Origin of the sequence: Phaeovulum molybdatiresistens (assembly GCF_023544865.1) — a bacterium.
Classification (GTDB): Bacteria; Pseudomonadota; Alphaproteobacteria; order Rhodobacterales; family Rhodobacteraceae; genus Pontitalea.
Map to the genome: position 1 here is coordinate 1 of NZ_JAMJFX010000003.1, position 56,335 is coordinate 56,335.

Annotated in this window: 52 protein-coding genes and 1 pseudogene (1 of these 53 cut by a window edge); 19 read left to right on the forward strand and 34 right to left on the reverse strand. The window is 65.2% G+C overall.

What is annotated here, in order from left to right; all coding sequences use genetic code 11:
- Positions 1 to 59: 59 nt before the first annotated feature.
- From MXB90_RS03450 to MXB90_RS03500, 11 genes and pseudogenes are all read right to left on the reverse strand, one after another.
- A complete protein-coding gene (locus tag MXB90_RS03450; protein WP_250041139.1) occupies positions 60 to 1,100 on the reverse strand; it encodes an IS110 family RNA-guided transposase in 1,041 nt (346 codons plus the stop codon).
- A 153-nt stretch (positions 1,101 to 1,253) separates the two neighbouring features.
- Positions 1,254 to 1,706, reverse strand: a pseudogene (locus MXB90_RS03455) (transposase domain-containing protein); the annotation flags it as partial.
- 85 nt (positions 1,707 to 1,791) lie between these two features.
- Positions 1,792 to 2,136: an IS66 family insertion sequence element accessory protein TnpB gene (gene tnpB, locus MXB90_RS03460; RefSeq protein WP_250041142.1), complete on the reverse strand. Its 345-nt coding sequence runs from the start codon at positions 2,134 to 2,136 to the stop codon at positions 1,792 to 1,794.
- Positions 2,133 to 2,444 (reverse strand): transposase, encoded by a 312-nt coding sequence (locus tag MXB90_RS03465; RefSeq protein WP_250041144.1) that lies wholly within the window; start codon positions 2,442 to 2,444, stop codon positions 2,133 to 2,135. Before MXB90_RS03465 ends, tnpB begins: the two co-directional genes overlap by 4 nt.
- 152 nt (positions 2,445 to 2,596) lie before the next feature.
- The gene (locus MXB90_RS03470) at positions 2,597 to 3,598 is read right to left on the reverse strand and encodes a glycosyltransferase (protein ID WP_250041146.1); all 1,002 of its coding nucleotides are present in this window, start codon (positions 3,596 to 3,598) and stop codon (positions 2,597 to 2,599) included.
- Between the two features lie 26 nt (positions 3,599 to 3,624).
- The gene (locus tag MXB90_RS03475) at positions 3,625 to 5,181 is read right to left on the reverse strand and encodes a stealth conserved region 3 domain-containing protein (RefSeq protein WP_250041149.1); all 1,557 of its coding nucleotides are present in this window, start codon (positions 5,179 to 5,181) and stop codon (positions 3,625 to 3,627) included.
- A 153-nt stretch (positions 5,182 to 5,334) separates the two neighbouring features.
- Positions 5,335 to 8,010: a glycosyltransferase gene (locus MXB90_RS03480; RefSeq protein ID WP_250041151.1), complete on the reverse strand. Its 2,676-nt coding sequence runs from the start codon at positions 8,008 to 8,010 to the stop codon at positions 5,335 to 5,337.
- Positions 8,011 to 8,162: 152 nt separating this feature from the next.
- Positions 8,163 to 9,029, reverse strand: coding sequence for a DMT family transporter (locus MXB90_RS03485; protein WP_250041154.1), 867 nt, complete (start codon positions 9,027 to 9,029; stop codon positions 8,163 to 8,165).
- 101 nt (positions 9,030 to 9,130) lie between these two features.
- Complete coding sequence (locus MXB90_RS03490) at positions 9,131 to 9,418, reverse strand: HU family DNA-binding protein (RefSeq protein WP_250041156.1); 288 nt, start codon at positions 9,416 to 9,418, stop codon at positions 9,131 to 9,133.
- 135 nt (positions 9,419 to 9,553) lie between these two features.
- Positions 9,554 to 11,035, reverse strand: coding sequence for an AMP nucleosidase (locus MXB90_RS03495; protein ID WP_250041159.1), 1,482 nt, complete (start codon positions 11,033 to 11,035; stop codon positions 9,554 to 9,556).
- Positions 11,032 to 12,834, reverse strand: a complete 1,803-nt coding sequence (locus MXB90_RS03500; protein ID WP_250041161.1) for an adenine deaminase — start codon at positions 12,832 to 12,834, stop codon at positions 11,032 to 11,034. The genes MXB90_RS03495 and MXB90_RS03500 overlap by 4 nt, the downstream gene beginning before the upstream one ends.
- Before the next feature lie 91 nt (positions 12,835 to 12,925).
- On the opposite strand from MXB90_RS03500, the gene MXB90_RS03505 reads away from it, so the two are divergent.
- Positions 12,926 to 13,780, forward strand: a complete 855-nt coding sequence (locus tag MXB90_RS03505) for an SDR family oxidoreductase (protein WP_250041163.1) — start codon at positions 12,926 to 12,928, stop codon at positions 13,778 to 13,780.
- Here MXB90_RS03505 and MXB90_RS03510 read toward each other — a convergent pair.
- A complete protein-coding gene (locus tag MXB90_RS03510; RefSeq protein ID WP_250041165.1) occupies positions 13,771 to 15,006 on the reverse strand; it encodes an MFS transporter in 1,236 nt (411 codons plus the stop codon). The two genes, MXB90_RS03505 and MXB90_RS03510, sit on opposite strands and share 10 nt — an antisense overlap.
- Before the next feature lie 132 nt (positions 15,007 to 15,138).
- Here MXB90_RS03510 and MXB90_RS03515 point away from each other — a divergent pair, with 132 nt between their 5' ends.
- Both MXB90_RS03515 and MXB90_RS03520 read left to right on the forward strand, forming a co-directional pair.
- Entirely contained in the window at positions 15,139 to 15,729 is a 591-nt protein-coding gene (locus MXB90_RS03515) for a glutathione S-transferase family protein (RefSeq protein WP_250041167.1), read from the forward strand.
- 32 nt (positions 15,730 to 15,761) lie between these two features.
- Positions 15,762 to 16,763 carry a glycosyltransferase family 2 protein gene (locus MXB90_RS03520; RefSeq protein WP_250041169.1) on the forward strand — a complete coding sequence of 334 codons (1,002 nt, stop codon included), beginning with the start codon at positions 15,762 to 15,764 and terminating at the stop codon, positions 16,761 to 16,763.
- 3 nt (positions 16,764 to 16,766) lie between these two features.
- On the opposite strand, the gene MXB90_RS03525 is transcribed toward MXB90_RS03520, so the two are convergent.
- The 5 genes from MXB90_RS03525 to MXB90_RS03545 form a co-directional block, all read right to left on the reverse strand.
- Positions 16,767 to 17,936 carry a TIGR03862 family flavoprotein gene (locus tag MXB90_RS03525; RefSeq protein ID WP_250041172.1) on the reverse strand — a complete coding sequence of 390 codons (1,170 nt, stop codon included), beginning with the start codon at positions 17,934 to 17,936 and terminating at the stop codon, positions 16,767 to 16,769.
- Between the two features lies 1 nt (position 17,937).
- The gene (holA, locus tag MXB90_RS03530; protein WP_250041174.1) at positions 17,938 to 18,960 is read right to left on the reverse strand and encodes a DNA polymerase III subunit delta; all 1,023 of its coding nucleotides are present in this window, start codon (positions 18,958 to 18,960) and stop codon (positions 17,938 to 17,940) included.
- Positions 18,957 to 19,451, reverse strand: a complete 495-nt coding sequence (gene lptE / locus MXB90_RS03535) for an LPS assembly lipoprotein LptE (protein ID WP_250041176.1) — start codon at positions 19,449 to 19,451, stop codon at positions 18,957 to 18,959. Before lptE ends, holA begins: the two co-directional genes overlap by 4 nt.
- Positions 19,438 to 21,978: a leucine--tRNA ligase gene (gene leuS / locus MXB90_RS03540; RefSeq protein ID WP_250041179.1), complete on the reverse strand. Its 2,541-nt coding sequence runs from the start codon at positions 21,976 to 21,978 to the stop codon at positions 19,438 to 19,440. Before leuS ends, lptE begins: the two co-directional genes overlap by 14 nt.
- A gap of 161 nt (positions 21,979 to 22,139) precedes the next feature.
- The gene (locus tag MXB90_RS03545) at positions 22,140 to 22,637 is read right to left on the reverse strand and encodes a DUF3576 domain-containing protein (protein ID WP_250041182.1); all 498 of its coding nucleotides are present in this window, start codon (positions 22,635 to 22,637) and stop codon (positions 22,140 to 22,142) included.
- A gap of 271 nt (positions 22,638 to 22,908) precedes the next feature.
- Between MXB90_RS03545 and MXB90_RS03550 the strand changes: the two genes are divergently transcribed.
- The 3 genes from MXB90_RS03550 to MXB90_RS03560 all read left to right on the forward strand — a co-directional run bounded on the left by MXB90_RS03550 (position 22,909) and on the right by MXB90_RS03560 (position 26,859).
- A complete protein-coding gene (locus tag MXB90_RS03550; protein WP_250041185.1) occupies positions 22,909 to 23,895 on the forward strand; it encodes a porin in 987 nt (328 codons plus the stop codon).
- Between the two features lie 146 nt (positions 23,896 to 24,041).
- A complete protein-coding gene (locus tag MXB90_RS03555) occupies positions 24,042 to 26,219 on the forward strand; it encodes a tetratricopeptide repeat-containing sulfotransferase family protein (RefSeq protein ID WP_250041187.1) in 2,178 nt (725 codons plus the stop codon).
- Positions 26,206 to 26,859, forward strand: a complete 654-nt coding sequence (locus MXB90_RS03560) for a YggS family pyridoxal phosphate-dependent enzyme (RefSeq protein ID WP_250041189.1) — start codon at positions 26,206 to 26,208, stop codon at positions 26,857 to 26,859. The genes MXB90_RS03555 and MXB90_RS03560 overlap by 14 nt, the downstream gene beginning before the upstream one ends.
- Before the next feature lie 52 nt (positions 26,860 to 26,911).
- Here the strand turns inward: MXB90_RS03560 and MXB90_RS03565 are convergent, their stop codons facing one another.
- Both MXB90_RS03565 and ribA read right to left on the reverse strand, forming a co-directional pair.
- Positions 26,912 to 27,418 (reverse strand): L,D-transpeptidase family protein, encoded by a 507-nt coding sequence (locus MXB90_RS03565; protein ID WP_250041192.1) that lies wholly within the window; start codon positions 27,416 to 27,418, stop codon positions 26,912 to 26,914.
- Positions 27,415 to 28,494 carry a GTP cyclohydrolase II gene (ribA, locus tag MXB90_RS03570; protein WP_462982207.1) on the reverse strand — a complete coding sequence of 360 codons (1,080 nt, stop codon included), beginning with the start codon at positions 28,492 to 28,494 and terminating at the stop codon, positions 27,415 to 27,417. The genes MXB90_RS03565 and ribA overlap by 4 nt, the downstream gene beginning before the upstream one ends.
- 136 nt (positions 28,495 to 28,630) lie before the next feature.
- On the opposite strand from ribA, the gene MXB90_RS03575 reads away from it, so the two are divergent.
- Complete coding sequence (locus MXB90_RS03575; protein ID WP_250041194.1) at positions 28,631 to 29,317, forward strand: response regulator transcription factor; 687 nt, start codon at positions 28,631 to 28,633, stop codon at positions 29,315 to 29,317.
- A 16-nt stretch (positions 29,318 to 29,333) separates the two neighbouring features.
- On the opposite strand, the gene MXB90_RS03580 is transcribed toward MXB90_RS03575, so the two are convergent.
- From MXB90_RS03580 to MXB90_RS03595, 4 genes are all read right to left on the reverse strand, one after another.
- Positions 29,334 to 29,678: a DUF3775 domain-containing protein gene (locus MXB90_RS03580; RefSeq protein WP_250041196.1), complete on the reverse strand. Its 345-nt coding sequence runs from the start codon at positions 29,676 to 29,678 to the stop codon at positions 29,334 to 29,336.
- Between the two features lie 69 nt (positions 29,679 to 29,747).
- Positions 29,748 to 30,308: a DUF3833 domain-containing protein gene (locus tag MXB90_RS03585; protein ID WP_250041198.1), complete on the reverse strand. Its 561-nt coding sequence runs from the start codon at positions 30,306 to 30,308 to the stop codon at positions 29,748 to 29,750.
- Between the two features lie 35 nt (positions 30,309 to 30,343).
- Positions 30,344 to 31,105 carry a DUF1365 domain-containing protein gene (locus MXB90_RS03590; protein WP_250041200.1) on the reverse strand — a complete coding sequence of 254 codons (762 nt, stop codon included), beginning with the start codon at positions 31,103 to 31,105 and terminating at the stop codon, positions 30,344 to 30,346.
- Positions 31,102 to 32,385, reverse strand: coding sequence for an NAD(P)/FAD-dependent oxidoreductase (locus tag MXB90_RS03595; RefSeq protein WP_250041202.1), 1,284 nt, complete (start codon positions 32,383 to 32,385; stop codon positions 31,102 to 31,104). The genes MXB90_RS03590 and MXB90_RS03595 overlap by 4 nt, the downstream gene beginning before the upstream one ends.
- Positions 32,386 to 32,662: 277 nt before the next feature.
- On the opposite strand from MXB90_RS03595, the gene MXB90_RS03600 reads away from it, so the two are divergent.
- A complete protein-coding gene (locus MXB90_RS03600) occupies positions 32,663 to 33,172 on the forward strand; it encodes a sigma-70 family RNA polymerase sigma factor (protein ID WP_250041519.1) in 510 nt (169 codons plus the stop codon).
- Positions 33,173 to 33,176: 4 nt separating this feature from the next.
- On the forward strand, positions 33,177 to 33,824 hold the full coding sequence (locus tag MXB90_RS03605; RefSeq protein WP_250041205.1) for a ChrR family anti-sigma-E factor: 648 nt from the start codon (positions 33,177 to 33,179) through the stop codon (positions 33,822 to 33,824).
- Here the strand turns inward: MXB90_RS03605 and MXB90_RS03610 are convergent.
- From MXB90_RS03610 to MXB90_RS03650, 9 genes are all read right to left on the reverse strand, one after another.
- Entirely contained in the window at positions 33,821 to 34,972 is a 1,152-nt protein-coding gene (locus MXB90_RS03610; protein ID WP_250041207.1) for a DNA recombination protein RmuC, read from the reverse strand. The two genes, MXB90_RS03605 and MXB90_RS03610, sit on opposite strands and share 4 nt — an antisense overlap.
- Positions 34,969 to 36,819: a DNA mismatch repair endonuclease MutL gene (gene mutL / locus MXB90_RS03615; protein WP_250041209.1), complete on the reverse strand. Its 1,851-nt coding sequence runs from the start codon at positions 36,817 to 36,819 to the stop codon at positions 34,969 to 34,971. Before mutL ends, MXB90_RS03610 begins: the two co-directional genes overlap by 4 nt.
- A gap of 49 nt (positions 36,820 to 36,868) precedes the next feature.
- Complete coding sequence (locus MXB90_RS03620) at positions 36,869 to 38,173, reverse strand: M16 family metallopeptidase (RefSeq protein WP_250041210.1); 1,305 nt, start codon at positions 38,171 to 38,173, stop codon at positions 36,869 to 36,871.
- Positions 38,170 to 39,510, reverse strand: a complete 1,341-nt coding sequence (locus MXB90_RS03625) for a M16 family metallopeptidase (protein WP_462982217.1) — start codon at positions 39,508 to 39,510, stop codon at positions 38,170 to 38,172. Before MXB90_RS03625 ends, MXB90_RS03620 begins: the two co-directional genes overlap by 4 nt.
- Positions 39,511 to 39,586: 76 nt before the next feature.
- On the reverse strand, positions 39,587 to 40,126 hold the full coding sequence (locus tag MXB90_RS03630) for a DUF3035 domain-containing protein (protein ID WP_250041212.1): 540 nt from the start codon (positions 40,124 to 40,126) through the stop codon (positions 39,587 to 39,589).
- 97 nt (positions 40,127 to 40,223) lie between these two features.
- Entirely contained in the window at positions 40,224 to 40,715 is a 492-nt protein-coding gene (lspA, locus tag MXB90_RS03635; RefSeq protein ID WP_250041213.1) for a signal peptidase II, read from the reverse strand.
- Between the two features lie 86 nt (positions 40,716 to 40,801).
- A complete protein-coding gene (purH, locus tag MXB90_RS03640; RefSeq protein ID WP_250041214.1) occupies positions 40,802 to 42,388 on the reverse strand; it encodes a bifunctional phosphoribosylaminoimidazolecarboxamide formyltransferase/IMP cyclohydrolase in 1,587 nt (528 codons plus the stop codon).
- A gap of 21 nt (positions 42,389 to 42,409) precedes the next feature.
- On the reverse strand, positions 42,410 to 44,197 hold the full coding sequence (locus tag MXB90_RS03645; protein WP_250041215.1) for a heparinase II/III family protein: 1,788 nt from the start codon (positions 44,195 to 44,197) through the stop codon (positions 42,410 to 42,412).
- Positions 44,198 to 44,273: 76 nt separating this feature from the next.
- Complete coding sequence (locus tag MXB90_RS03650) at positions 44,274 to 45,563, reverse strand: RsmB/NOP family class I SAM-dependent RNA methyltransferase (protein WP_250041218.1); 1,290 nt, start codon at positions 45,561 to 45,563, stop codon at positions 44,274 to 44,276.
- A 91-nt stretch (positions 45,564 to 45,654) separates the two neighbouring features.
- Here MXB90_RS03650 and MXB90_RS03655 point away from each other — a divergent pair, with 91 nt between their 5' ends.
- Positions 45,655 to 45,834, forward strand: coding sequence for a DUF1674 domain-containing protein (locus tag MXB90_RS03655; RefSeq protein ID WP_250041219.1), 180 nt, complete (start codon positions 45,655 to 45,657; stop codon positions 45,832 to 45,834).
- Positions 45,835 to 45,865: 31 nt separating this feature from the next.
- On the opposite strand, the gene dapB is transcribed toward MXB90_RS03655, so the two are convergent.
- Positions 45,866 to 46,681, reverse strand: a complete 816-nt coding sequence (dapB, locus tag MXB90_RS03660; protein ID WP_250041221.1) for a 4-hydroxy-tetrahydrodipicolinate reductase — start codon at positions 46,679 to 46,681, stop codon at positions 45,866 to 45,868.
- A gap of 101 nt (positions 46,682 to 46,782) precedes the next feature.
- Here dapB and rbfA point away from each other — a divergent pair, with 101 nt between their 5' ends.
- The 7 genes from rbfA to pnp all read left to right on the forward strand — a co-directional run bounded on the left by rbfA (position 46,783) and on the right by pnp (position 53,324).
- Positions 46,783 to 47,208, forward strand: a complete 426-nt coding sequence (rbfA, locus tag MXB90_RS03665; protein WP_250041223.1) for a 30S ribosome-binding factor RbfA — start codon at positions 46,783 to 46,785, stop codon at positions 47,206 to 47,208.
- Complete coding sequence (locus MXB90_RS03670) at positions 47,186 to 47,914, forward strand: phosphodiester glycosidase family protein (RefSeq protein ID WP_462982208.1); 729 nt, start codon at positions 47,186 to 47,188, stop codon at positions 47,912 to 47,914. The genes rbfA and MXB90_RS03670 overlap by 23 nt, the downstream gene beginning before the upstream one ends.
- Positions 47,915 to 47,965: 51 nt before the next feature.
- A complete protein-coding gene (truB, locus tag MXB90_RS03675) occupies positions 47,966 to 48,868 on the forward strand; it encodes a tRNA pseudouridine(55) synthase TruB (protein WP_250041225.1) in 903 nt (300 codons plus the stop codon).
- Between the two features lie 151 nt (positions 48,869 to 49,019).
- A complete protein-coding gene (locus MXB90_RS03680) occupies positions 49,020 to 49,535 on the forward strand; it encodes a DUF1643 domain-containing protein (RefSeq protein ID WP_250041226.1) in 516 nt (171 codons plus the stop codon).
- 105 nt (positions 49,536 to 49,640) lie between these two features.
- Positions 49,641 to 50,567, forward strand: a complete 927-nt coding sequence (locus MXB90_RS03685) for a calcium-binding protein (protein ID WP_250041227.1) — start codon at positions 49,641 to 49,643, stop codon at positions 50,565 to 50,567.
- A gap of 156 nt (positions 50,568 to 50,723) precedes the next feature.
- Entirely contained in the window at positions 50,724 to 50,993 is a 270-nt protein-coding gene (rpsO, locus tag MXB90_RS03690) for a 30S ribosomal protein S15 (RefSeq protein ID WP_250041523.1), read from the forward strand.
- A gap of 177 nt (positions 50,994 to 51,170) precedes the next feature.
- Positions 51,171 to 53,324 (forward strand): polyribonucleotide nucleotidyltransferase, encoded by a 2,154-nt coding sequence (gene pnp / locus MXB90_RS03695; RefSeq protein WP_250041228.1) that lies wholly within the window; start codon positions 51,171 to 51,173, stop codon positions 53,322 to 53,324.
- 50 nt (positions 53,325 to 53,374) lie between these two features.
- On the opposite strand, the gene MXB90_RS03700 is transcribed toward pnp, so the two are convergent.
- A complete protein-coding gene (locus tag MXB90_RS03700; protein WP_250041229.1) occupies positions 53,375 to 54,031 on the reverse strand; it encodes a peroxiredoxin in 657 nt (218 codons plus the stop codon).
- 185 nt (positions 54,032 to 54,216) lie between these two features.
- On the opposite strand from MXB90_RS03700, the gene MXB90_RS03705 reads away from it, so the two are divergent.
- Entirely contained in the window at positions 54,217 to 55,653 is a 1,437-nt protein-coding gene (locus tag MXB90_RS03705; protein ID WP_250041230.1) for an aldehyde dehydrogenase family protein, read from the forward strand.
- A gap of 63 nt (positions 55,654 to 55,716) precedes the next feature.
- Positions 55,717 to 56,335: the 5' portion of an exodeoxyribonuclease III gene (locus MXB90_RS03710; RefSeq protein ID WP_250041231.1), read on the forward strand. 170 nt of this gene lie beyond the right edge of the window; the window shows 619 of its 789 coding nt (coding positions 1-619); the start codon lies at positions 55,717 to 55,719; its stop codon lies beyond the right edge, outside the window.

Here is a 56,335-nt window from a genome sequence, read left to right on the forward strand (position 1 = left end):
GCGCGGCCGAACTCCTTCTTTTTCGTGTTTGACAACAAGAGGTGTCTCGGAAAGTGAGCTTACGCTGCCGCGGCTTCCGCAGCGTCCTCCCGGGTGAAGCGGAAGTCTGTACCGTCCGTCCACATGCGGTGTAGAACAACCCCGATCCGCCGGGCGAGCGCCACGGTGGCGCGCTTCTTCCCGCGCAGCTTTGCAACGTTCAGCGCCCATGCGGTCAGCCAGTTCTTGCGCCCGCGGTGCAGCATGACCGTCGCTGCCTGGTACAGCGCCGTGCGCAATCCGACATCTCCGGCCCGAGAGACTTCGCCAATGATGTCGCGCTCGCCTGACTGTTCACGTCGCGGGGTCAACCCAACCCACGGACCGACGTCCTTGGACGATCGGAACCGCTCCGGGTCATCAATGGCCGCCTTGACGGTGAGGGCCACGACGGGGCCGACCCCGGGCATCGTCATGAGCGTATGACAGACTGGGTCCTCCTTGGCGTGATCGCGAAAAGTCTTCTCCAGGCCGGCCAGTTCCCGCCGCAAAGCCTGTCGTGAGGCGAGGACCGGGTTTGCCGCTGCTTCCAGCATGGGATTGCCCTCGGCCAGTTCTCGCACCCGCGCCTCAAGGCGGCCCTTCGCAACACGATCCATCTTCAGCCCGAAGTTGCGCAGCACATCACGGATAGACAGCTCGAGATTTATCGTTGCCTGCTGGACGGCTTTACGCGCAGACAGCAGCGCACGCATCTCCTGCGCCGACATCGACTTGCAATGGACGGATCTGAACCTTCCCATCTGCAGAAGCCGGGCGATCCCTTCAGCATCCCGCCGATCTGTCTTGATCGGCATCGCCTTGAGGGCGCCCTTCACCTGCCGCGTCTCCATCAGCACCGTGGCAAAGCCTGCATCGGTCAGGTGTCGATAAAGCCATTGCGAGAGGGGGCCGGCTTCTAGACCAACTGCAACAACGTCACCCGGCATCGCCTTCAGCGTCGCAACGAGGTCCTCCGGTTCGCTGACGGCGGTCGTTTCCTTGACGGTTTTGCCCTGCGCGCGCACCGTGCAGATCGCAGTGCTTGCGAGAGAGACATCCAGTCCGATATAAGTTTTCATGTCGTTGCCCTTTCTTTGTCAGATATCTTGAGGCGCGCCTCACAGCACGACCTCGTAGACACGCCGCACAGCGTGCCAAGGGCAACGACACCTCACATCAAACGGTCGATCAACTCACAACGACGCCATTCGGGTCGAGCCCTGTTACGGCATCTCCGAGACATCTTCCCCGATCAGCACCTTCTGTTTGCCCGCATGTTCTGGCAGGTCCTCGGGCTCGAGAACCACCTCGACCCGCTCAAGATGAGGCGGAAAGCCTTTGCGCGGCCGAGCTGCCCGCGTCTCGCCCGAAGCACGGCCTTTGCCAACCTGCGCCCGCAGGGCGGCAATCCCGGTCTCTATCTCCTCGTAGACGAAGGATTGCTGCGCCTCCTTGTCAGCACTGATCGCAGGGGCGCTCAGCTTCTCGGAGCGACGCCCAAACCGGGCGCGATCATAGGCCTTCAGGATCTGCATCAGGCGCTTGATCCGCGCAGCGGCATCGAGGTTGCGGGCCTTCAGCGCCGCATTCTCATCCTCCAGCACGGTCGTCTTCTCCGCCATGGCGCGGACCATGGCCTTGAGCAGGTCCATGTCATCGGGCAGGGAAAGATCATCGGTGCGCATACCGCAAAGGCTAGCACATCCCGCTGGGGCATGCCTCGGCTGATCGACATTCCGGGTCGGGGTGATTCACTTTGCCGCTGGCCGATTAACCAGAAAATACAGGGGATTTCACCACCACGGGCCGCACCCGTTTCCAGTCCAGACCCTCAAGCAACGCCGCGAGCTGGGCGTGGTTGAGCTGCACCCGGACAGGCCCGATCCGCGGCCAGCAAAACGAGGACTTCTCCAGCCGCGTCGCAAACAGGCACACCCCGCTGCCATCCCACCAGACGATCTTCACCCGGTCCGCCCGCTTCGTCCGGAACACGTAAAGCGCGCAACTGAATGGGTCGCTGCCGGCATCGCGCACCAGCGACAGCGGGCTGTCGGGCCCCTTCCGGAAGTCCACAGGTTCGCTGGCCAGATAGACCTTCACGCCCGACGGCATCATGCCGAGCGCACCGCACACAGGATCCGGCGCAGCGCAGCCTCGCTGACGTCGGCACCGACGCGGATCAACACCTCACCGACCACGATCTCCACCATGGGGGTTGGTGTGCCCGACGTGATGTCCGCGTCCTGCTTCTTGAGGAAGGCTTTGCGCCAGCCGAACAACTGCGGCGGCGAAATCCCCAGGCGGCGTGCCAGCGCCGAAACGTTTACGCCCGGCTCAAGCGCCGCCGCAACCGCTTGCGCCTTGAACTCATCCGACCACCGACGGCGTTCCCCAACCGGAGCACCATCGAAACGCTCGATCACGGCCTCGACCAACTGAAAGCTGCCAGTCGCAGGCATAGGCGTAGAACTAGTCGTAGACATGAAACCTCGGCGCCAGACCAACGCCACCAACCTATCCCAGATCGGACACGCCGCTAACCCACGGGGTCTCCTTGCCGCTTACAAAGGAGCGGCTAGGACTTTGCTTTTACCGCATCGCGATAAGCTGCATCCATTGCCTGGAAAGACCCAAACCTGTCAAATCGGTCTAACCTGTAATCTGGGACCAAAGGATTTTCGGAGAAACGATGGACCATGTTTGCTGTGCCGTTTACATCTTCGACGTCAAAAAGCCGTTCTGGCAGATGCTCCAGCAGCCATTCACTGCCCCTGGTGCGCGTCGCTACTACTGAAACACCGGCTGCCATCGCTTCCAGTGTGGCGAGGCCAAAAGATTCCGCGCGTGAGGCTGAAACATATAGATCAAGTCCAGCTACAAGTTGGGCGGCATCAGGCCGGAACCCCATGAAATGTACATTGTCAAGTCCTGAGGCCAGCTTTCGCAACTGTAACTCTTCCGAGCCTTCACCAAACAACAGTAGGTGGATGTTCTTCTTGCCCAAGATCCGCTGCGCTTCGATCAGGACATCAATACCCTTGTCACTGTGTAGGCGACCGACGGAGCCAACGAGTTTTGTGCCGGGTTTCAGGTACAACATCTTCATCAGACGGGCGCGCATTTCATCGGCGGGTTTGAAGGTGGTTTGTTTTAGGAAATTGGGCACCAGCCAAGCTTTTCCCTGATAGTTGGTGGGAATGTCTCGAAGCTGCCAAGGTGCCACGGCGATCACACCATCCAATCCAGCATGCTGGGCCGCAAAAAAACGGATGTGAAGGTGCCCCAGCTTTATCGAATCGGGAAAGGCATTAGCAACCGCGCGACAGGCTGGACCCAGATGCGCATGAACCACGTCGGGCACCCCATCTACGACTCTCCCGACAGCCGCTCGTAATTCCCGCGTATTGCTCTGATCCGACACAAATGCATAACGGACTACCGGGTTCAGTTGCCGCCGATAGAAGGATGGCGATAAATGTGGCCCAGCCATGAAGATCATGCCGATATCGTGGTTTGCGGACAGGCCGTTGGCATATTCAGCAGCCGTAATCTCGCTGCCGCTCCATTTGTCAGACATGCAGACGTGGACGATTCGAAGGCGTGTCATTGATCGTTTTCCCAGGGCGCGGGACGTGAGAACTTTCTGCTCATGAAGGTGGTGAACAAGCCACCGTTCTGGATGCTTTTGTCGCTGTCCGCATCGTTTATGCAAAGGCTTTTCGTCGTGGTGTCGCGCAGCAGGCGCTCCATGATGTTGGGGAAGGCCTGGTCCCCCAGACTGATGCGCGTCGAGGGCAGTCCAGCCAGCGTCGCCTGACCCGTCAGATAGGCAAAGACCGGGTGAAAGAATGACGCAGGCGACACATCCTCATGCGACCGGAAACGCGTCCGCGACGTTTGCGCCATGACAGCGGGGTAGTCCTGCCAGATCTGTTCCATCACCGATTTCCGCATTGCGAAGGGTACATGAAGATGATGGGCGTAAAGTGTTGCCCCGAACCGTTCGATCATCAGCCGGTTCACATTCAGGGCCGCCGCGCGCCACGCCGGGGTCGAGGCCAGCGGCTCGCCATATATGTTGGGCAGATCTTCCATGAAGATCCGGGCGTTGCCGCCGAAGTCAAAGAAGTCCGCCGCCCGGCACTTGTTCCAGAACATGAGGTCATCGTTCATGTACAGGAAATGCTCGGCCAGTCCCGAGATGCGGTGCAGGTTCGCCTCGATCGCGTGAGAGTTGAACACTGGCAGCCAGCTCTGGTCGGGAAAGATCTCCCGGTGCGAGATGATGGTGATCCGGTCACTGTTGCGGTCTAGCCAGTGCGGCACCTGATCATCGGTGACCAGATAGATGTTGCGGATAAACCGGCCGAAGCAGTGCACCGAGCGCAGCGCATAGCGCAGTTCTTCCCGGTCGCGAAAGCGCGAGTCGGCGTTGCTGTCCGCATGGTGGGATTGGGGCTTGGGAGAATGCGCCTGCCGTTTGGCGCGCCACGCAGGGTCTGCACCGTCAACCCAAGTTAAGACCAGGTCGACCGGGAAAGGCACGACCGCATTCGCTGCCTCGGGAAGACGAAGGGAGTCAGCGAAGGAAACATTAAACTCAGTATCTCCTTGAAGAAAATACTGACCCGCTGCCAGCGGTGTACGTTCCTGATAGAGCCGGGCTACTGACGATACCAGGTTATTGCGAGTATGAGTGTATATCCTTTGTTCATCAGATAGCCACGGATCCAACGCATACTGTTCCGTGCCTAGCCTGTTCTCTCCGTCTATAAAATAAAAAGGTTTCAGCGCACGGTGATCGGAGGGATCAGCCTCCGGGGCAAGTGTCGCTCTAACATCGCCATGCTGAAAGGTGGCAAGCGTCGAGAACAGGCGATTGCGGTCAGCATGTTTATAGCAGATCAGTTGGATGGCTGCGTTGGGTGAAAATATCGTACGGATGGCGCATCCGTTCGAACAAAAATGCCTAACCAATGCCTCTTGAACCGGGACCATGTCATATCCGTGATCAATCCCGTACCGTTGCGAGGGGCCGAAGCGCTCTGCGGTCTTGCCTGCAATGTTGCGATTTTTCGCAAACCGCCACAGCGCCATCAGCGCGGGCGAAGACTGGACAATCCGGCGAAGCAGGGGGATGCGTTTCAAACGGTCGATCATCAATTCAACTTTCATCAAGCGGCGCGCGGCGCGAAAGATCCGTGCCCGCGCGCGGCGACAAGGTCAAGCGCCCGGCGCAGGATAGCCACCCGGGATAGGCTGTGGACAGGCCCCGCGTTTGGCCGACAACCGCCTTTGGCTGAATTTCGCCTTTCAGCCTTGGTTGCCTGCGGCGCCCCGCGTCGAAGACGCCTGCGCCTCGTGATCTGGACGCAAGTCCGCATTGACGGAAAACTGCACCCCGGTGGGCAGATCAAGCGCCAGGATTGCCTCATGGATCCGCTTGCAGCAGTTTCCGTCACGGTGGGGGAATGTCTGGTGGCGGCGCTGGGCGTAAAAGGCAGGCTCATCACCTGAAAGGGCGCATTCCGCAGCGCTCAGGACGGCATCCGCGGTGGTGCAGACGGGGCCAAAGCCATCCCGGCGATAGTCGAAATAACCACGTTTCCAGACGTGTGCAGCGCCAAAGAAATCCCCTTCATCAAACTGGAAATAGATGATCGGACGGTCAAGATAGGCGGCGTCAAAGGCGATCGAGGAATAATCGGTCATCAGCGCCGCACTATTGCTCAAAAGCTCTTGGTAAGACCCGCCCTGCCGCGGATCGAAGATGCGCACATGGTCGGGGATGTCGAATTCATCCAGATAGATCAGGAATTCGGGGTGCAGACACAGTACCACTTGTGCCCCGTGCCGTTCGGAAATCTGCGCAAGCTCGGGGTGCGATAGAACAGCCTGCCAATGCCGTGCGAAATCCGTCTGCCGGAAATCGGCAATCTTGGCCCGGACCGAGCTCTGGCGCCGGGTTGAATCGGTCAGTGAATAGCGCCAGGTCGGTGCGATTGTCAGAAAGCGGTCCGTTCTGGGGGTTGTTAAAAGACTATCGTGACGGGCCATTCCGGTCAGCACCACCTCTTTGTCCGAAAGGATATAGGGCCCGTGCGGATCGGTGATCGCGGCATGTTCCGCGCGCGAGGATGTCGTGATGACAGAGAATTTGAGTTCATTAAGCCATCGCGACAGATCGTTATGAATTACCCCGTGCTGCAAAAAGACAAGCTTGAACCGCGATGCGCCCAGCAATCTGCGAGCGCTGGAAATCAGGTGCATGTCGGAATGTGAGGAAATCAGATATTTCGCATTCACCAATGCGGCCGCAAAATCATCGGTATCAAAGGCAAGCAGGCGAAAGCCCTCGGCCCGAAGCCTTTGCCAGTCGGGTGACTCTGGCGACAGCGCGAACCAGGCATCCTGCGCGGCCCCGATCGACATCAGGTAGCGGTACAGATGTTCCGCATTGTCGTCTGCGCGGTTGTCCCGATCCATCAGGACCCAACAATCCGCGAACCGGTCCCGTGCCTCGTCTGACACGGCCGCCGCGTAAATCCGACGCATTTCCGGGTCAAGCTGGGTTGCGTCAAAAGGCCTTGGCGCCAGAATCTTGCGCAGTGCTGCGTGCGATACCCGCTCGCCGATACGCACGCCGCGCGGGCCGACAAGGGTTGCCTTCGTGTCGCCCGCGCGCACGGTCAGTTCATCCCCGGCCTGCATCCGCACCCAGAACCGATGTTCGGTGAAAAACCGATCCCCCATGAATTCCGAAGATTTTTGCGACTTGTGCCGGGGGGGCACTTCGGTGCTGTTCACAAGGACGGTGACGGGGCGGATCTGGCCCGGCGCATCGACATAGGCCAGTTGCACCAGCGATTTCGCGGTGTCGAAGTCGCGGATGTAGACGCGCATTGCCGCGCGCGTGGTGTTCTTGAACCGCGCCAGAAGGCCGATCCGGATTTCCTCGGTCACCCCGGCAAGCGCAAAGCGCAGGACCGTGTCGGTTTCGATGAAATCCATCGCCTGCGCCATCAGGTCCAGAAATCTGTCTTTCTCCTCGGCAGACAGGATGTCGGCGCGTTCGGAATGGTTCAGCAGATGCCTGATTTTCCAGGTCAGTTCATAAAGGGCGGTGCGCTGCAGAAAGGGCGGCACATGGCCCCGGGCCTGGGTCGCATGACGCATCAGGTCGATCACGCCATGTTCGATCTGATCCAGAAACCAGCCCGGGTGTTGCACCGAACCATCCAGAAGCGAGCCTTTCTTCGCGCGCTTGCGATAAAAATAGCTCGCATCGGGCAGAATGCGGATCTTGCCCTGCCCCGCCGCAAGCAGAAACCGCCCGGTGAAGTGCACATCTTCGAACCCCGGCTTGACGCGCCGGTCAAAGGTCAGCCCGGCGCGGGTGATGATGTCGCGCCGCAGCCAGGCATGCGCCACGGACAACTGGACATAATCGTCCATCTTGTCCAGCGACACATCCCGTTCCCCCCGCTGAAACCGATAGCGCAGCGGATGCTGATCGGCGAAGCGGCTGCCCGCTTCATGGTGGAAAATCAGGTTGTTGTTGATCGCCACCAGATCCAGCGCCGCGCCGGCCACCGCCTTGCGCGCCAGCCGCAGGTAGTTCGGCGACAGGAAATCATCGGGGTCGGGAAAGGCGATCCAATCGCCGGTGGCAAGGGCCAGCCCCGCATTGCGCGCCGCCGAAAGGCCCTGATTTTCCTGCTCGACGCAGCGGAACAGATCGGGGCGCCGCTTCACCCAGCGCCGGATGATCGCGCCCGTGCCGTCGGTGGACCCGTCATTGACAAGGATCACCTCAAGGTCCGCCAGACTTCCTTCCAGGGACAGGACGCTTCGGATGAAATCGGGCAGATAATCCTCGACGTTGTAGCACGAGACGACCATTGAAAACCGCTGCCGCCGTGAAAACCGCTGGGCGATTTCAAAGCGCAGATCCTCGTTCTTCGACAGCCGCCACAGCGACAACAGCATGGGTGAGGACCGGACAATGCGCTGTGCAATTTTTTTCAGCAAGTTCAGGGTCTTTCCAATAGCTTTGTCTTTGGTTTCACGATGCGGGGTCGTCTGGCGTTGTGTCAATGCGTTGGTGCGACTTGATCCTAGCCTGGCAGCGCCAGCAGGAGCTACCGCGCGGCCTTGGACAGCTGCACCGCCAGGATGCCGCCCGCGATGACGACCACCCCCGCCAGGTCAAGCCAGCCCAGCCGTTCGCCCAGGACGATGGCGGCGATGGCCACGCCCAGAAACGGGTTCAGAAAGTGGAAGGTTGCCGCGCGGACCACGCCAATCCTTCCGACCAGCCGAAACCAGACCCAGGTGGCCAATACCCCCGGCACCAGCGTGGTATAGGCAAAGGCGCCGATCAGGCGCGGGGTCCAGGTGACCGTGATGTCCTCCAGCGCCGCCGAGGCCAGCGCCAGGACCGCCGCGCCCACGAACATCTGCAGGCCCACGATCATCATCACATTGCCGCCCGATGCCGCCCCGCGCACCGACAGCGTGGCGACCGTCAGCGCCAGCGCTGCGACAAGGCATAGCGCCAGCCCCAGCGGATCGACCCCGCCTGACAACCGCGCGCCCATGATCAGCGCCACCCCCAAGGCCCCCGCCAGCAGCCCCGCAAGACCAAGGGGCCGCACCCTTTCGCCAAAGACGATCCAGCCGAAGAAGGCCACCATCAGCGGCATGGAGGACGCGATGATCGACGCGACCGACGCCTCGACCCATTGCATCGCCACAAAGTTCAGGCCCAGATACAGCGCGTTCTGGCACAGGCCAAAGATCAGCGTGGCGCGCCATTGTGCCCGGTTCAGCCGCCAGCTTTGCCCCAGCGCCAGCGCGATGCCCACCCCGATCACGCCTGATATCAGGAACCGTGCCGACAGGGCGGCCAGTGGCGGCGCATCGGCCACGATCATCCGCGCCGAGGTGAAGGCCGAGGACCACATCAGCGCAAAGGCCAATCCCATGCCGATGGCGCGAATGTCCATGTTTCCCCCCGCCCGACAGGCGGCATGGAAAAGGGCCGCCCCGATTGCCCGGTGGCGACCCTAACCGATCAGCGCGCGCCCGCAAGGGGCGCGGGCAGAAATCAGCCGTTCACGCTGTCCTTCAGGACCTTTGCGATCGTGACCTTGACCTGCTTGTCAGCCGGCTTCGTCATCGTCTCGCCGGTCGCGGGGTTGCGGACCTGACGCTCGGGGCGTGCCTTGCAGGACACCTTGCCGATGCCCGGAAGGGTCACCGCGCCGCCAGCGGCGACTTCGCGCGCGACCACCGCTGCCACGGCGTCCAGCGCTGCGGTTGCGGTTTTCTTGTCCGAACCCATTTCCTCGGCGAGGGCCGCAACGAGCTGGGTTTTGGTCATCGGCTTCGACATGTCTCACATTCCTCTCGTTCGCCCCGTTTCGCAGGGGTCGTTTGTGCCGCCTGAAAAGGCCTGATGCGCCTGTAACACACGCTTTTGCTGGGCAAGGCAAGCCTTTTTAGCCAAGGCACCCCGGATTTCCCGGCGTCACAGGAAGGCTGTTTCCTCAAAGCTGCGCAGCTTGCGGCTGTGGATGCGTTCAATCGGCATGTTGCGCAGTTTTTCCATCGCCCGGATGCCGATCAGCAGATGGTTGGCCACCTGCGTGCGATAGAATTCGGACGCCATCCCGGGCAGCTTCAGTTCGCCGTGCAGCGGCTTGTCGGAAACGCACAGAAGCGTGCCATAGGGCACCCGGAATCGGAACCCGTTGGCGGCGATGGTGGCGCTTTCCATATCCAGGGCTATGGCGCGCGACTGGCTTAGCCGTTTGACCGGGCCGGACTGGTCGCGCAGTTCCCAGTTGCGGTTGTCGATCGTGGCGACGGTGCCGGTGCGCATGATCCGCTTCAGCTCATACCCCTCCAGCTGCGTGACTTCGGCCACGGCTTCCTGCAGGGCGATCTGGATTTCCGCCAGTGCCGGGATCGGCACCCAGACCGGCAGGTCGTCATCCAGAACGTGATCCTCGCGCAGATAGGCATGGGCCAGCACGAAATCGCCCAGCTGCTGGGTGTTGCGCAGACCCGCGCAGTGCCCCACCATCAGCCAGGCATGCGGGCGCAGCACGGCGATATGGTCGGTGGCGGTCTTGGCGTTCGATGGCCCCACCCCGATGTTGACCAGCGTGATCCCCTGCCCGTCGGGGCGCTTCAGGTGATAGCTGGGCATCTGCGGCATCTTGGCCAGATGCGGCAGCGGCTGATCGGGCGCGGTGATGACCGCATTGCCCGGGCCCACGAATTCGGTATAGCCCAGCGCCGGATCGGCCAGCATCCGCCGCGCGACGGCCTCGAATTCGTCGACATAGAACTGATAGTTGGTGAACAGCACGTGGTTTTGGAAATGATCCGCCCCGGTGGCCGTGTAATGCGCCAGACGGGCCAGCGAATAATCCACCCGTTGCGCGGTGAAGGGGGCCAGATGGCCCGACCCGTCCGGGTTGGGCATGGCTTCGCCGTTCACGATGTCGTCGTTCATCGTGTTCAGATCGGGCACGTCAAAGACATCGCGCAGCGAAAAATCCAGCACGCCTTCCTGCGGCACGCTGACCTCGGGGCGGGTGGCCACCGCGAAATGCACCGGGATCGGCGTGTCGGAAATGCCCACCTGCACCGGCACGCCGTGGTTGCGGATCAGGAGGCCCAGTTGCTGGGTCAGGTAATTGCGGAACAGATCGGGCCGGGTGATCGTGGCCGCATAGGTGCCCGGCAGCGCCACATGGCCAAAGGCAAGCCGGCTGTCGGCCTTGCCGTGTGAGGTAACGGTGATCCGCACCTCGGGGTAAAAGGCGCGGAACCTTGCTGCGGCGCGGCCATCGTGCAGCGTCGTGTTGAACCGTTGCACCAGAAAATCCGTCGCCTCGCCATACAGCATTTCCAGCCGCGCCACGGCCGCGGCGGCATCGGTGAACAGTTCGGGGTCGTGGTCATGCGGGGTCAGGGTTGTCAGCGCATCAAAGGCGTTCATTGGAAAAGATCCGTCAGTTCAAAGCGTGTCACATCGACCAGCCCCAGATCCGAAATCCGGATTTCGGGGATGACGACAAGGGCCAGCAGCGAATGTTGCATATAGGCGTTGTTGAGCGTGCAGCCGCAATCGGCCATGGCCGCGACCATGCGGCTGGCGGCTTCGGCCACCTGGGCTGCTGGCGAATCCGACATCAGCCCCGCGATCGGCAGGGGAACGGCGGCGATTGCGGCCCCGTCCTTCCAGACGCTGATGCCCCCGCCCATCTGCCCAAGGCGGTTGGCGCAGGCGGCCATCATCTCGGGGTCGGTGCCCACGACGATCATGTGGTGGCTGTCATGCGCGACGGTCGACCCCATCGCCATGCGCCCCTTGTAGCCAAAGCCCGAGACAAAGCCGTTCACCACCCCGCCCGTGCCGCGATGGCGTTCGACCAGCGCGATCTGGGCGATGTCGCGGGCGGGGTCGGGGTCCACGCGACCGTCGGTCACCGGCAATTCGGCGGTCAGCGCCCTGGTCGGCGCCTGGTTTTCCACCACGCCGATCACGCGGGCGGTGACGGTATTGGCGCCCTCGGGCGCGGCGACGCGGAAATCGGCGGCACCCAGCCGCTTGCCCAGATGCACCGTCTGGCGCGCGCTCTCGGGCCAAGCATAGTGCGGGCAGTCGGCCAGCAGCTTGCCGCCTTCGGCCACAACCTTGCCGCGCGCGATCACCACCTCGACCGGCAGCGTGCGCAGATCCGAGGTCAGGATCACATCCGCCCGCCGCCCCGGCGCGATGCTGCCCAGTTCCCGCTCCAGCCCGAAATGGGTGGCGGTGTTGATCGTGCACATCTGAAGCGCCACCAGCGGATCGGCCCCGCAGGCCACCGCATGGCGATAGACGCGGTTCATGTGGCCATCGTTCACCAGCGTGCCGGAATGGCAATCATCGGTGCACAGGATAAACCCGCGCGGGTCCAGCCCCTTTTGCGTGACCGCCGTGATCTGGCGTTCCACGTCATACCAGGCGCTGCCCAGCCGCAGCATCGCGCGCATGCCTTGGCGCACGCGGGCAATCGCATCGGCCTCGGATGTGCCCTCGTGGTCATCCGCCGGGCCGCCCGCCGCATAGGCGCGGAAAGGGGCGCCCAGATCGGGGCTGGCGTAATGGCCGCCCACCGTCTTGTCCGCCGCCTGTGTCGCCGCAATCTCGGCCAGCATCTTCGGATCGGCATGGATCACGCCTGGGAAGTTCATCATCTCGCCCAGGCCGATGATGCCGGGCCAGGACATGGCCTGCGCCACATCCTCGGGCGTGATTTCATACCCTGTCGTCTCCAGCCCGGGGGCCGAGGGCGCGCAGGAGGGCATCTGGGTAAAGATGTTGATGGGCTGCATCAACGCCTCATCATGCATCATTCGCACGCCGGCCAGCCCCAGCACATTGGCAATTTCATGCGGGTCGGTGAACATCGTCGTCGTGCCATGCGGGATCACGGCGGCGGCGAATTCGGCGGGCGTCAGCATCCCCGATTCAATGTGCATGTGGCCATCACACAGGCCCGGCAGCATGAAGCGACCCTGCGCCTCGATCACCTGGGTGTCGGGGCCGATGGCGGCGGACAGATCGGGGGCGATGGCGGCAAAGCGGCCTTCGGCAATCGCGATGTCATGGCCGTCCAGCACCTCGCGCGTGTGGACATTGACCCATTTGCCGCCGCGGATCACCATGTCGGCAGGCGCACGGCCAGAGGCGACGGCAATCAGGCGCGGCGCGGCTTCGGGCCAGGATTTGACAATATTTTTCGGTTCCATGACCAACCGTGCCACCGCGCCGATGGGCATGCAAGTGACGTTGTGATGAACCGCGTGGGCGGCTATCGTCGGGCCAACGAAAGGCGGTGCGATGCAGACCTTACTGTCCCTTGGCCACGGCTATTCCGCCCGCGCGCTGGCGCGGATTCTGATCCCGCAGGGCTGGCGCGTGATCGGCACCACCCGCAGCGCCGCCAAGGCCGAGGCCCTGCGCGCCGAAGGGGTCGAGCCGCTGGTCTGGCCTGACGCAAGCCTTGCCCCCGCGCTGGCGCAGGCCACGCACCTGCTAAGTTCAATCGCGCCGGGGAACAGCGATCCGGTTCTGGCGACCGAGGCCGAGGCAATTGCCGCCGCCGCCCTGCATCTGGAATGGGTGGGCTATCTGTCCACCGTCGGGGTCTATGGCGACCATCAGGGCGGCTGGGTCGATGAGGGCACCCCCCTGACCCCCAGCACCGAACGTGGCCAGGCCCGGGTCCGCGCCGAGGCGGAATGGCAGGCGCTGGCCGCCCGCGCAGGATTGCCGCTGCACATCTTCCGCATCGCCGGGATTTACGGTCCCGGTCGAGGCCCATTCGAGAAGGTCCGCGACGGCACCGCGCGGCGGATCATCAAGCCCGGTCAGGTATTTTCCCGCATCCATGTGGACGATATCGCGCAGGTGCTGGCCGCCTCGATCGCGCGGCCCAATCCGGGCGCGGTCTATAACCTGTGCGATGATGAACCCGCCCCGCCCGAGGATGTTCTAAGCCATGCCGCCCATCTGCTGGGCCTGCCCGAACCGCCTGCCGTGCCCTTTGACGCGGCGGCAATGACGCCGATGGCGCGCAGCTTCTATGCGGAATCCAAGCGCGTGCGAAACGACCGGATCAAGGACGAACTGGGCGTGCGGCTGCGCTACCCCGATTATCGGGCAGGGTTGCGCGCGCTGCTGGATCAGGCCTGAGCCACCTGCATCGGCCGTTCCCGGATCGGCAGATGCACGATGGCCGAGAATGCGCCGACACCCACGCCGACCCACCAGACGATCGTGTAGTCGCCGTAGATGTCATACAGCTTGCCGCCCAGCCACACCCCCAGGAACGCCCCGATCTGGTGCGACAGGAAAACAAAACCATACAGCGTGCCCATGTAGCGCAGCCCGTAGATATGCGCGACCAGCCCCGAGGTCAGCGGCACGGTGGCCAGCCACAGCGCCCCCATCACCAGCGAAAAGATCAGCACGCTGGCCGGCGTCATCGGCAGCAGGATGAACACCGCCGCCGCGATGGTGCGACCGGTGTAGATACCTGCCAGCAGGTATTTCTTGCTCCACTTCCGGCCCGCCCAGCCCGCGTAGATCGTGCCTGCGATATTGGCCAACCCGATCAGCGAGATCGCGACCGCCCCCAGCGCCGAGGTGGTGGAAATGCCAAGCGCCGCCAGCATCGAACTGGGGTCCACGGCGCCGCACATTTCCGTCACCATGGCAGGGAAATGCGCGGTGATGAAGGCCAGCTGATACCCGCAGGAAAAGAAGCCAAGGAAGATCAGCGCGTAGGACGGATCGCGGAAGGCGCGGTTCAGCACCGTGCCCATGCTTTCCTCAAGCTCGGCTCGGGTTGCGATGGTGGGGGTGCGCATCATCGGCAGCGCGAACAGCGATAGCAGGATCACCGCGGCAAAGACCAGGAACACCGTCTGCCAGGGGATGTAGGCCAGCATCACCTCGGCCACGGGGGCGCCAAAGACCTGGCCCGCCGACCCCGCCGCCGTGGCAATCCCCAGCGCCAGCGAGCGGTTTTCATCGCTGCTGGCGCGCCCCACCACCGCCAGGATCACGCCAAAGCCCGTGCCCGCGATGCCAAACCCCACCAGGATTTCCAGCAGCTGATGGTGCAGCGGCTGCGTGGCGAAGGCCGACAGCACCAGCCCTGCGGCATACATCAGCGCCCCAAAGATGATCGCGCGACGATCGCCGAACCGTTCGGCCAGCGCGCCAAAGATCGGCTGTCCGATGCCCCAGGCAAGGTTCTGGATTGCGATCGCCAACGAAAACTCGGCCCGGGGCCAGTTGAATTCCTCGGCGATGGGGATCTGAAACACCCCAAAGCTGGCGCGCACGGCAAAGCTTAGCATCAGGATGATGGCGCCGCCGATCAGGACGGGCGTGAACAGGCGGTTTTGGGTCATTGCAGGCTCCGGCTTTGCGCGCGCAAGATCCCCGCAGGCGCAGGGCGCGTCAATAGGGGCGATTGTGTCCGGCACAATGCCACTTGCGCCTGTCGGACTGACGTGGCCCTATGACCGGAAAAGGGGATTGCCATGTATACGGTCATCGGAACGGTTCAGTCACGCGCGCTGCGGGTGCTGTGGATGCTTGAAGAACTGGGCCAGAGCTATGATCACGTCTCGGCGGCGCCGCGTTCCGAGGGCGTGGTGGCCTTCAACCCAGCGGGCAAGGTGCCGGTCCTGATCGCCGATGGAACGCCGATTACCGATTCCACCGCGATCATCCAGTTTCTGGCCGATCATCACGGCGCCTTCACACACCCCGCAGGCACGCTGGACCGTGCCCGGCAGGACAGCCTGACGCAATTCCTGCTGGATGAATTCGACGCCGCCCTGTGGATGGCCGCGCGCCATTCCTTCATCCTACCCGAAGAACTGCGGATGGCGGGCATCAAGAACACCCTGCGATGGGAATTCGAACGTTCGCAGCATACGCTGGTGCAGCGGATGGGTGAGGGTGAATTCGTCATGGGCGATGTGATGACCGTGCCCGACATCATCCTGACCCATTGCCTGATCTGGGCGCTGAGCGCGAAATTCCCGATCGTCGAGCACCGGCTAAGCGCCTATCTGGACCGGATGCAGGCGCGCCCGGCCTTGCAGCGCGCCCTGGCGCGCCGATAATCCAGCCCCGCCCGAACAAACAGGAGCTTCCCATGCCGCTGGTTTCTGTCATCGTGCCGGTCTTCAATGTCGCGCCATTTTTGGAAAAGTGCCTGTCCTCGATTCTGGCCTCGACTCTGACCGATATCGAGGTGATCTGCGTCGACGACTGTTCCACCGACGACAGCCCCCGCATCCTTGCGGATTTTGCCAGCCGCGACGCACGGCTGCGGGTGATCCGTCACGAACAGAACCTGCATGCCGGCGGCGCGCGCAACACCGCCATTCGGGTCGCGACCGCCGATTATCTGGCCAGTGTGGACGGTGACGACTGGGTCGAGCCTGACATGTTCGCGACCCTTCTGGCTGCCACGGATGGCGGCCAGGCGGATATCGTCGCATTCGGCATGGTCAAGCGTGACGAGGCCGGTACGATTCTGGAACGTCGTGCTCCCAGGCGCCGCCGCATCGAACCACAGTCAGGGGATGTGGATATTTTCAGCTGCCTGAACCCTGGCTTCTGGAATAAACTCTGGCGGCGGCGCCTGATCACCGATAACGACCTGTGGTTTCCGGAACATATCCATCATGAGGATCTGGCCTTCACGCCGCAGGCCGTGGCGCTGGCCACGGACATTCGGTTTATCTCGGCCACGCCTTACAATTACGTCATCCATCCCCGGTCAGCTACCGCAGGCACCTCGGCCCGGCATCAGATGGATTACTTCAAGGTTTTCGACATTCTGGCCGAGTTTTTGGAAAAACGGGGCGAATTGCGCCGCCGCTTGCCCGCGTTTCTGGATTGCGTCGACGTTCATCTGCATTACCACGCGCGCAATGTGGCCCAATCCGACCTGCCCGAGGCGGAAAAGCGCCAGTATCTGCGCCATTTCCTGATGATGAAACGCGGCTATCTGGCCAATTACCTGGCGCTTGAGGATATGTCCTCGCACGCCCTGGAACATGCGATCCGCCGACGCGACCCGGGCTTTGAGGCGCTGGGCGCGGTTGGCTGGCCCGGCGTTCTGCGTGCCGCGGCCCGGCGCAGCGGGTAACGGTCAGCGCAGGCGCGCCGCAGCCGCGCGGCCCGCGTGGCGCCCGGTGGCCAGGCAGGCGGTCAGTAGATAGCCGCCGGTCGGGGCCTCCCAGTCCAGCATCTCGCCGCAGGCGAAGGTTCCGGGCAAGGCGGTCAGTTCCAGCGCCTCGGTCAGGCTGTCGCGCATGATCCCGCCGGCCGAGGAGATCGCCTCGGTCAGCGGACGCGGCCCGGCGTGGCGCACCGGCAGGGCCTTGATCAGCCGCGCAAGGTGGTCGGGCAGGGCGGGCAGGGGGCGACCCCATTCCTGCAGCAGGGCCAGTTTGACCGGATCAAGTTTCAGCGTCTTGCGCAGCCAGTTGCCAAGGCTGTCCTTGCCCCGCGGGCGCGACAGGCGACCGGTGATTTCCGTCACCCCGTGGCCCGGCATCAGGTCCAGCGCCAGCGCCGCGCCATCGCGCACCGGGGCCGACAGGGCATAGACGCCGCCGCCTTCAATGCCGCGGGCGGACAGGATGAATTCCCCCCGGCTGATGCGGCCCGCCGCGGCAAGGGCGATGCCCTTGACCGGCTGCCCGAAGAAGGGCGCCATATGCCCCGACCAATCGACGGCAAAGCCCATGTTCGCGGGCCGGAACGGGGCGATGTGAACGCCCTTCGCCGCCAGCCAGGGCACCCAGGACGCATCCGACCCAAGGCGCGGCCAACTGGCCCCGCCCAGGGCCAGAACGGTCACCTGCGGGCGTTCCAGCCGTGTCCCGCCGGGCGTATCAAAGACCAGCGCCGCGCCATCCCACCCCGTCCAGCGCCAGCGCGTCCGGATATCAACTCCCATATCCGTCAGCCGTGCGATCCAGGCGCGCAGCATCGGCGAAGCCTTCATCTCGACCGGAAACACCCGACCTGTGGTGCCGGAAAACAGGCTGATGCCAAGGTCGCGCGCGAAATCCTGCACCTGCTCGGGGCCAAAGCCCGCAACGATCGCCTCCAGCCAGTCGCAGCCGTAATGCGACAGGAACGCGGGCAAGGGTTCGTCGCGCGTCAGGTTCAGCCCGGATTTCCCGGCCATTAGGAATTTGCGCGCAAGGGTGGGGCGGGCCTCGGCCAGGGTGACACGGTGGCCGGCACGGGCCAGCTCTTGCGCCGCCATCAGGCCGGCGGGACCCCCGCCGATGACCAGCGCCTGCCCCATGTCAGCGCCGCGCCATCATCGCCAGCCGGATCAGCGCGCGTTCCATCACCGCCATCGCCGGTGCCCGGCTGGACGACCGCAACGTCAGATCGGTTTCGATCAGCGCCCGGATCGCATCTTCCAGGCGGAACATCCCCCAGGCCTGCGCCTGCCGCTGCATCCGGTCACGCCGGGGGCCAAAGATCGGCGGGCGCATCCGCGCCATGCCCGCGCCGGGGCCACCGGGGTCGGCGGCGGCGGCATGCAGCGCGCGGAAATGGCGCAGCGCGGAAATGGCCAGCGTCACCGGGTTGACACCCTGCCCTTCCAGCCGCCGCATCATCGGGCCAAGTTCTGCGGTGCGCCCTTCGGCAACGATGTGCAGCACGTCATCCACCTCGGCCTCGACGGTGGCGGGGGCGCAGGCGGCAACATCGGCGGGGGTCAGCGGTTCGGCATCGCCGTATTTGTAGAGCGCGATCTTTTCCACCGTCTGGCGAAAATCGCCGGGGTCCAGATCCTTGGCCAGCGCCAGAAGATCGGTCATCGCCTCGGGGCCGATCCGCGCCAGCCCCGCCTTGCGCAAGGTCTCTTCGATCTCTTCGCGCGACGGGGGATCGTCGTAGATGCCGATCCCATAGGCGTTCTTGTGATCCTCAAACAGCTTGCGAAGCGCTGATTTGGCGGTCAGCGACCCGGCGGTGACGATGATCTGCGCATCGCCGTCGCGCCAGTCGGCCAACGCGGCCTTGATCGTGGGGGCCAGCGTGTCGGTGGCATCCTCGACAAAGGCCACGCGCGGGCCGGGGAAAAACCCTACCGCCTTGACCGCATCCAGCAGCGCCGCCCCGTCCTTGCGCAGATCTGCGGCGGGGATCCGGGTCAGGCGCATCTCGGCCTCGCCGTCCGGGCCGATCAGGGCGGCGATCACCTCTTGCCGGCGCAGGGCCACGCGCATCGCATCGGCGCCAAAGATCAAAAGCCCGGTGCGGCCCGGTTCAGGCCGGGCGAAATAGCGGGTTGCGGCCACCCCGGTCAGCTTCATTGCGGCAAGGACCCCGCCTGCGCCAGCAGCCGCGTCACGATCTGATCCGCCAGCAGCCGCATCAGCCGTTCATGGGCATCCTGTTCGGCCGTCAGCGTGGACACGGTTGACCCCGTTGCCGACCATGAGGTGAACGAGGCGACGCGGCCGTTCACCAGCACCGCATCGCTGGCCGCATCATGCAGGGTATAGTCGACCGTGCCGTTCAGCGAATGGCGGGTGGTGATGTTTTCGGGCGTGATCGCCTGACCGATCGTGGTGGTGCGCACGTCATAAGCCAGGCGGTAGCGCGCGCCCTGTGCCGGGCCAAGCCGTTCCGAAAGCCGCCGGATCAGCGCGAATTCATCCCGCGTGGTCGGCGCATCGGGCGTGACCTGCCCCAACAGCCCCGCCGCCCCGCTGCCGGGCGCATAGGCCGGCGCAAATCCGCAGCCAGCCAGCGCCGTGGCGCCGGCCAGCAACAGGAAGGTTCGGCGGTCAGATGACGACATTGATGATACGCCCCGGCACCACGATGAGCTTTTTCGGCGGCTGGCCTGCCAGCACCTTGATCACAGTCTCATCGGCCAGCGCCAGTTTTTCAACCTCTGTCGCGGGCATGTCCTTGGGCACGGTCAGTTCCGAGCGGCGCTTGCCGTTGATCTGGATCGGCAGCACCACCGTGTCATCAACCAGCAGGGCAGGGTCTGCCTTGGGCCAGGGGGCCTGCACCACGAACCCGTGCCCGCCCATCAGCGCCCAGACATCCTCGGCCAGATGCGGCACCATCGGCCCCATCAGCTGCGCCATGACCCGCATCGTTTCGCGACGCGCCTCATTCGAGGCGGCGGATTTCGACAGCGTGTTGGCCAGTTCATAGATCTTCGCCACCGCCTTGTTGAAGGCAAAGCCGTCGATGGATTTCGTGATCTCGTCAATCGCCTTGTGCGCGGCCTTGCGTAGCGCCAGATCGGCGGCGGCATCGCCACCGGCGCCTTCGGCGATGTCATTGGCGATGCGCCAGACGCGGGCCAGGAACTTGTTCGCAGCCTCGGCGCCTGCGGCGGTCCATTCCACGTCGCGTTCAGGCGGGCTGTCGGACATGACGAACCAGCGCGCGGTATCGGCGCCAAAGTCGCGGATGATGTTCATCGGGTCCACGACGTTCTTTTTCGACTTCGACATCTTGGCCGAGGGGATGATCTCGACCGTCTCGCCGGTGGCCTTCAGCACGCCGTTCTCGACATCCTCGGGTAGGTGATAGACGGGGCGGCCCTGCGAATCGCGGGTCATGTAGATTTCATGCGTGACCATGCCCTGCGTGAACAGCGCGTCGAACGGCTCGATCGCCTTGGCGGGCAGGTGGCCGGTCTTGTGCATCGCGCGGGCGAAAAAGCGCGAATACAGCAGGTGCAGAATCGCATGTTCGATGCCGCCGATATACTGGTCAACGTTCATCCAGTAATCGGCCTCGGCCGCATCGGTGGGGGTCGCCGCATGCGGGCTGGTGAAGCGCGCGTAATACCAGCTGGAATCGACGAAGGTATCCATCGTGTCGGTTTCCCGCCTGGCTGCGCCACCACATTTCGGGCAGGTGCAATCGCGCCAGGTCGGGTGGCGGTCCAGCGGGTTGCCCGGCTGGTCAAAGGTCACATCGTCGGGCAGCCGGACCGGAAGGTTTTCCTTCTTTTCCGGCACCACGCCACAGGTCGCGCAATGCACCACCGGAATCGGGCAGCCCCAGTAGCGCTGGCGCGACAGGCCCCAGTCGCGCAGGCGATAGTTGGTGACGCCATGCCCGATGCCATTGGCTTCGCAAAAGGCGATGGCGGCGGCAACGGCGTCTTCGCCGGTCTGCACCTCGTCCCCGGCGAAACCGCGGACATAGCGCACAGCTTCGGATTTCAGCGGCACATATTCGCCCGCCGGATAGTCGCCTTCCAGCGGGGCAAAGACGGGCTCGATTGGCAGGCCGTATTTGGTGGCGAATTCATGGTCGCGCGCATCATGCGCCGGGCAGCCAAAGATAGCGCCGGTGCCGTAATCCATCAGGATGAAATTGGCGATATAGACCGGCAGCTCCCACGCCTCATCCATCGGGTGGCGCACCCGGATGCCGGTGTCCATGCCGCGCTTTTCGGCCTTTTCCAGCGCCTCTTCGGTGGTGCCGATGCGGCGGCATTCGGCCACGAAATCCGCGATCTTGGGATTGTGGCGCTCCAGATGCCGGGCCAGCGGATGATCGGGGCTGATCGCGGCAAAACTTGCGCCCATCAGCGTGTCGGGGCGGGTGGTATAAACCTCCAGCCGGTCAAAGCCTTCGGGCGCGTCCACGGTGGAAAAGGCGAATTGCAGCCCGCGGCTTTTCCCGATCCAGTTGGCCTGCATCAGGCGCACCTTTTCGGGCCAGTCCCTCAGCCTGTCCAGCGCGTCCAGCAATTCCCCCGCGTAATCCGAGATGCGGAAGAACCACTGCGTCAGTTCCTTGCGTTCGACCTGCGCGCCCGACCGCCAGCCCTTGCCGTCGATCACCTGCTCATTGGCCAGAACGGTCATGTCGACCGGGTCCCAGTTCACCACGGCGTTCTTGCGATAGACCAGCCCCGCGTCCAGCATGTCCAGGAACATCGCCTGCTGCTGGCCGTAATATTCCGGGTCGCAGGTGGCGAATTCGCGGCTCCAGTCGATCGACAGGCCCAGCGGCTTCATCTGGCCGCGCATGTCGGCGATGTTGCCATAGGTCCAGTCCTTGGGATGGCCGCCGCGTTCCATCGCCGCGTTTTCCGCCGGCATCCCGAAGGCGTCCCAGCCCATCGGATGCAGCACCGAAAACCCGCAGCTCATTTTGTAGCGCGCAACGACGTCGCCCATCGTATAGTTGCGCACATGCCCCATGTGGATCCGCCCCGAGGGGTAGGGGAACATCTCCAGCACATAATATTTCGGCTTTGCTGGATCGCGCCGCGCCTCAAAGATATGGGCCGCGTCCCAGGCGGCCTGCCATTTTGCTTCGCTCTGGCTGGGTTCGTAACGCGACATGTCTGCCCCTCATGCGGAAATCTGCGCTGCCCGTGCTACACCGGCACACCCGCAAAGGTCCAGAGATCAGGCCTTCGGCTTTGCCCAAATATCCCCCGCGGAGCGTTCCACCGCAGCCAGATCACCCCACGGCCGGGATTCGCGCCCCCGAAATCAGGGGGTCAGAGCTTCGAATCGCGGATGCGCAGCTGGCGCGCGCGCGTCAGGATCGCATCTTCAACCGCGCGCACGGTATCGGCCGAAACCGCCCCGCCGCGGCTTTCCAGCGCGACCTTCAGGCTGCGCGCATCCAGCGCGGGGTCTTGCACATAGACCGTGGCGCGATAGGCGCGCCCGCCGCCGGGCGGGGTGCCATAGCCGGTCACGATCACGCCCGAAAACGGATCGACGGATTCGACCGGCAGGAAATCCAGCACCTCAAGCGAGGCCTGCCACAGGTATCTGTTCACTTCCAGCGTGGTGTTCGGATCGTCGTTGTTGGCGAACAGATCAAAGACCGATGACCGCAGCGGCTGGGGATCGGCCGTGCGCGCAAGATTGGCGCGTTGTTCCAACGCCGCCTCGCGCGAACCCAAAAGTTCATTGCCGCTGCCGCAGCTGGCCAGCGCCGCGCCTGCCATCACAATGCCGCAAGCGCGCGCGATGCGTTTCATGGTCATCGGAAAGCCGCCCCCTTCATCCTTTCCCGATCTCTAGCCCAAGGCCCCGTGGGCGACAAGGTTTTTCCCCGCCCCCGCGCCACCCGCCCCCGCGCCAGCCGCCGCCTGCCCGCCGCCGGCCCTACTGTGGCAAGACTGCACCACGCAGGCGGGCTTTCGACCGGATCGGGCCGTTTCCGTTGCATTGCCGGGGCAAGGGGGTGAAAAAGCAGCATACCCAATTCGGATTCCCCTGAGTTGGGCTTCACTCTTGAGACAACGAGGGAAAACGATGAAAAAAATTCTTCTGGCTTCGACCGCTCTGGTCGCTTTCGCCGGCGCCGCCGCCGCCGAAGTCTCCCTGTCGGGGGTTGGCGTCATCTCCATCATTGGTGGTGACGGCCAGGCCAACGGCGATCACGCCCGCTTCCTGACCCTCGCCGATGTCGGCTTCACCATGACCGGTGAAACCGATGGTGGCTTGGCGTTCGGTGCCTACATCGAACTGGACGAAGCTGCGCTGACCAAGAACAAGAACGAAGCCGTTTGGGTTTCGGGCGCGTTCGGCAAGGTGACCTTCGGCGACACCAACTCGGCTATCGACCAGGTGATGGCTGAAACCACCCAGGGTGCGAGCCTGACCGACGAATACACCATCCACGCTGGCGCCTTCGCCAACTTCTTGGATGAGTCGGTTGACAACACCATCATGCGTTACGACTACGCCATGGGCGACATCGTGCTGGCTGCCTCGCTGGAAGTCGACGAAAACGACGTCAAGGACATCGGCTGGTCGATCGGTGCTGCCTACAACATGGCCATCACCGGTGGTTCGGTGACCCTGTCGGCCGGTTATCAGGTTGCTTCGGACTACGAAGGTGTTGGTGCGAACCACTCCGGCGTGAACCCCGACAACGGCACGATCGTTGCGGGCGCTGCTGCTGACGCCAAAGTCGCCGCCATCGGCGCAAGCGTGAAGCTCGACAACGGCCTGGGCATGACCGCTCAGTATGCCACCATCGAGAACTTCAACGGCGCTGGCAACGACGCTGACCAGTGGGGTATCGGTGCTTCCTACACCACCGGCGCGATCACCGTTGGCGCGTCCTACGGCGAAATCGACGCCGACGTGAACGCGGCTGACGTCGAAAGCTATGGCATCGGCGCGTCCTACGCCCTGGGCGGCGGCACCAACCTGTTCGCGGGTATGGTTTCCGAGAAGTTCAATGGCGGCGCGAGCCTCGAGAAGTATCAGGCTGGTATCATCCTGAAGTTCTGATCTGACGCACAGTCAGAACAAGGCAGAGCGGGCTTCGGCCCGCTCTTTCCTTTTGGGCGTTCGCCCACCTGGCCGCTGCGGCCCGTTGCCTCGACAAGCCAAGGCCACGGCGATAAGGTCCGCCCCACCGATGGAAAGGGCGCCCGATGTCGAACCTTGATCCCAAACAGTTGCAGGCGCTTTATGCCGAGGCGATGAAGCTTCAGGCCGAAGGGCGCCATCCGGCGGCGCTGGACCGCTATACCCGGATCATCGCGGCCAACCCCCGCATCGCCGAGGCGTATTTCCAGATCGGGCGCATCCATACCGCTGCGGGCCAAAGCCCCCGGGCACTGCCCCATCTTGCCGCCGCCGCCGCGCTGAAACCCGCTGAACCCGCAATCTGGCTGGCCTGGGCCGATGCCGTCGCCCTTGCCGCCGATACAACGGCCGAGGATGCATTTCTGAAGGCCGTTAAACAGGCGCAGCTTGCGCCCCAGTTGCGGATCGCGCTGCAGGACCGTTTTGCCCCCCACCGCGCGCGTCCGGTGCCGGGCATTCCGCCTGCCCTGCGCCCGGTTCTTGACCGGATCGCCAAACTGGGCAGCGCTGGAAAACTGGCCGAAGCGGAACGCCTGGCCACCGCCGAGGCCGCCCGCCACCCGCAATCGGCGGGCCTTGCCAATGCGCTGGGCATCGCACAGCTGCGGATCGGGCGGCATGCGGCGGCGCTGGCCAGTTTTCAGCGCGCGGCAACGCTGGAACGCGGCTATGCCGACGCGCTGAACAACATGGGCCAGCTGCTGCTGGAACTGAACCGGGCAGAGGAGGCCGTGGCACCGCTGCGCGCGGCAGTGATGGCCGCGCCGAACTGGCCGGTGGCGCTGACCAATCTCGCCGATGCGCTGAACCGCACCCGTCAGGAACGCGCCGCCCTGGCCTATGCGCGCAAAGCCGCCCGGCTGGCGCCGAAATCTGCGCCCACGCTGATCGTTCTGGCCAATACGCACACCCGCTTTGGCGATCACGCCGCCGCCGCCGAGGCGCTGCGCGATGCGGTGGCCGCGGCGCCGACCCGGCCCGATGCGCTTGTGCTGCTGGCGCAGGCGCTGTCACGACTGGGCCAGGATCAGGAAGCGCTGGGCCTGTATGACCGCGCGCTTGACCTGGCGCCCAGGCTGTCCACGGCGCTGTCGGGCAAGGCGCAGCTGCTGCAGACATTGGGCGATTTCGAGGCCGCCGAAACCTGGTTCCGCCGCTGTTTTCAGGCCGATCCGTCGAATGGCGAAAACTACCGGCTGTTCATCGCCTCGCACAAGACGCGGGCCGATGACCCGCTTCTGCCGCAGATGATCGCCCGGTTTGATGACCCCGCCACGCGGGACACCGATCGCATGAACCTTGGCTTTGCGATCGCCAAGGCGTTGGAGGATGTGAAGGATTACGGCCGGGTATTCCCCTATCTGAACACCGCCAATGCGCTGATGCGCAAGCAATGGCCCTATGACATCCATCAGCGGCTGGATGAAATCCGTGATTTCAAGGCCGCGCTGGAGGGGTTCGATTTTCACGCCGCGCGCATCGACGGGGCAAGCGATTATGCCCCGATTTTCGTGACCGGCATGCCGCGGTCGGGCACGACGCTGGTGGAACAGATCATATCCAGCCATTCCGCGGTATCCGGCGCGGGCGAGGTGGGCATCGCCGCAGGGCTGGCGCTGGCCGCGTTGCGCGGGCCCGATGGCGGGCTGCGCCGCGCGGGCGACGTCCCCGATGCGGTTTTTGCCGCGCTGGGGCATAACTATGCCGATGCGATGCGCGCGCGCTTTCCCGATGCGCCGCATGTCACCGACAAGTCGATTCTGACCTATCAATACATGGGCTTGATCCGCCTGGCGCTGCCCAAGGCGCGCTTTGTCGTGGTGCGCCGCGATCCGCGCGATACGCTGTTGTCGATCTACAAGAACAAATTTGCCGAGGGCACGCATCTTTACGGCTATTCGTTGCGCGATCTGGGGCTTTATTACCGAAGCTTTATCGACATGGTCGAATTCTGGCGGGCGCGCGTGCCCGATTGGTTCCATGTGGTCGAGTATGAAGATCTGGTCGCCAATCCCGAGGCGGAAAGCCGCCGCCTGATCGATGCCTGCGGGCTGGCGTGGGAAGACCAATGCCTTGATTTTCACAAGAACACCCGCAAGGTCGAAACCCTGTCGGTCTTTCAGGTGCGCCAGCCTATTTCGAAAGGCTCGGTCAAGGCATGGCAGCGCTATGAGGCCGAGATTGGTGAGATGGTCGAGGCTTTGGGCGATCTTTTGCCGGAGGGACAAGATGGGGCTGCATGAAATTCGTGACCGGATCGCCCGGGCCGAGGCCGCGGCGGGGCGCGATGCCGGATCGGTTCAGCTGATCGCCGTGTCCAAGGTGCAACCCACCGAGCGTGTTCAGGCTGTGCTGCGCGAAGGTCACCGGCTTTTTGGCGAGAATTACGTGCAGGAGGCGGCCGGCAAGTGGCCCGCCTGGCGCGCGGAATTTCCCGATGTGGCGGTGCATATGATCGGGCCGCTGCAGACCAACAAGGCAAAGCAGGCGGTAGAACTGTTCGAGGCCATCCATACGCTGGACCGGCCGTCCCTGGCCGACAAGCTGGCGCGGCTGGCGCAGGCGCGGGGGACAAGCCCTGATCTGTTCATCCAGGTGAATACCGGGGTTGAACCGCAAAAGGCCGGGGTGCTGCCCGACAATCTGGATGATTTCGTCGCGATGGCGCGCGGGCTGGACCTGCCCGTCGTGGGGCTTATGTGCATCCCCCCCGAGGAGGAGGCGCCCGCGCAGCATTTCGCCATGCTGGCCGAAATGGCCGCGCGCAACGGGCTGCCCGGCCTGTCGATGGGGATGAGCGGTGATTTCGAAGGGGCGATCGCCGCAGGGGCCACGCATGTACGCGTGGGCAGCGCGATCTTTGGCGCGCGCGCGTACGTCTAGGCCGGGGGCGCTGCCCCCGGACCCCCGGAGTATTTCGACCAAGCAGAAGGGATCAGTGCGGGCGCACGATCAGGCGCGCGCCCGGGCGCAGGCGGTTTACCACCCAAAACAGGTCGGCGCGGCGGAAGGCAACGCAGCCTGCGGTTGGATAGCCGGGGCGGCGTTGCAGGTGCAGGAAGATGGCCGAGCCCTTGCCCGGCACCGCCCAGGGCCAGTTCCAGTCGGTGATCAGCACCAGATCGTAGAGGGGATCGGCACGGCGCAGCTTTTCGTGGCTGTCCCCGAAGGGGGCACGGACCATGTGGTTGTAATCGGTGTGGTCGGGTGCATCGCACCACAGGTCTTGCGGGCCGATCGGCACGGCCCAACGTGGCACGGCCGTGCGGGCGATCCGGTCGGGGCGGTAGAGAAGGCCCACGATCCGATGCTGGCCTGCGGGGGTGGCACCGTCGCCTTCACGCTTGGCGGTGGTGATGCCGTTGCGCCCGATGGTGACCGGAAAGCGGCGCCCCTGAAAGCGCAGTCCCGTCGGGGTCAGAACAAGATCATCCGGCGTCACAGGATATGGCCCGATTTGGCCGCCTTGGTCGCAAGGTATTGCGCATTGTGCCGGCTGAGGCCCACGCGCAGGGGCACACGTTCCGTCACCATGATGCCATTGGCCTGCAGCATCGCCACCTTGGCGGGGTTGTTGGTCAGCAGACGCACCCTGGAAAAGCCCAGCTTCTTCAGCAGCGCCGCGCCGATACGGAAATCGCGTTCGTCATCCTCGAACCCAAGCCGATGGTTGGCCTCGACCGTGTCGAAACCCTGATCCTGCAGCGAATAGGCGCGCATCTTGTTGGCCAGCCCGATGCCCCGGCCCTCCTGGTTGAGGTAGAGCAGGATGCCCGCGCCCTCGGCCCCCATCTGGGTCAGGGCGGCATCCAGTTGCGGGCCGCAGTCGCATTTCAGGCTGCCCAGCACATCACCGGTGAAGCAGGCCGAGTGAAGCCGCGCCAGAACCGGCTGATCGCGGGGGGGGCTGCCGATTTCGATGGCATAATGTTCCTCGCCGCCGTCTTCGGGGCGGAAGATGTGCAGCCGGCCCTGTTCGGCGGCGCGCATCGGCACGCGGGCGGCGGCCACCGGGGCAAAGCGGGTCTCGCTTGCGATCAGGTGCAGGGTATCCGCCGCATCAAGCGCGGTCAGATCGGGCGGCGCGGCGGTGTCGAGTGTGACCAGAATGGCCGCGGGCAGAAGGTGGGCCGACTTCGTCAGCGCAAGGGCGGCGCGCGCCAGATCTGCGGGGCCATCACGCAGGGTGGCCAGGGGGCCCTTCATTGGCATGCGCAGATCATCGGCGGGGTCGGCCAGCGCGCGCAGCCAGGCCAGATCCGCCCCTGGCGGCACGCTGATCCGGGCCAGGTCGCCATCATAGGCGCGCGCCTTCAGCGTCTCGGCCCGGCGCGCGGTCAGCGCCAGCGTCAGCGGCCCCAGCGCGGACAGTGCGGCAAGGCGTTCAGGCGACAAGGTCTCGACCGCGACGGCCAGCGCCTTGCCGGACAGCACGATGGGCAGGCCCATGCGCAGATCGGCGCGGGCGCGATTGAGGCGTTCGGTGGCCGTGGGGCCCAGGGCGGGTGGCATCGTCATGCCTTACAGATAGCCCTGGGTGAAACAAATTGAAACATATCCCCGCATTCCGACACGTCCGCGTGAGAAAGATTTCACACCCCTTGCCGCGCCCGTGATGACAAGACAGCTTTGTCCCAAAGAACAGGAGGCCAATATGCCGGGACTTAAGAAAATTCTTCTGGTGGATGACGATACCGACCTGCGCGAAGCGCTGGCCGAGCAATTGGTCGCGACCGATGATTTCGACGTGTTCGAGGCAGGGTCGGGCGCCGAGGCGGTCGAAAAGGCCAAGGGGGCGCTTTACGATCTGGTGATCCTGGATGTCGGGCTGCCCGATACCGATGGGCGCGAGCTGTGCAAGAAGCTGCGCAAGCATGGGGTGAAATGCCCGATCGTGATGCTGACCGGGCATGACACCGATGCTGACACGATCCTGGGGCTGGACAGCGGGGCGAATGATTACATCACCAAGCCCTTCAAGTTCCCCGTGCTGCTGGCCCGGTTGCGCGCGCAGCTGCGCACGCATGAACAATCCGAAGATGCGGTCTTCCAGCTTGGCCCCTATACGTTCAAGCCGGCGATGAAGATGCTGATCGACGAAAAGGACCGCAAGATCCGGCTGACCGAGAAAGAGACCAACATCCTGAAGTTCCTTTACCGCGCCGCCGACGGGGTGGTGCCGCGCGACGTTCTTCTGCATGAGGTCTGGGGCTATAACGCCGGGGTCACCACCCACACGCTGGAAACCCATATCTACCGGCTGCGCCAGAAGATTGAGCCCGATCCGTCAAACGCGCGGCTTCTGGTGACGGAATCGGGGGGCTACCGGCTGGTGGCCTAGGGTCGTTGCGCCCCGGTCACGTGGTGGGGAAGATGTCTTCCTCGGCCTCTTCCAGGGTGATGCCAAGCGCCTCCATCCCGTCTTCCAGGTAATCCGACAACAGCGGGATGCCCAGCAGGTAATTCTCGGTCGGGGCGGTCTTTTCGGCGCGGGCCGTGGCGATCGCCTCTGCCAGTTCTTCGGGCGCGAAGGTTTCGCGCCCGATCCACATCACGGCGACCAGGCTGGCCTGTTCATCGTCATTCAGGCTTGCGATGAAGGCGCGCAATTCGTCTTCATGCCCGGTGCCGGGGATACCCGCGTCGAATTCGCGGGCGCGGATGATGACATGGGCGATTTTCGCGGGGCTGATCTGCAACATGGTGCTCTCCTGGTTGCGGTCAGTCTTGCCGCAACGGGGGGCGGGCGCAAGCCTTTCCGGGCCGACAGGTCACAACGCGGGGCGGTGCATGGTTGCCACAAGTTCAGCGACCTTGATGCCGAATTTGCGGAACTGGCTGCGGTTCACGATGCTGCCATCGGGGGCAAGATACATCCAGTCGGTCACTGACAGGACATGGCCACCGGAATCAGCGGGCAGGCGAATACGATAGCGCAGATGCACGGCGCTGCCATGCTGGCGGCCGGTTCCGGTGCCGACAACATCGGGCGCCTCGGCGCGGATGCTGCCGTCGGCGGCCAGGTGCAACGTCCAGCATCGCGATTGGGTGGCGCCGCTGGCATAGCGGAATTCCTCGGCCAACTGGCAGGTGTCGCCATCCCATCTGCCGTTCATATCAGCGGCGAACCGCGATTCGACACGACCCAGCGGCCCGTAGATCACGCCTTGACAGCGCAGGGGGCCGGCGAATTCGCGGCGGATGTCGAAGGCCGGGGCGCCATCGGCGTAATCGGCGGGGCGCTGCGCGGCAAAGCCGAACTTGCGGCGGACCAGAAACAGGCCAAGCACGGCGGCAACGACGCCCGACAGGAAAGCAAGGAACGGGGACATGGGTCAGGACCTGATCTTGGGCCGCGGGGTGCCGATCATCGCGATACCTCTTGTGCCGGGGGCTCGGGGCGGGTGCGGTAGGGTGCGCGCTTCAGGAACAGCCGCAGCGCCTGCCAGTGGATCAGCGCCAGAACCCGGCGCGACCCAAAGGGCCGGCGCAGGCAGGCCGCAAGGATGCCGCGGTTGGTCAGGGGGGCAAGCCGGCCCGTCAGCGTGGCATGGACCCCGCCATCCGCGCCATCGCGGTAATCGATCAGGATGCCGATCTTGTCCGTCCCGATGTCAAAGCGGAAGCGGTATTCGCCCGAAACCGGCTGAAACGGCGACACGTGAAAGATCTTGCGCGCGGTCAGCCGATCCTGGGGGGTGATCGGGGCCAGATCGGGATGCGCGCACAGATAGGAATGGCGGTCGCCGAAGGTATTGGTCACCTCGGCCACCACGGCGCGCAGCTGGTCTGACCCGTCATGGCACAGCCAGAACGACACGGGGTTGAACACATGGCCCAGAACGCGCGGCTGCGCCAACAGCCGGATCGACAGGTTCGGGATGTGCACCCCTTCGCGTGTCAGCAGGTCGCGCAGCCAGGCCGCGCCACGGCCTTTTCCGGGCGGGCCGCCGTGATCGGCGTCATGCACCGACACAAGGCCTGCGCGGTTGCGGGCCAGCAGGCGGGGTCTGGGCTGATCGGCCTCGGGCGCGGTCAAAAGGTAATCCACGCCATAGCCGAACCGATGCATAACCGCCCCGTGCCGGGCGTGCACGGTATGGCCGCGCAGATGCAGGACCGGGGTCATGCCGCCATCCTTTCGCGGGTGATCAGCGCCTCGGTCACGTCGACGGCGCTGGCAAAGCCGTCCTCGTGAAAGCCGTTGCGCATCCAGGCGCCGCAGAACCAGGTGCCGTTCGCGCCGTTCAGCGCGCGCACCATCCGCTGCCCTTCCAGCGCCGCAAGATCATAGACCGGGTGGCGGAAGGTGACCCGGTCATGGACCAGATCGTCGCGGATCGGGCGGTTCGGGTTCAGCGTGACAAACAGCGGGTCATCCTTCGGGATCGGCTGAAGCGAGTTCATCCAGTAGGTCAGCCCGATCCGGTCGCGCGCGGCATTGCGGTCTTCGGTATAGACCCAGCTGGCCCAGGCCGATTTGCGCCGCGGCATCACCGCGGGGTCGGCATGCAGAATGGCCTCGTTCGGTTGATAGCGAATGCGCGACAGCGCGGCGCGTTCCTCGGGGCGGGGGTCGGACAGCAGCGCCAGCGCGTCATCGGAATGCGTGGCCAGGATCACCTCGTCAAAGCTTTCCCACTCGCCCCCTTCACAGCGCAGCATCGGCGTAGGCGCGCGGGTGATGCCCGCCACCGGGGCGTTGGTGCGGATGCTGACGCCGCGTGCGCGCAAGGACGCCTCCAGCCGGCGGACATATTCGATCGACCCGCCCTGCACCGTATACCACTGGTGCTGGCCCGTGGTCGACAACAGCGCGTGATTGTCGAAGAAGCGCAGCATCGCCTCGGCGGGAAAATCCAGGATGCCGCGCGTCGGCGTCGACCAGATCGCGCCCGACAGCGGCGTGATATAGAAGTCGCGGAACCAGTCGCCCGTGCCCAGTTTCGCAAGCAGCTCACCGATTGCCATGTCGGGGCGGTCGACGCTGGCCAGCGCGCGGGCGTTGAAGCGGAAGATGTCGCGGATCATGCCCCAGTAGCGCGGGTCCGCGACCCGCCGTTTTTGCGAAAAGACCGCCCGCAGGTTCTTGAACCCGAATTCGAACCGCCCGCCGTCGATCGATGCCCCAAAGCTCATGTCGCTTTCGGTGACCGGCACGTCAAGTTCAGCGAACAGCCGGCACAGGTTGGGATAGTTCACCCGGTTGAACACGATAAATCCGGTATCCACCGGCTGATCGCCCCGCTTCCCGGCCAGGACCGTGCGCGCATGACCACCCAGTCGCGGCGCGGCCTCAATCAGCGTCACGGCATTGTCGCGCGCCAGCAGGTGTGCCGCGGCCATGCCGGAAATGCCGGCCCCGACAATGGCGATGCGGCGGCGGGGAAGCGAATGTTCAAAGGGCATGATCCGTTCCGTTTTGTTGTCCAAAGGGAATACGCGGGCATCGGCGGACCGGATCATTTGCATCTTTTTGCCAGGCCGTGGTGATCCGCCCGGCCGGCTGTGCCGTATTCCTTGCATGTTGACGCAAGCCGCCCCGCGCCTTTTTCCTGATGCACGCCGTTCGGCGCGCCCCTATGCTGTGCGCCGAAGCAAGGCCCCGGATGAAGGGTCTTGCGTGATGGGGACCGGTGTGGACAGAACCGCAGTAAAGGGTGATGAGGCGGATTGGACCAGCGCGATGCTGGCCTTGCGCGACCGGCAGGACCGCGAGGCATTTGCCGCGCTGTTTCGGCATTTCGCGCCGCGGGTCAAGGCGTTCCTGATGAAGGGCGGCGCCAGCGCCCCCCAGGCCGAAGAGGTGACGCAGGACGTGATGGCGACCTTGTGGAACAAGGCGCATCTGTTCGACCCGACCCGCGCCAGCGTGGCGACGTGGATCTTTACCATCGCGCGCAACCGCCGGATCGATGCGATCCGCCGCACGCGCCGCCCCGAACCCGAGGATTTGCCCTGGGGCCCAGAACCCGAGCCGGACCAGGCCGAGGTGATGGCCCTGCAGCAGGAAACCGAACGGCTTGGCCAGGCCCTGGCCCAGCTTCCCGAAAAACAGAGGGAATTGATCGAACGGGCGTATTTCGGGGAACTGACCCATTCCGAAATCGCGCATGAAACCGGGTTGCCGCTGGGCACGATCAAATCCCGTCTGCGGCTGGCGCTTGACCGGCTGAGACACGAACTGAAGCGATGAAGCCATGACGCAAGACACGATCAACCACCACCTGACCGAAGACCTGCTGGCCGATTACGCCACCGGGGTTCTGGATGAGGCTTTCGCCTTGGCCGTGGCCACGCATGTGTCGCTGTGCGACGAATGTCGCGCGCGGCTGGGCGCGCTGGAGGCATTGGGCGGGTCGGTCCTGGAAACCGCAGGCGCGGTTGCGATGGACGAGGGCAGTCTGGACGCGGTGTTCGCGCGCATTGCGGGCGGACCCGGGGATACCAAACCGCGCCGGTCGGCAGGCGTGCTGCCCGCGCCCTTGCAGGATTATGTCGGTGGCGATCTGGCGGCGGTGCGCTGGCGCCCGGTCGGCATGGGGGTGCGGCAAGCCATATTGCGCACCTGTGGGACGGGCCGCGCGCGGCTTTTGTATATCCCTGCGGGCGTTGCGGTGCCCGATCACGGCCACAACGGGCGTGAACTGACGCTGGTGCTGCAGGGCGCCTTTCGGGATGAGGATGGCCGTTTCGCGCGCGGCGATGTGGAATGCGCCGATGAGGCGGTGGAACATACCCCGGTGGCCGAGCTGGGCGAGGATTGCATCTGCCTGGCCGTCACCGATGCGCCGCTGAAATTCCGCCGGCTGATCCACAAGGTCGCCCAGCCCTTCCTGCGGATCTAGTCGATCTGCACAACCCGGGGCGTGGTATCGGGGGCCAGTTCCTCAAAGTCGAAATTGTCCAGACGGCGGGCGCGCTTGCCCGCCTTCTCCGCCGAGATCTTGATTTCCTCGATGTCCTTCGCCGCTTGGCCAAAGTGCCGGTCAAGGTTTTCCACCCGTGTCCCCAGCCGGTCCACATCGGCGTAAAGCGCCGCCAGTTCCTTGCGGATCGCGCCGGCCTGTTCGCGCATCCGCGCATCCTTCAGCACCGCGCGCATCGTGTTCAGCGTGGCCATGCAGGTGGTGGGTGACACGATCCAGACCTTGGCGGCGAACCCCTCACGCACCAGTTCGGGGAAATTGGCGTGCAATTCGGCATAGACCGCCTCGGAGGGCAGGAACATCAGCGCGCCATCGGCGGTTTCGCCTTCCAGGATGTAGCGTTCGGAAATCGCCTTGATATGCGCCCGCACCGCAATGCGCATCATCCGCTGCGCCTCGATCATCTGGCTTTGGTTTTCGGCGCGGCGCAGGGCCTCATAGGCCTCCAGCGGGAATTTGCTGTCGATGACGATGGGGCCGGGCGGATTGGGCAGGTGGATCAGGCAATCCGCCCGCCGCCCGTTCGACAGCGTCGCCTGCATCGTGTAGCTGTCCGAGGGCATCGCCTTTTGCACGATGTCATGCAGCTGGATTTCGCCAAAGGCGCCGCGGGTCTGCTTGTTCGACAGGATATCCTGCAGGCCCAGCACATTGCCCGACAGTTTCTCGATATTGGCCTGCGCGCGGTCGATCGCCTCAAGGCGCTGCTGCAGGTCGCCCAGGCTTCGGGCGGTGCGGGTGGCGGTGCCATGCAGGCTTTCGGTCATGCCGCGCGACACATCGGCCAGCCGCTGTTCCATCAGGGCCAGCATCCGGGTCTGGCTGGTCACTTGCGCCTCGGACACATGATGCAAGCCCCCGGCCAGCTGTTGCTGCCCGTCCGACAGGCTTTGCACCCGCTGGCCCAGGGACGTCAGCTGCATGACCACCGGATCAAGGGCCCGGGCCGACCGGCTGGCGGCGCGCAGGACCAAAAGCAGCAGCACCACCAGCAGTGAAAGCCCTGCGAGGGCTGCCAGCACCGCCGGATGGTCCAGCGCAAATGCGGTCTGGCCCAGCTGGATCATGTGCGCCCGAACAGCCGCTCGATATCGGCCAGCCGCAGCTCGACATAGGTGGGCCGCCCGTGGTTGCACTGGCCGGAATGGGGTGTCGCCTCCATTTCGCGCAGCAGCGCGTTCATCTCCTCGGGGCGCATCTGGCGGCCCGACCGGACCGAGCCGTGGCAGGCCATGCGCGACAGAACCGCCTCGATCCGGGCTTGCAGGCGCTGGCTGTCGCCCAGATCGGCCAGTTCGTCCAGCACATCGCGCAACAGCGCGGCGGCGTTGATTTCACCAAGGATCGCAGGCGTTTCACGCACGGCGATGGCGCCGCCGCCAAAGGGTTCGATCGTCAGGCCAAGGCGGGCAAGGTCGTCGGCCATGTCCAGCAGGCGCGCGGCATCCTGCGGGGAAAGCTCCACGATCTCGGGGATCAGCAGGGCCTGCGCGGCCACCCCGTTTTCCGCCATCTGGCGTTTCAGCCGTTCATAGACCAGCCGCTCATGCGCGGCGTGCTGATCGACGATCACGATGCCGGTGTCGGTCTGCGCGATGATGTAATTTTCATGCACCTGCGCGCGGGCCGCGCCCAAGGGCCGCGCGGTCAGGTCGGGCGTGGGCGGGGCAGGGTCGGCCACGCGGGCGGTGGGCGCGAAGGGCGCGGCAAAGGGCTGCGGGCTTTCGGCAAAGATCGGTGCCTGCGCCGCATAGCTGGCCTGCAGTGCCCCCTGCGATGGGCGGTCCATCTGATAGACGCGCGGGAAGGGCGCGGGTTCGGGCCGCATCGCGCCCAGCGTCGCCCCCGCCACGGTGCTGGACGCCCGATGCCCCGCCCCCGCCAGCGCATGGCGCAGCGCGGTCACGATCAGGCCGCGCGCAAGACCCGCCTCGCGAAAGCGCACCTCGGCCTTGGCGGGATGGACGTTGACGTCCACGCGTTCCGGGTCGCAGGTCAGGAACAGGGCGGCGGCGGGGTGGCGATCACGCGACAGGAAATCCATATAGGCCGCGCGCAGCGCCCCCACCAACAGCTTGTCGCGCACCGGGCGGCCATTGACGAACAGGAACTGTTCCACCGCCGCGCCGCGCGAATAGGTGGGCAGCGCGGCATAGCCGGTCAGCCGCAGCCCTTCGCGTTCGGCATCGATCGGCACGGCGTTGTCGGTGAAATCACGGCCCAGCACGCGGGCAAGACGGCGTTCCAGCGCGCCGAACAGATCGCCCTGTTCGGCATCGGCGCGGAAAATTTCCCGCGCTTGCCCGCCCGACACGTCGTTGAGCGTAAAACTGACGTAGGGTTCCGCCATCGCCAGTCGCTTGATCACATCGGAAATCGCGCCCGCCTCGGCCCGGTCGGTGCGCAGGAATTTCAGCCGCGCCGGCGTGGCAAAGAACAGGTCGCGCAGTTCTACCACAGTGCCCCGGTTCAGCGCGGCGGGTTTCACCGGGCCGATGCGCCCGCCCGCGACCTCGATCCGGGCGGCGTCGAACCCTTCGGCGCGCGAGGTGATCGCCAGCCGCCCCACCGCGCCAAGGCTGGGCAGCGCCTCGCCGCGAAAGCCGAAGGTGTGGATGTTCAGCAGGTCCGATCCGTCGATCTTGGACGTTGCATGCCGCGACAGCGCCAGCGGCAGATCTTCGGGCGCCATGCCGCAGCCGTCATCGGTGATGCGGATCAGCGTCTTGCCACCATCGGCGTAATCCACCGCGATCCGCGTGGCCCCGGCATCCAGCGCGTTTTCCACCAGCTCTTTCACCGCCGAGGCCGGACGTTCCACCACCTCGCCCGCCGCGATGCGGTTGGCGGCGGTTTCATCCAATTGGCGGATGATCGGGCGCGCGGCGCCTATCTTGGGCTGGGTTGCGTTCATGCCACAACAGATAGCATGACCGCGCCGCCAGAGCCATAGATTCGGGGCGTCAGTTCAACCCGACCGGCCGCCCCACCACGACAAAGTGCAGCGCCTGGGCATCCAGCAACCGGCGCGCCACACGGGCGACATCTTCGGCGGTGACCGCCTCAACCTTGGCGTTGCGGGTGTTGACATAGTCGATCGGCAGATCAGACAGCTGCATCCCCACCAGAATGTCCGCGATCCGGCCATTGCCGTCAAAGCGCAGCGGATAAGCGCCGGTCAGATAGGTCTTGGCATCGGCCAGTTCCTGCGCGGTGACGCCTTCATCGACGATACGCGCCCATTCCGCCCTGACGACACCAATCGCCTCGGCGACCTTTTCATTGGCCGATGCGAAGGATCCCTGCCAGGTTTCCGCAAGATCCTTGGGCACGATATAGGATGCGATGCCATAGGTCAGGCCGCGCTTTTCACGCACCTCATTCATCAGTCGCGATGAAAACCCGCCCGCGCCCAGAACCTCGTTCAGGATATAGGCGGCAAAGAAGTCGGGGTCGTCCATGGCAAGGCCCTGATGGCCGAAAATCACCACCGATTGCGGGCTGTCATGATCCACCACGGTGATCCCGCCGGTCAGGCTCAAGTCTGCCCGCGGCGGCATCGGCGCGCCGGTTTCGGGCAGATCACCCAGAAGGCGGTCCAGCAGGACGCCCAGGTCTTCGGCGCTGATGTCGCCCACCGCCGATACGAACAGCCGGTCGCGGGCCATGACGCGGGCGCGGGCGTCGAACATGTCCTCGCGGGTCAGCGCATTCACGCTGTCCGCCGTGCCATTGATCGAGGACCCATAGGGATGATCGCCATAGGCCAGCCGCGCAAAGGTATCGCCCGCGATTGACTGGGGATCCTTCTCCGCGCGCGCGATGGCCGACAACACCTGCCCGCGCACCCGGTCCAGCGCGGTCTGGTCAAAGCGCGGGTTGACCAGCGCCTCGCGCAGCAGCGCCACCGACGCATCGCGGTTTTCGGTCAGCATCTGCGCCGAGATCGACAGCGTGTCATCGCCCACGTCAAAGCCAAAGCGCGCGGCCAGCGTTTCGGCGGCCTCGGCAAAGGCCTGCGCGTCCATGTCGCCCGCGCCCTCTTCCAGCAGCGCGGTCATCAGGTTGATCGCCCCCCGCTTGCCCGGCGCATCCAGGCTGGCCCCGCCCCGGAACCGGATTTCCAGCGCGGTGAAGGGAATGTCGTGGTTTTCCACCAGCCAGGCGGTGATCCCGCCCGGCGAGGTGACCGGCGTGATGTCAACGGCGGCCCGGGCCGGCAGGGCAAGGGTGATCGCGGCGATGGTGGCCAGAACGAAACGGATCATTGCGTCACCTCGGCTTCGGGTTTGGCCAGATAGCCGGTCACCGCGCGGCGCCGGTCGAACAGGTCACGCGCCGCGGCCATCACATCGGCCTCGGTCACCGCCATCAGCGCATCGGGCCAGGCCTGCACATCGGCCACGCTCAGCCCGGTGGCCAGCGCCTCGCCATAGCGGTGGGCAAGGCCCTGCGCATTGTCGCGCGCATAGATTTCCGCGGCGCGGATCTGGGTGCGGATGCGTTCGAACCGTTGGGGGTCGACGCCTTCGGCCAGGAAACGGGCGATAGCCGCATCCAGCGCCGCCTCGGCCTCTGCCAGGGGCACATCGGCGGCGGGAACGGCCATCACGGTGAAGGTGGTGTCATCCAGCGACAGCCCGTCATAAAAGGCCGCCGCATAGATCGCCACGCCACTGTCAAAGACCAGCGACCGGCCCAGAACCGAGGTCGCCATGTTCCCGCCCAGAAGCTCGGCCAGAACCGTCAGCGCGGCGGCGCGCGCCTGATCGCCTGGGTCGCGTTCGGGGGCCAGATAACTGCGCATCACATAGGGCTGCGCCACCCGCGCATCTTCATACCGCAGCCGCCGTTCGGCCAGGTGCGGCGGTTCCTGCACGCGCTGGCGCGGGGCCAGATCGGGGGTCGGTTCCAGCCCGCCGTAATGGGTTTCGGCCAGGGCCCGCACCTCATCGGCGCTGACATCTCCGGCGACCACAAGGATCGCGTTGTTGGGCGCATAGAAGCGTTCATACCAGTCCTGCGCATCCTCGCGCGTCAACGCTTCCATTTCATGGCGCCAGCCGATGATCGGGCGGGCATAGGGATGGTTCAGATACTGGGCCGCCCGGCGCTGTTCGGAAAAGATTGCGGCGGGGTCGCTGTCGGTGCGCTGATTGCGTTCCTCGATGATCACCTGAAGTTCGGTGCGCCAGTCTTCCTCGGACAGGATCAGATCGCGCATCCGATCGGCCTCCATCTTCATCACAAGGTCCAGCCGATCCGCCGCGATGCGCTGGAAATAAGCGGTATAGTCGTAAGAGGTGAAAGCATTGTCCGACCCGCCATTGGCCGAAACGGTCTTTGACAATTCCCCCGGGGCCAGATCGTCGGTGCCCTTGAACATCAGATGTTCCAGAAAATGCGCGACCCCCGACTTGCCCGGCGCCTCATCGGCGGAACCGGCGCGGTACCAGACCATATGCACCACCACCGGGGCCCGGCGATCCTCGATCACCACGGCTTCCATGCCGTTGGACAGGGTGAAATGGCTGACCGTCTCGGCGGCGGCCTGCGTCGGCAGGGTGCCCGCCAGGATCGCCAGGAACAGCGCTCGCAACATGATAACCTCCTTGAAACCGGGCTACAATCTACCCCCGGTGCAAGAGGCTTCAACCCGCATGACGCGTTGTTGATCGGGGTCAGTCAAGCCGCGGATCGGGCGGGGCTGCCGGCGTGCGCAGACCCGCACGGCGCCAGCGTTCCAGCTCGGCTTGCTGGTCCAGCGACATTGGCGCATAGGCGCGGTAATAGGTGTTCACATCAAAGATGCGTTCCAGCAGCCGGCCATCGTTTTCGCGCCGATAGGCGACATCCTCTGCCGCCAGCTGGCTGCGAATATCGCCCGCGGTGCCAAACCGCCCGGCATGCGCCACAAGCCCCGCATCCGCCGCAGGCAGCGCACCGGCCAGTGCAACCCGGGCCGGGTTGCCACCAAGGGCTGCGACCGCATCGGCCATCGGCGTCGGATCGGTAAGGTTCGCACCGCCCGGCGTCGGTTCCGGCAGGGCGGCAAGATCCGCGGGCATCTGCAGGGCCTTGGTGGGCAGGATGCCGAATTCATCCGGGCCTTGGGTTGCCGAACGCAGGTTCATCAGCTGTGGCTCACCCTTGTCGCCGCAGGCGGCCAGCATCAGAACCGCCGCAAGTGCAATTGCGCTTCTGCCGATCCGTGCCTGCATGGGCCATCCCCTCATCCGTTCGCCCCCGTTCCGCCCCTCTTAGCGCATGTGGCTGCGCGCGTCACGGGGGAAAGGCACCGTGCCCGCACGCCACGCGCTAGCGCTTGGCGGACTTGCCCTTGCCCTCGCCTTCCTGCCCGGTGAACAGCACCAGCCCCGCCGCGCCAAGAAAGATCGTGATATCGGCCACGTTGAACGAATAGGGGTTGTCGAACCAGGGCGTCGACATGTTCAGAAAATCGGCGACCGCCCCGTACCACAGCCGGTCGATCACATTGCCGATCGCGCCGCCCACCAGAAGCCCCGCCGAAACCTGCACGATCCCCCGGTGCGGGCTGCGCGCCACCCAGATCCAGATCCAGGCGGAAACGGCCAGCGCCACGCCAATCAGCACCCAGCGCGCCAGATCGCTTTCACCCGAAAACAGGCCAAAATTGATGCCTTGGTTCCAGGCCATGCGGAAATTGATCCATGGCGGCAGCACCTCGACCACCAGCCGCCGATCAAGGCCCAGCCCATGCACAACGGCATATTTGCTGACCTGGTCCAGAACCAGAACCGCCGCCGCCACCTTCGCCGCCAGACGCATGAACCCCCGCCTCTTCTTCTTGGACCAAATACTCCCGCCGGAGGCATCCGCGGTCCGAGCCCGCGCATGCCCCTGGCCAATGCGCGTCAGTGCCGGAAATGCCGCATCCCGGTAAAGACCATCGCCAGCCCGCGTTCATTGGCGGCATCGATCACTTCCTGGTCGCGCATCGACCCACCCGGCTGGATGATCGCCGTCGCGCCCGCCTCGGCGGCGGTGATCAGCCCGTCGGCAAAGGGGAAGAACGCGTCCGACGCCACGACGGAACCCTTGGTCAGCGGCGCGGGCAGGCCCATCACCTCGGCCATGTCGCGCGCCTTCTGGGCGGCGATGCGGGTGCTGTCGACGCGGCTCATCTGGCCGGCGCCGACGCCCACGGTGGCGCCATCCTTGACATAGATGATCGCGTTCGACTTGACATGCTTGGCGACCTTCCAGGCGAACAGCAGATCCTGCAGTTCCTGTTCCGTCGGCTGGCGTTCGGTCACGACCTTCAGATCCGCGCGCGTGATCGCGCCATTGTCCTTGCCCTGGACCAGGAACCCGCCCGCGACCTGGCGATAGGTGGTGATCGCCGCTTTCGGGTCGGGCAGGGCGCCGGTGGTCAGCAGCCGCAGGTTCTTTTTCGCGGCAAAGATCGCGCGGGCGTTCTCATCCGCATCGGGGGCGATCACGACCTCGGTGAAGATCTTGCAGATTTCCTCGGCGGTCGCGCCGTCCAGCACCTGGTTCAGCGCGATGATCCCGCCAAAGGCCGAGGTGCGGTCGCAGTCGAAGGCGCGGGTATAGGCCTCGGTCAGGGTGGCGCCGGTTGCCACGCCGCAGGGGTTGGCATGCTTGATGATGGCGCAGGCCGGGGCGTCGGCACCGAATTCGGCGACCAGTTCAAAGGCCGCGTCAGTGTCGTTGATGTTGTTGTAGGACAGCTCTTTGCCCTGCCACTGTTTCGCCGTGGCAACGCCCGGGCGGTTTGACCCGTCCAGATAGAAGGCCGCCTGCTGATGCGGGTTTTCGCCATAGCGCAGGGTCTGGGCCAGCATGCCGGCAAAGGCGCGGCGGCGCGGCGTTTCCTGGTCGATCGCGCCCGCCATCCAGGTGGACACGGCTGCGTCATAGGCGGCGGTGCGGGCATAGGCGATCTGCGCCTGACGCTGACGGAACGCCAGTGAGGTGCGCCCGTCATTGGCAGCCAGTTCGGCCAGCACCGCATCATAATCCTGGACATCGACGATGGTGGCGACGAAGGCGTGGTTCTTGGCCGCCGCACGGATCATCGCGGGGCCGCCGATGTCGATATTCTCGATGCAATCGGCGTAATCGCCGCCACGGGCCACGGTTTGTTCAAACGGATACAGGTTGACGACCAGCAGGTCGATCGGCTCGATGCCGTGGGCTGCCATGGCGACCAGATGTTCGTCATTGTCGCGCAGCGCCAGCAGGCCGCCGTGGACATTGGGGTGCAGCGTCTTGACGCGACCGTCCATCATCTCGGGAAAGCCGGTCACCTCGGCCACGTCGCGCACCGCCAAGCCCGCATCGCGCAGCGCCTTTGCGGTGCCGCCGGTGGACAGCAATTCCACCTCTTGCGCGGCCAGGGCCCGGGCAAAGTCGATCAGCCCGGTCTTGTCGGAAACGGAAATCAGCGCACGGCGCAGCGGCACGAGGTTGGTCATGGGGATGGCAGTCCTTCTGAATCAGTCGTCGGTAGGGGGTGGGGCATCGGGGCCGATGTCGCGTAACGCCGCGGGCGTATCCTGTGCTTTCGCCAAGGTCCAGCCTAACTGGCAGGCATAATCCAGAACCCGCGCCGCGAGCACGATCTGGCGCGTGGCGCGCGGGCGCAGCCGCCCGCTTTCCAGATAGACAGATGGTTCCAGCGTCAGATCGCCGATGCCGTCATGGCGGAACACCCAGATCTCGCCCGATTTCAGCGCCATGGACACGGCCGCGCCGCCCAGATCCAGCGTTGCATCCACATCGGGGTGCAGGTGAAAGCGGATCGCGAAGGGGATGCCTTGCAGGCCGGTGCGGTCGAACAGCACCTCAAAGCGTTTGCGATCCTCGGGCGTCATCGCGCCCAGCGTGTCGGTGCCGCGCAGGGTCCGGCCATCGGATGAAAGGTCCAGATCGCGCACATGGGTCATGCCGTGGGTCGGCGCATAGCCGTCATGGCCGCACAGCAGGCGGGTGCCGTCACTGTCGGGGTCCGGCTGCACCCAGACCTGTTGCGGCACCTCGGTCAAAAGCCCGCGTGTGCCGCGCCCCAGCATCCCGTCAGGGCCCAGCCGCGACGAGGAATATCCCAAAATCCCAAGCGTGGAATGGCTGGGCGTGGCGCGCCCGGCCCGATGCCAGTCGGCCCCGAACCCCGCGCCCGAACCGCAATTGACGATCAGCGGACGCCGCCCCGAGGTCAGTTCGAACGCCAGCGTCGAGGCATGGGCATTGGCCGAGGCCCGGCCCTGCGGCGGGGCCGCAGCATCCACAATGACCGTGGTGCGCCCGCCATGCAGCCGCGCAAAGCCCATCGCCAGACCCGCCGCTATCGTGGTGCGCGCCCCGGCCCGCACCCCGGATTGCGCCAGCGCCTGATCCAGCCGGCCTTCGGCGCCGCGCCCGCCGCCGTGAAAGCGCGCAAGCCCGCCATCGGCATGGCGCAGGGCGCGCAGGGTGGGGGCGATGCGCTCGATCGCGGCCAGATGCGCGGGGGCGGGGGTGCGCCCGGCCTGCGACAGGGCGGCGGCGGCCCAGGTCAGCAGGGTCATCACCTCTAGCAGATCTTCGGGGTTGCGGGTGGGGATGCCGCCCTCGGCACCGATCTGATCGTCGCATTCACGCGCCAGCGCGGCGGCGGCGGGGCCCGCCAGGCGTTCCATCCCGGTCAGCGACAGGCCAGCATAGACCAGGCCCGTCAGCGCCTCAAAGCGCGGCAGCCCCGGTGAGGCCGACTTCCACCGCCGCGACAGAAAGATGGTCTGCTGGCCAAGGCTGCGGAAGAACCGGTCGGCGGCGGCGCGGTCCTGTCCGTTCAGCAACAGGATCGCGTGGTTGATCCAGCGGATCAGCCGCCGTCCCGTCAGATCGGGGGTCCAGCCCGGCCCCTTGCCGGCGCCGAAACGGGCGATCCAGTCAAAGACCCAGGCCTGGGCGCGCACCCGCGCCTCGCGGTCGCCAACGGCGGCCAGATCGTCCAGCCAGGCGCCGCCATGCAGCGCCTCTTCAAAGGCGGGGTCGGGCATCGGCAGATCCCACAGCCCGGTGCCGGGCCCCTCGATCAGGAAGCCCGCGAACAGGAAATTGCCCGCAATCAGCTGACGCCCGCGTGCGAAAGATCCGATGGTGCGCGGTTCGGGCTGGCTGACAAAGCCGGTTGCCGGGCGCGCGCGTGCTGCGATTCGCGCCGCCAGACGGGTCAGAACCCGATCCGCGCGCCCCGAAAGGCCACTTGCCGCCTGTCCCTGCCGCGTGACTCGCCCTGCCATGATCCCGCCGGTTGTCCCGTTTCGTGCCGCCTCATGCGGGGGGCACCATAGTGTGGCCCCCGTGCGCTGTCACCGATCAATTCCCCGCCTCGGCGGGCAGATGCAGGGCGGCGATGTAAAAGCCGTCAAGTCCGCCGCGATCGGCCCATTGATCGGGCCGCAGCCGCAGGCCGCCTTCGGGGCTGTGCCACTGTGGGTCAAGGCCCGGCAGGTCGGGCGGGATGATGCCAAGACCGGGGTGCCGGTCCACCGCGGCGCGGACCTGCGCCTCGCCTTCCTCGGGCAGAAGCGAGCAGGTGCAGAACACCAGCCGCCCGCCCGGAACCAGCCAGCCCAGTGCGCGGTCCAGCAGCCGGGCCTGCAGCGCGACAAGATCCTTCAGCCCGGCCGGATCCTTGACAAAGGGCAGGTCGGGGTGGCGGCGGATCGTGCCGGTGGCCGAACAAGGCGCGTCCAGCAAGATCGCGTCAAAGGGCGCATCGGGCACCCAGTCCAGCGCATCGGCCACCACGCTCTGCGCCGCCAGCCCGCAGCGCGTCAGGTTGTCGCGCAGCCGCGCCATGCGCGGGGCGGAAATGTCCAGCGCCGTCACCTTGGCCCCCGCAGCGGCCAGCTGCATCGCCTTGCCGCCCGGCGCGGCGCACAGATCCAGCACCCGTTCGCCCGGCTGCGGGGCCAGGACGCGCGCGGCCAGCGCGGCGGCGGCATCCTGCACCCACCAGTCGCCTTCGGCAAAGCCGGGCAGGTCCGACACCTGCCCCCGCGCCGCCAGCCGGACCGACCCGGTCGGCAGCGCCACCCCGCCCAGCCGCGCCGCCAGCGCCTGGGCATCGCCATCCTTCGGCGTCAGGTCCAGCGGTGCGCCGGCCAGATGCGCGGCCTCCATCGCCTGCACCGCTGTCTTGCCCCAGGCCGACATCAGCCGCCCGCGCAGCCAGCCCGGCAAGGCGGGGGTGGGCAGCGTGGGCCAAAGCGCGGGGCCGGTTTCGGCCACCCGGCGCAGCACCGCATTGACCATTCCGGCATAACCTTCGGTGCGCCGCCCGCCCGCCCGCGCCAGCGCCACGGCGGCATGAACCACACCATGGGGGGCGGCGCCTTCCTCCAGCATCTCGACGGTGGCCAGGCGCAGAAGCGCGCGCAGATCGGCGGGCGGGGCCTTGCGCAGATGCGGCTTCAGAACCGCATCGGCCCGCCCCAGATGGCGCAGCGTGGTCAGCGCCAGGCGCTGCGCGCGCGCCCGGTCCGCCGGTTCCAGCGCCGCAAGCGCGCCTGCCGCCAGCTGATCGGACAGCGCCTGCCGCCCCTCGGTCACGCCCGTGATCAGCCCCAGCGCCGCCCGGCGCGCCGCATCTGTCCTGCTCATGCCCCGCGACCCTTCGACTTGTTGCGCCCGTTTCCCGGCCCTATATCATGCCCCGACCATTGCCAAGGAAGGCCCGCCAAGGAACGCCCGGATGACCGACGAGCCGCAAAAAGACCTGCCCGCAGCCGCGCAACGCGCGTTGGCCGAAGCCGAGGCGCGCCGCAAGGCCGCCCGCGCGCTGGACCTGCCGCCCGAACTGGGCGGTCGCGACGGCCCCGAGCCTGTGCGATTCGGCGATTGGGAAAAGAAGGGCATCGCGGTCGATTTCTAGGCGACCGTGTCCGGTTGGGCCGGAACGGGTGTCAGTCCGCCAGCCCCAGAACATCGATCATGTCATATTCGCCCGGCTTCTGCGTCTGGCCCCACAGGGCGGCCTTCAGCGCGCCACGGGCAAAGATCGCGCGATCCGTGGCGACGTGGCGCAGCACGATGCGTTCCCCCGCGCCCGCAAACAGCACATCATGTTCGCCCACGATGTCGCCGCCCCGGATCGCGGAAAAGCCGATCGCCCCGGGCCGACGCGCGCCAGTGATGCCATCGCGGCCCGATTCGCGGTTTTCCTCCAGCGGGATGCCGCGCCCCTCGGCCGCGGCCTCGCCCAGCATCAGCGCCGTGCCCGAGGGCGCGTCGACCTTCATCCGGTGATGGGCCTCGATCACCTCGATGTCCCAGTCTGCATCCAGCGCGCGCGCCACCTTTTTCGTCAGCTGCACCAGCAGGTTGACGCCCAGGCTCATGTTGCCGGCGCGCACGATCACGGCATGGCGCGCGGCGGCCTTCAGCCGCGCCAGATGCTCGGCTTCAAGGCCGGTGGTGCCGATCACATGCACCGCGCGCGCCTGCGCGGCCAGCGCCGCGAATTCGACCGTTGCCGCAGGGGCAGTAAAGTCGATCACCGCCTGCGCGCGGGAAAACGCCTGCAGCGGGTCATCGGTTACGGTCACGCCATTGGCCTGCCCGCCCAGCATCACCCCCAGATCCTTCCCGATCCAGTCATGGCCCGCGCGTTCCACCGCCCCCACCAGCCGCGCCTTGTCGGATGCGGCTACGGTGGCGGCCAGCATCCGGCCCATCCGGCCCGAGATCCCGGTGATGACGATACCCGGCAGATCGGTCATGGCTGTCTCTCTCTCCTTCGTGATCGGCTTTCCTTAGCGGCTTGGCGTGCGCTTGGCAAAGGCCCGTTGCGGGCGCGCCGGGCTTGGCCTACATGGGGGGCATGGCAAAGAACCGTTTTTCCTTGGGCGATGGCCCCTCGCAACGGCAGCTTCGCGTGGGCGAGCTGATCCGGCGGACCCTGTCGGATGTGCTGATGCGTGGCGATGTGCATGACCCCGACCTCAACCGCATCTCGATCACCGTCGGCGAGGTGCGGACCTCGCCCGACCTGAAGGTCGCGACCGCCTATGTCACGCCGCTGGGCGGGCAGGGCGCCGAAGAGATGCTGGCCGCCCTGCGCCGCAACAAGGGCGAATTGCGCCACCTGGTGTCGCGGACGCTGACGCTGAAATTCGCGCCAGAACTGCGGTTTCGGCTGGATGAGACGTTTGACCGGCTGGATGAAACGCGGCGGATGTTTGCCGACGAACGCGTGCAGCGCGACATCGCGCAACCCGACGCGGATGATGAAGACGATCTGGATTAACGCAGTTCTGCTGGCGCTGGCGGCCCCCGCCTGTGCCCAGACCTGCCGGGCGATCGTCTTTGAAGATACCCCCTTTACTGTCTGTGACGTGCAGGCCGGCGCCGACCTGCGGCTGTGGCTGAACGATGCCGAGGGGCGGCTGATCGGCACGCCGGAACGGCTGGCCAACGAACTGGCCGAAGGCGAGGCGCTGGTCTTTGCGATGAACGCGGGCATGTATCATCCCGACCGTCGCCCGGTGGGACTGTATGTCCAGGACGAGACCGAGATTGCGCCGATCGTCACCGCCGCCGGTCCCGGCAACTTTGGCATGCTGCCCAACGGCGTCTTTTGCGCTGATCAGGGGTTTGCGGTGATCGAATCGCGCCGCTTTGCGCAAGAAGCGCCCCCCTGTCGCATCGCAACCCAGTCCGGCCCGATGCTGGTGATCGAAGGCGCGCTGCACCCCCGCTTCCTGCCCGACAGCGACAGCCTGAACATCCGAAACGGCGTGGGCGTATCCGCCGACGGTCAGACCGCATGGTTCGCGATTTCCGATGCGCCGGTGACCTTCCACCGCTTTGCCCGGCTGTTCCGCGATGAGCTGGGCACGCCGGATGCGCTTTATCTGGATGGCTCGGTGTCGCGGCTGATCGCACCGGGGCTGGGGCGCGCGGACCTTGGCGTGCCGATGGGCCCGATCATCGGGGTCGTCACCCGCGATTGACGGGCGCGAGGGGTTCAGCTAGCACGCGGCCTTTCGGAACAGGAGGGCACCATGGCTCGCAAGAAGGGACGCGACATTTCCGGCTGGCTGGTGGTGGACAAGCCCGCGGGCGTCACCTCGACCACGGTGGTCAACAAGGTGCGCTGGGCGCTGGACGCCAAAAAGGCGGGCCACGCGGGCACGCTGGACCCGGCGGCGACCGGCGTTCTGGCCGTGGCGCTGGGTGAGGCGACAAAGACCGTGCCCTACATCACCGATGCGCTGAAATGCTATCGCTTTGCCGTCCGTTTCGGCGCCGCGACCAATACCGACGATGCCGAAGGAACGGTGATCGCCACCTCGGACGCGCGTCCGACCGATGCGGACATCGCCGCCGCCCTGCCCGCCTTTGTGGGCGACATCCAGCAGGTGCCGCCGCAATTCTCGGCCGTCAAGGTTGAGGGCGAGCGCGCCTATGCCCTGGCCCGTGCGGGCGAGGAAATGGACCTGGCCGCCCGCCCGCTTTACGTGGAAAGCCTGGTGCAGGTGGCGCGCCCCGATGCCGATACGGTGGAACTGGAACTGGTTTGCGGCAAGGGCGGCTATGTGCGCTCGATCGCGCGCGACCTGGGGCAGGCGCTGGGCTGCCTGGGCCATGTGCTCTGGTTGCGCCGGGTCTGGTCGGGCCCCTTTGAGGCGGAAGACGGGCTATCGCTGGAGGATATCGACCGCCTCGCCCGCACGCCGGATTTGGATGCCAGGGTGCTGCCGCTTGAGGTGGGTCTGGCCGACCTGCCGGAACTGCGCGCCACCCCCGAGGGCGCGGTGCGGCTGAAGAACGGTAACCCCGGCATGGTGATCGCGGCCGATGCCGATTACGGCGATGAGGCCTGGGCAAGTTTTCAGGGCAAGCCCATCGCCGTGGGTATCTACAAGTCGGGCGAGCTGCACCCCAGCCGGGTCTTCAACCTCTGACGGATCACGGGCGGCGCGGGCGAATGAGTATTTGGACCAAGAAGAAGCGGCATCTGTTTCTTCTTGGCAAAAATACTCCCGCCGGAGGCTTCCGCAGCCGGGCCCGGGCGCCCGGGCTTGTCAACCTGTGGTGCAGGGCCGAGAAGAGCACATGATCACACGTCATCATCAGAAGGGCGATGCCGCCTCGACCGCCGTCTATTCTGATTGCGAACGCTATCGTTATCTGTTGACGCGCACCTGGGATGAGGGCGGCGCCCGCGCCTTGTTCGTGCTGCTGAACCCCTCCACCGCGACTGAGGCGCAGAACGACCCGACCGTCGAGCGGTGCGAGCGGCGCGCGCGCCGGCTGGGCTTTGGGGCGTTCCGGGTGGTGAACATCTTTGCTTTCCGCGCCACGGACCCCAAGGTGATGCGGGCGCAGGCCGATCCGGTGGGCCCCGGCAATGATGCGGCGATTCTGGAAAGCCTGGATTGGGCGGGGGCGCCGGGGCACCGGATCATCTGCGCCTGGGGCGCGCATGGCGCGCATCTGGGGCGCGGCGCCGCGGTTGAGCGGATGCTGCGCGCGTCTGGGCACGATTTGTTCCATCTGGGGCTGACTGGCGCAGGTGCGCCCAAGCATCCGTTGTATATCGGCTACGATCGCCAGCCGGAACGGTGGTGAGGGCGTCCATGTTAACCCATGGGTCCGTGGGTCGTGCTAAGAAAATCTGAACGGCCGAAGGGGCGGCGTTGTCCCGTGTGGTGGCCGGTAAAGGGTGTGTGGGTCATGTTTCTGATTTCAGGGCTGCTTGGATTGCTGGTCGCGGGTGTGTCGATCGGGCTTGCGCCCGCGACCGGCTCGCAGGAGCCGGGTGACGGTGCCGCGCCGGATGATGGTGCGTCCGATACGCCGCCGCCTGCGCCGGTTTCCGACACGATCGCCTGGGGCGGGGGTGATGGTGACGTTCTGTCGGGCGGCGCTGGCGATGATCAGCTGAACGGCTATGCCGGGGAAGACAGGCTTGGGGGCGGGCCGGGGCATGATGTGCTGGTTGGCGGTGCGGATGACGATGTGATCCTTGGCGACGCGGGGGATGACACCCTGATCGGCGAGGATGGCGATGACCTGCTTGAGGGTGGCGCGGGCAATGATCTTCTGGCGGGCCATTTCGGCGATGACACCCTTGAGGGTGGGGCCGGCAATGATAGCCTGATCGGAGGGGCCGGTGCCGACCTTCTGCGGGGCGGGCCGGGCGATGACACGCTTGAGGGTGCGGCGGGCGAAGACACGCTGGAAGGCGGTCCCGGTGCGGATGAGCTGTTCGGTGGTGCCGGGGATGACTGGATCGACGGCCTTTCGGACGAGGATGAGGTGGATGCGCCGGATCTTCTGAATGGCGGGGAGGGGGCCGATATCCTGCTGGCGGGCCCGGGCGATTGGGCGCATGGCGGCGAGGGGGGCGATCTGTTCGCGATTGCCGATTGGGACGGTGCCGATACCCCCGCCAGAATAACCGATTTCAACCCCGCCGAGGATCGGATCGCGATCGTTTGGGACGGGGATGCCCCGGTGCCGGACCTGACGGTCGAGATTGCGGGGGCCGATATGGCGGTGATCATGCTGAACGGGGCCAAGATCGCCGAGGTTCTGAATGCACCGCATCTGGTGGTGGGCGATCTTTTGATCATGCCGCAAGGCGCCTTTGCGCGCTAAGCGGCCTGGGGCGCCTGCCGGGCCGGTGAAACAGGCTTCCCTTTTGGGCAAAATTCCCCTATACGCGCGCATCCGTCGCCTTTGGCGGATGCTCCATGGGCCTTGCTGGACGACATCCCGGCCTGCGCCATCCCTCTAACCGACAAGGAGACCCCGATGTCGATTACCGTTGAAGAAAAAGCCCGTCTGATCAAGGAATACGCGACCAAGGAAGGCGATACCGGTTCGCCGGAAGTCCAGGTGGCGATCCTGTCGTCGCGCATTGCGACGCTGACGGAACATTTCAAGGCCCACAAGAAGGACAACCACTCTCGTCGTGGTCTTCTGATGATGGTGGCCCAGCGCCGCAAGCTGCTGGACTATCTGAAGGGCAAGGACGAAGCGCGCTACGCCAAGCTGATTGAGCGTCTGGGCCTGCGCCGCTGATCCAGGGACGCGCCCTTCGGGGCGCGTTTCTCTTTCGATCCGGGCGGTTGTCCGGGTGTCGGCCTCCCCATCGGGCCTTATGGGGCGGGCAGCCGTGAAAGGAAAAGAGGCCACGGGCATGGGGCCCGTACGCAAACAGGCGCGGGGAGGGTCCCTGCGCGACGATAGGAAAAGCTGATGTTCAATATCACCAGGAAATCGATCCAGTGGGGCGAAGAAACGCTGACGCTGGAAACCGGCAAGGTCGCCCGTCAGGCGGACGGTTCGGTCATCGCGACGCTGGGGGAAACCTCGGTCATGGCCAACGTGACCTTCGCGAAAGAAGCGAAGCCGGGGCAGGATTTCTTCCCGCTGACCGTTCATTACCAGGAAAAATATTATGCCGCCGGCAAGATCCCGGGCGGCTTTTTCAAGCGTGAGGCGCGCCCGTCCGAGAAAGAGACGCTGACCTCGCGTCTGATCGACCGTCCGATCCGCCCGCTGTTCGTCGATGGCTTCAAGCACGAAGTGCTGGTGATGTGCACCGTCCTGAGCCACGACCTTGAAAATGAACCCGACATCGTGGCGATGATCGCCGCCTCGGCCGCGCTGACGGTTTCGGGCGTGCCGTTCATGGGCCCGATTGGTGCCGCGCGCGTGGGCTTTGCCAATGGCGAATACGTGCTGAACCCGGCCGTGGACGACATGCAGAAGCTGCGTGAAAACCCCGAACAGCGTCTGGATCTGGTCATCGCCGGCACCAAGGACGCCGTGATGATGGTCGAATCCGAAGCCTATGAGCTGTCGGAAGCCGAGATGCTGGGCGCCGTGAAGTTCGGCCATGAGGCGATGCAGCCGGTGATCGACCTGATCATCGACTTCGCCGAAGATTGCGCGAAAGAGCCCTTCGACTTCACCCCGCCGGATTACTCGGCGCTTTATGCCAAGGTGAAGGCCGCGGGCGAGGAGGCGATGCGCGCCGCCTATGCGATCCGCGACAAGGCCGCCCGTCATGACGCGGTGTCCGCTGCCAAGGCCGCGATCAAGGCGGCCCTGACCGAGGAAGAACTGGCCAACATCAACCTCGGCTCGGCGCTGAAGAAGCTGGAATCCTCGATCCTGCGCGGTGACATCATCAATGGTGGCGCGCGTATCGACGGCCGTGACAACCGCACCGTCCGCCCGATCGTGTCCGAAGTGGGCATCCTGCCGCGCACGCACGGGTCGTCGCTGTTCACCCGTGGCGAAACCCAGGCGCTGGTCGTGACCACGCTGGGCACCGGCGATGACGAACAGATCATCGACGCGCTGCACGGCAACAGCCGCTCGAACTTCCTGCTGCACTACAACTTCCCGCCCTATTCGGTCGGCGAAGTGGGTCGCGTGGGTTCGCCCGGCCGCCGCGAAATCGGCCATGGCAAGCTGGCCTGGCGCGCGTTGCAGGCGGTTCTGCCGGCGGCGACCGACTTCCCCTACACCATCCGCGTCGTGTCCGAGATCACCGAATCGAACGGCTCGTCCTCGATGGCGTCGGTCTGCGGCGGTTCGCTGTCGATGATGGACGCGGGCGTGCCGCTGAAGGCGCCGGTCGCGGGCGTCGCGATGGGCCTGATCCTGGAAGACGATGGCCGCTGGGCGGTTCTGACCGACATCCTGGGTGACGAAGACCACCTGGGCGACATGGACTTCAAGGTTGCCGGCACCGCCGAAGGCATCACCAGCCTGCAGATGGACATCAAGGTGGCGGGCATCACCCCTGCGATCATGGAGCAGGCCCTGGCGCAAGCCAAGGACGGCCGGATGCACATCCTGGGCGAGATGAACAAGGCGCTGTCCGCCGGTCGCCAGGAATTCTCGGCCCATGCCCCGCGCATCGAGACCATGCAGATCCCGACCGACAAGATCCGCGAAGTGATCGGCTCGGGCGGCAAGGTCATCCGCGAGATCGTGGAAGTGTCCGGCGCCAAGGTCGACATCAACGACGACGGCGTGATCAAGATCGCCTCGGCCAACGCCGAAGCGATCAAGAAGGCCTATGACATGATCTATTCGATCGTGGCCGAGCCGGAAGAAGGCAAGGTCTACACCGGCAAGGTCGTGAAACTGGTCGACTTCGGCGCCTTCGTGAACTTCTTCGGCAAGCGCGATGGTCTGGTCCATGTCTCGCAGATCGCGAACAAGCGGTTGAACCACCCGAACGAACTGCTGAAAGAAGGGCAGGAAGTGAAGGTCAAGCTCTTGGGCTTCGACGATCGCGGCAAGGTCCGCCTTGGCATGAAGATGGTCGACCAGGAAACGGGCGAGGAAATCGCGCCCGAGAAGAAGGAAAAGGATGAGGCCACCGAGGCCTGATCCGACCCCCGGAAAAGAAAGGCCCCGGAGCGCTCCGGGGCCTTTTTCGTTCAGGCGCGGTGTTTTGCGAACCGCAGGTAGGGCAGCTTGATGTCCAGCTCGCCGAACTTCTCGCGGGCTTCCTCGGTCGGGACCGACAGCGCCACGATCACGTCCTGACCGGGCACCCAGTTGGCGGGCGTGGCAAAGGGCACGCCATCGGTCGCCTGCACCGCATCCAGCGCGCGCAGGATTTCGGCAAAGTTGCGACCGACCGACATCGGATAGGTCATCGTCAGGCGAACCTTCTTGTCCGGCCCGATGATATAGACGGTGCGCACGGTCGCGGTGTTCGCGGGCGTCCGGCCTTCGGCGGGCAGGTAATATTCGGCGGGCAGCATGTCGAAGGCCTTGGCGACCGTCAGGCTGGTGTCGTCGATGATCGGGAAATCCGCCGGGGCGCCGCCGAAGGCTTCAATGTCGTGCTTCCATTTCTGGTGATCCGCGACCGAGTCCACCGACACGCCCAGAACCTTGGTGTTGCGCTTGGCCCATTCGCCGGCCAGTTGCGCCACGGCGCCGAATTCGGTGGTGCAGACCGGGGTGAAATCGCGCGGGTGGCTGAAGATGATCGCATAGCTGTCGCCGATCCAGTCGTGGAACCGGATCTGACCCGTGGTCGAGTCGGCTGTGAAATCGGGGGCGACGTCGTTGATGCGCAGACCCATGGCGGTCTCCTTGTTTGGATGGTTCGGGGCCTACTTAAGGGGCGAAGAACAAAATTGCACCCCGCTGCATTGTGACGGTTTAAGAATGGGATGAAATAGCACACTCGCGTTGTCATCCGGAACAATGTTCTCATGCATTGCATCCGCGCGTTTCGGATGCCACCTTGCCGCAAACGGAGGCTGGAATGATTTTCAAGCGCGACTTCTACATCAACGGCAAATGGGTCGCCCCGGCGGCGGCGCGCGACCATCAGGTGATCGACCCCTCGACCGAGGAACCCTGTGCGGTGATCTCGCTTGGCGATGCGGCCGATACCAACGCGGCCGTGGCCGCGGCCAAGGCGGCGCTGCCCGGTTGGGCGCTGATCGATCCGGCCGAGCGGCTGGCATGCGTCGAACGCATCCTGACGATCTACCGCGACCGCGCCGAGGATATGGCGCAGGCGATCAGCCTGGAAATGGGCGCGCCCATCGACCTGGCCCGCGGGTCGCAGGTCGAGGCCGGTGCCAGCCACATCCAGAACTTCATCACCGCCTTTCGGGACTTTCAGTTCCTGCGCCCGCTGGGCCCGCATGCCCCCGGCGCGATGATCGCGATGGAGCCTGTGGGCGTGGTCGGCTTGATCACGCCGTGGAACTGGCCGATGAACCAGGTCACGCTGAAGGTGATCCCGGCGCTGCTGGCAGGCTGCACGATGGTGCTGAAACCGTCCGAAGAATCGCCGCTGTCCTCGCTTTTGTTCGCGGAAATCGTCGATGCGGCGGGCGTGCCTGCGGGTGTGTTCAACCTTGTGAACGGCGATGGCATGGGCGTCGGCACGCAGCTGTCCACCCACCCGGATGTCGAGATGATTTCTTTCACCGGCTCGACCCGCGCGGGCATCGCGATCAGCAAGGCCGCAGCCGATACGCTGAAGCGCGTCTGCCTGGAACTGGGCGGCAAGGGCGCGAACCTGATTTTCGCCGATGCCGATGACAAGGCCGTGCAGCGCGGCGTGCGGCATTGCTTCAACAACTCGGGCCAGTCCTGCAACGCGCCGACCCGGATGCTGGTGGAACGCAGCATCTACGACCGCGCGGTCGCAATCGCCCGTGAAACCGCCGAGGCGACCCGCGTCGGCCCCGCGTCCGAGCCCGGCCGCCACATCGGCCCGGTGGTCAACAAGTCGCAATATGAAAAGATCCAAGGCCTGATCGAAAAGGGCATCGCCGAGGGCGCGCGGCTGGTCGCCGGTGGTCCGGGCCGTCCCGATGGCCTGAACCGGGGCTTTTTCGTGCGCCCCACGGTCTTTGCCGATTGCACCCCCGACATGACGATCATGCGCGAGGAAATCTTTGGCCCCGTCCTGTCGATCATGCCCTTCGATACCGAGGAAGAGGCGCTGCGCATCGCCAACGACACGCCCTATGGCCTGACCAACTATGTCCAAACCCAGGATGGCGCGCGCCGCAACCGACTGGCGCGGCTGTTGAAATCCGGCATGGTCGAGATGAATGGCCAAAGCCGCGGCGCGGGCTCGCCGTTCGGCGGCGTCAAGGCCTCGGGTCGGGCGCGTGAAGGCGGGCATTGGGGGATTGAGGAATTCCTCGACGTCAAGTCGATTTCCGGCTGGTCCGACTGACGGCTTCGTATTGCCCTTGGTCGCGCGGTCCGTCAGTATCGCGCGGCTTTCAAGGAGACTGCCATGACCTTCACCCTCGCCACCTGGAACATCAACTCGGTCCGCCTGCGCGAAGGGTTGGTGGCGCGCCTTCTGGCCGACGAAGCGCCCGACATCCTGTGCCTTCAGGAATGCAAAAGCCCGGTGGAGAAAATCCCGCTCGAGGCGTTCCGGGCGCTGGGCTACAACTGGATCGTGGCGCGGGGTCAAAAGGGCTATAACGGCGTGGCGATCCTGTCGCGCCTGCCGATCACCGAGGCGGGGGCGGGCGACTACGCCGGGCTGGGCCATGCCCGCCATGTCGCGGCGCGGCTGGCAAACGGCGTCACCATCCACAATTTCTACGTCCCGGCGGGCGGTGACATTCCCGACCGTGAACAGAATGTGAAATTCGGCCAAAAGCTCGATTTCCTGACCCACATGCGCGACGATTTCCATGCCGATCGGCCGAAAAAGGCGATCCTTGTGGGTGATCTGAACATCGCCCCGCGTGAAGATGACGTGTGGAACCACAAACAACTGCTCAAGATCGTCAGCCACACCCCCATCGAGGTTGAGCATCTGGCCCAGACCCAGGATGCAGGCCGTTTCGTCGACATCACCCGGCAGGACATTCCGCAGGGGTTGTTGTATTCGTGGTGGT

Bases quoted from the DNA above. Each gene is read 5' to 3' on its own strand.
- MXB90_RS03655 (WP_250041219.1), top strand. From the start codon at position 45,655: ATGACCGACGAGCCGCAAAAAGACCTGCCCGCAGCCGCGCAACGCGCG.
- MXB90_RS03620 (WP_250041210.1), bottom strand. From the start codon at position 38,173: ATGATCCGTTTCGTTCTGGCCACCATCGCCGCGATCACCCTTGCCCTG.
- MXB90_RS03515 (WP_250041167.1), top strand. From the start codon at position 15,139: ATGTATACGGTCATCGGAACGGTTCAGTCACGCGCGCTGCGGGTGCTG.
- MXB90_RS03550 (WP_250041185.1), top strand. From the start codon at position 22,909: ATGAAAAAAATTCTTCTGGCTTCGACCGCTCTGGTCGCTTTCGCCGGC.
- MXB90_RS03590 (WP_250041200.1), bottom strand. From the start codon at position 31,105: ATGACCCCGGTCCTGCATCTGCGCGGCCATACCGTGCACGCCCGGCAC.
- MXB90_RS03525 (WP_250041172.1), bottom strand. From the start codon at position 17,936: ATGGGGCAGGCGCTGGTCATCGGCGGGGGTCCCGCCGGCCTGATGGCG.
- MXB90_RS03705 (WP_250041230.1), top strand. From the start codon at position 54,217: ATGATTTTCAAGCGCGACTTCTACATCAACGGCAAATGGGTCGCCCCG.
- MXB90_RS03480 (WP_250041151.1), bottom strand. From the start codon at position 8,010: ATGCTGTTGTCGCTGTGGCGGCTGTCGAAGAACGAGGATCTGCGCTTT.
- MXB90_RS03600 (WP_250041519.1), top strand. From the start codon at position 32,663: ATGCTGGCCTTGCGCGACCGGCAGGACCGCGAGGCATTTGCCGCGCTG.
- MXB90_RS03500 (WP_250041161.1), bottom strand. From the start codon at position 12,834: ATGGAACCGAAAAATATTGTCAAATCCTGGCCCGAAGCCGCGCCGCGC.
- MXB90_RS03490 (WP_250041156.1), bottom strand. From the start codon at position 9,418: ATGTCGAAGCCGATGACCAAAACCCAGCTCGTTGCGGCCCTCGCCGAG.
- tnpB (WP_250041142.1), bottom strand. From the start codon at position 2,136: ATGATGCCGTCGGGCGTGAAGGTCTATCTGGCCAGCGAACCTGTGGAC.
- MXB90_RS03475 (WP_250041149.1), bottom strand. From the start codon at position 5,181: ATGATCGACCGTTTGAAACGCATCCCCCTGCTTCGCCGGATTGTCCAG.
- lspA (WP_250041213.1), bottom strand. From the start codon at position 40,715: ATGCGTCTGGCGGCGAAGGTGGCGGCGGCGGTTCTGGTTCTGGACCAG.
- MXB90_RS03510 (WP_250041165.1), bottom strand. From the start codon at position 15,006: ATGACCCAAAACCGCCTGTTCACGCCCGTCCTGATCGGCGGCGCCATC.
- MXB90_RS03595 (WP_250041202.1), bottom strand. From the start codon at position 32,385: ATGCCCTTTGAACATTCGCTTCCCCGCCGCCGCATCGCCATTGTCGGG.
- MXB90_RS03645 (WP_250041215.1), bottom strand. From the start codon at position 44,197: ATGGCAGGGCGAGTCACGCGGCAGGGACAGGCGGCAAGTGGCCTTTCG.
- dapB (WP_250041221.1), bottom strand. From the start codon at position 46,681: ATGACCGATCTGCCGGGTATCGTCATCACCGGGATCTCGGGCCGGATG.
- MXB90_RS03585 (WP_250041198.1), bottom strand. From the start codon at position 30,308: ATGTCCCCGTTCCTTGCTTTCCTGTCGGGCGTCGTTGCCGCCGTGCTT.
- MXB90_RS03520 (WP_250041169.1), top strand. From the start codon at position 15,762: ATGCCGCTGGTTTCTGTCATCGTGCCGGTCTTCAATGTCGCGCCATTT.
- MXB90_RS03580 (WP_250041196.1), bottom strand. From the start codon at position 29,678: ATGTTGCAGATCAGCCCCGCGAAAATCGCCCATGTCATCATCCGCGCC.
- MXB90_RS03505 (WP_250041163.1), top strand. From the start codon at position 12,926: ATGCAGACCTTACTGTCCCTTGGCCACGGCTATTCCGCCCGCGCGCTG.
- MXB90_RS03610 (WP_250041207.1), bottom strand. From the start codon at position 34,972: ATGATCCAGCTGGGCCAGACCGCATTTGCGCTGGACCATCCGGCGGTG.
- MXB90_RS03680 (WP_250041226.1), top strand. From the start codon at position 49,020: ATGATCACACGTCATCATCAGAAGGGCGATGCCGCCTCGACCGCCGTC.
- MXB90_RS03670 (WP_462982208.1), top strand. From the start codon at position 47,186: ATGATGAAGACGATCTGGATTAACGCAGTTCTGCTGGCGCTGGCGGCC.
- truB (WP_250041225.1), top strand. From the start codon at position 47,966: ATGGCTCGCAAGAAGGGACGCGACATTTCCGGCTGGCTGGTGGTGGAC.
- MXB90_RS03450 (WP_250041139.1), bottom strand. From the start codon at position 1,100: ATGAAAACTTATATCGGACTGGATGTCTCTCTCGCAAGCACTGCGATC.
- rbfA (WP_250041223.1), top strand. From the start codon at position 46,783: ATGGCAAAGAACCGTTTTTCCTTGGGCGATGGCCCCTCGCAACGGCAG.
- MXB90_RS03685 (WP_250041227.1), top strand. From the start codon at position 49,641: ATGTTTCTGATTTCAGGGCTGCTTGGATTGCTGGTCGCGGGTGTGTCG.
- MXB90_RS03575 (WP_250041194.1), top strand. From the start codon at position 28,631: ATGCCGGGACTTAAGAAAATTCTTCTGGTGGATGACGATACCGACCTG.
- MXB90_RS03650 (WP_250041218.1), bottom strand. From the start codon at position 45,563: ATGAGCAGGACAGATGCGGCGCGCCGGGCGGCGCTGGGGCTGATCACG.
- pnp (WP_250041228.1), top strand. From the start codon at position 51,171: ATGTTCAATATCACCAGGAAATCGATCCAGTGGGGCGAAGAAACGCTG.
- MXB90_RS03700 (WP_250041229.1), bottom strand. From the start codon at position 54,031: ATGGGTCTGCGCATCAACGACGTCGCCCCCGATTTCACAGCCGACTCG.
- ribA (WP_462982207.1), bottom strand. From the start codon at position 28,494: ATGACGATGCCACCCGCCCTGGGCCCCACGGCCACCGAACGCCTCAAT.
- mutL (WP_250041209.1), bottom strand. From the start codon at position 36,819: ATGAACGCAACCCAGCCCAAGATAGGCGCCGCGCGCCCGATCATCCGC.
- MXB90_RS03555 (WP_250041187.1), top strand. From the start codon at position 24,042: ATGTCGAACCTTGATCCCAAACAGTTGCAGGCGCTTTATGCCGAGGCG.
- MXB90_RS03485 (WP_250041154.1), bottom strand. From the start codon at position 9,029: ATGGACATTCGCGCCATCGGCATGGGATTGGCCTTTGCGCTGATGTGG.
- MXB90_RS03545 (WP_250041182.1), bottom strand. From the start codon at position 22,637: ATGACCATGAAACGCATCGCGCGCGCTTGCGGCATTGTGATGGCAGGC.
- MXB90_RS03470 (WP_250041146.1), bottom strand. From the start codon at position 3,598: ATGTCTGACAAATGGAGCGGCAGCGAGATTACGGCTGCTGAATATGCC.
- leuS (WP_250041179.1), bottom strand. From the start codon at position 21,978: ATGTCGCGTTACGAACCCAGCCAGAGCGAAGCAAAATGGCAGGCCGCC.
- MXB90_RS03605 (WP_250041205.1), top strand. From the start codon at position 33,177: ATGACGCAAGACACGATCAACCACCACCTGACCGAAGACCTGCTGGCC.
- MXB90_RS03630 (WP_250041212.1), bottom strand. From the start codon at position 40,126: ATGCAGGCACGGATCGGCAGAAGCGCAATTGCACTTGCGGCGGTTCTG.
- purH (WP_250041214.1), bottom strand. From the start codon at position 42,388: ATGACCAACCTCGTGCCGCTGCGCCGTGCGCTGATTTCCGTTTCCGAC.
- lptE (WP_250041176.1), bottom strand. From the start codon at position 19,451: ATGTCGTCATCTGACCGCCGAACCTTCCTGTTGCTGGCCGGCGCCACG.
- rpsO (WP_250041523.1), top strand. From the start codon at position 50,724: ATGTCGATTACCGTTGAAGAAAAAGCCCGTCTGATCAAGGAATACGCG.
- MXB90_RS03560 (WP_250041189.1), top strand. From the start codon at position 26,206: ATGGGGCTGCATGAAATTCGTGACCGGATCGCCCGGGCCGAGGCCGCG.
- MXB90_RS03495 (WP_250041159.1), bottom strand. From the start codon at position 11,035: ATGAACGCCTTTGATGCGCTGACAACCCTGACCCCGCATGACCACGAC.
- holA (WP_250041174.1), bottom strand. From the start codon at position 18,960: ATGAAGCTGACCGGGGTGGCCGCAACCCGCTATTTCGCCCGGCCTGAA.